The 57,671-nt window shown below is 61.9% G+C and carries 52 protein-coding genes and 1 pseudogene (2 of these 53 cut by a window edge); 17 read left to right on the top strand and 36 right to left on the bottom strand.

Annotated features, from left to right (window positions below; genetic code table 11):
- Positions 1-235 carry the end of an MFS transporter gene (locus FHU12_RS00535; protein ID WP_141966735.1) on the top strand. 1,115 nt of this gene lie to the left of the window's left edge, so 235 of the gene's 1,350 nt are visible here — the last part of the coding sequence; its start codon lies beyond the left edge, outside the window; the stop codon is at positions 233-235.
- An 82-nt stretch (positions 236-317) separates the two neighbouring features.
- Here FHU12_RS00535 and mscS read toward each other — a convergent pair whose 3' ends face one another.
- Positions 318-1,184, bottom strand: a complete 867-nt coding sequence (gene mscS / locus FHU12_RS00530) for a small-conductance mechanosensitive channel MscS (protein ID WP_019455618.1) — start codon at positions 1,182-1,184, stop codon at positions 318-320.
- Between the two features lie 205 nt (positions 1,185-1,389).
- Between mscS and FHU12_RS00525 the strand changes: the two genes are divergently transcribed.
- Positions 1,390-2,058, top strand: a complete 669-nt coding sequence (locus FHU12_RS00525) for a DUF1345 domain-containing protein (RefSeq protein WP_123892579.1) — start codon at positions 1,390-1,392, stop codon at positions 2,056-2,058.
- 220 nt (positions 2,059-2,278) lie between these two features.
- Here the strand turns inward: FHU12_RS00525 and fbaA are convergent, their stop codons facing one another.
- From fbaA to FHU12_RS00495, 7 genes and pseudogenes are all read right to left on the bottom strand, one after another.
- Positions 2,279-3,358, bottom strand: a complete 1,080-nt coding sequence (fbaA, locus tag FHU12_RS00520; protein WP_025304179.1) for a class II fructose-bisphosphate aldolase — start codon at positions 3,356-3,358, stop codon at positions 2,279-2,281.
- A 116-nt stretch (positions 3,359-3,474) separates the two neighbouring features.
- Positions 3,475-4,638 carry a phosphoglycerate kinase gene (pgk, locus tag FHU12_RS00515; protein WP_141966733.1) on the bottom strand — a complete coding sequence of 388 codons (1,164 nt, stop codon included), beginning with the start codon at positions 4,636-4,638 and terminating at the stop codon, positions 3,475-3,477.
- A 70-nt stretch (positions 4,639-4,708) separates the two neighbouring features.
- On the bottom strand, positions 4,709-5,725 hold the full coding sequence (gene epd, locus FHU12_RS00510) for an erythrose-4-phosphate dehydrogenase (RefSeq protein WP_004931582.1): 1,017 nt from the start codon (positions 5,723-5,725) through the stop codon (positions 4,709-4,711).
- A gap of 313 nt (positions 5,726-6,038) precedes the next feature.
- Positions 6,039-6,161 (bottom strand): annotated as a pseudogene (locus FHU12_RS27340) (LysR family transcriptional regulator); the annotation flags it as partial.
- 69 nt (positions 6,162-6,230) lie between these two features.
- A complete protein-coding gene (locus tag FHU12_RS00505) occupies positions 6,231-7,301 on the bottom strand; it encodes an ABC transporter ATP-binding protein (protein ID WP_025304186.1) in 1,071 nt (356 codons plus the stop codon).
- Positions 7,294-9,063: an ABC transporter permease gene (locus FHU12_RS00500; protein ID WP_025304187.1), complete on the bottom strand. Its 1,770-nt coding sequence runs from the start codon at positions 9,061-9,063 to the stop codon at positions 7,294-7,296. Before FHU12_RS00500 ends, FHU12_RS00505 begins: the two co-directional genes overlap by 8 nt.
- Positions 9,064-9,141: 78 nt before the next feature.
- Entirely contained in the window at positions 9,142-10,230 is a 1,089-nt protein-coding gene (locus tag FHU12_RS00495) for an ABC transporter substrate-binding protein (RefSeq protein ID WP_141966731.1), read from the bottom strand.
- A gap of 399 nt (positions 10,231-10,629) precedes the next feature.
- Between FHU12_RS00495 and FHU12_RS00485 the strand changes: the two genes are divergently transcribed.
- The 3 genes from FHU12_RS00485 (at position 10,630) to brnQ (ending at position 12,786) form a co-directional block, all read left to right on the top strand.
- Positions 10,630-10,962, top strand: a complete 333-nt coding sequence (locus FHU12_RS00485; protein ID WP_141966728.1) for a tRNA-binding protein — start codon at positions 10,630-10,632, stop codon at positions 10,960-10,962.
- 160 nt (positions 10,963-11,122) lie between these two features.
- A complete protein-coding gene (locus FHU12_RS27335) occupies positions 11,123-11,251 on the top strand; it encodes a hypothetical protein (protein WP_255703203.1) in 129 nt (42 codons plus the stop codon).
- A 212-nt stretch (positions 11,252-11,463) separates the two neighbouring features.
- A complete protein-coding gene (gene brnQ, locus FHU12_RS00480) occupies positions 11,464-12,786 on the top strand; it encodes a branched-chain amino acid transport system II carrier protein (RefSeq protein WP_141966726.1) in 1,323 nt (440 codons plus the stop codon).
- Between the two features lie 69 nt (positions 12,787-12,855).
- On the opposite strand, the gene tkt is transcribed toward brnQ, so the two are convergent.
- Positions 12,856-14,850, bottom strand: coding sequence for a transketolase (tkt, locus tag FHU12_RS00475; protein WP_141966724.1), 1,995 nt, complete (start codon positions 14,848-14,850; stop codon positions 12,856-12,858).
- A 238-nt stretch (positions 14,851-15,088) separates the two neighbouring features.
- Between tkt and loiP the strand changes: the two genes are divergently transcribed.
- Entirely contained in the window at positions 15,089-15,841 is a 753-nt protein-coding gene (gene loiP / locus FHU12_RS00470) for a metalloprotease LoiP (RefSeq protein WP_019456034.1), read from the top strand.
- A 41-nt stretch (positions 15,842-15,882) separates the two neighbouring features.
- On the opposite strand, the gene FHU12_RS00465 is transcribed toward loiP, so the two are convergent.
- The 14 genes from FHU12_RS00465 to FHU12_RS00400 form a co-directional block, all read right to left on the bottom strand.
- On the bottom strand, positions 15,883-17,523 hold the full coding sequence (locus tag FHU12_RS00465; RefSeq protein WP_141966722.1) for a thiamine pyrophosphate-binding protein: 1,641 nt from the start codon (positions 17,521-17,523) through the stop codon (positions 15,883-15,885).
- A gap of 52 nt (positions 17,524-17,575) precedes the next feature.
- Entirely contained in the window at positions 17,576-19,045 is a 1,470-nt protein-coding gene (locus FHU12_RS00460) for an aldehyde dehydrogenase (RefSeq protein ID WP_141966719.1), read from the bottom strand.
- A gap of 16 nt (positions 19,046-19,061) precedes the next feature.
- Positions 19,062-19,856, bottom strand: coding sequence for an aspartate dehydrogenase (locus FHU12_RS00455; RefSeq protein WP_141966717.1), 795 nt, complete (start codon positions 19,854-19,856; stop codon positions 19,062-19,064).
- Positions 19,857-19,871: 15 nt separating this feature from the next.
- A complete protein-coding gene (locus tag FHU12_RS00450; protein WP_141966715.1) occupies positions 19,872-20,666 on the bottom strand; it encodes an SDR family oxidoreductase in 795 nt (264 codons plus the stop codon).
- Positions 20,663-21,481, bottom strand: coding sequence for an alpha/beta fold hydrolase (locus FHU12_RS00445; RefSeq protein WP_141966713.1), 819 nt, complete (start codon positions 21,479-21,481; stop codon positions 20,663-20,665). The genes FHU12_RS00450 and FHU12_RS00445 overlap by 4 nt, the downstream gene beginning before the upstream one ends.
- A complete protein-coding gene (locus FHU12_RS00440; RefSeq protein ID WP_004937634.1) occupies positions 21,481-22,005 on the bottom strand; it encodes a cupin domain-containing protein in 525 nt (174 codons plus the stop codon). Before FHU12_RS00440 ends, FHU12_RS00445 begins: the two co-directional genes overlap by 1 nt.
- A 32-nt stretch (positions 22,006-22,037) precedes the next feature.
- Positions 22,038-23,294: an MFS transporter gene (locus FHU12_RS00435; RefSeq protein ID WP_141966711.1), complete on the bottom strand. Its 1,257-nt coding sequence runs from the start codon at positions 23,292-23,294 to the stop codon at positions 22,038-22,040.
- Positions 23,295-23,318: 24 nt separating this feature from the next.
- Positions 23,319-24,530: an NAD(P)/FAD-dependent oxidoreductase gene (locus FHU12_RS00430; RefSeq protein WP_141966709.1), complete on the bottom strand. Its 1,212-nt coding sequence runs from the start codon at positions 24,528-24,530 to the stop codon at positions 23,319-23,321.
- Positions 24,527-25,468, bottom strand: a complete 942-nt coding sequence (locus FHU12_RS00425) for a VOC family protein (protein ID WP_141966707.1) — start codon at positions 25,466-25,468, stop codon at positions 24,527-24,529. Before FHU12_RS00425 ends, FHU12_RS00430 begins: the two co-directional genes overlap by 4 nt.
- 109 nt (positions 25,469-25,577) lie before the next feature.
- Positions 25,578-26,372, bottom strand: coding sequence for an IclR family transcriptional regulator (locus FHU12_RS00420; RefSeq protein ID WP_004937625.1), 795 nt, complete (start codon positions 26,370-26,372; stop codon positions 25,578-25,580).
- 36 nt (positions 26,373-26,408) lie between these two features.
- The gene (locus FHU12_RS00415; RefSeq protein ID WP_141966705.1) at positions 26,409-27,164 is read right to left on the bottom strand and encodes an SDR family oxidoreductase; all 756 of its coding nucleotides are present in this window, start codon (positions 27,162-27,164) and stop codon (positions 26,409-26,411) included.
- The gene (locus tag FHU12_RS00410; RefSeq protein ID WP_043141261.1) at positions 27,161-28,204 is read right to left on the bottom strand and encodes a Rieske 2Fe-2S domain-containing protein; all 1,044 of its coding nucleotides are present in this window, start codon (positions 28,202-28,204) and stop codon (positions 27,161-27,163) included. The genes FHU12_RS00415 and FHU12_RS00410 overlap by 4 nt, the downstream gene beginning before the upstream one ends.
- A gap of 20 nt (positions 28,205-28,224) precedes the next feature.
- Positions 28,225-28,533, bottom strand: a complete 309-nt coding sequence (locus tag FHU12_RS00405; protein WP_073534198.1) for a recombinase-like helix-turn-helix domain-containing protein — start codon at positions 28,531-28,533, stop codon at positions 28,225-28,227.
- A gap of 2 nt (positions 28,534-28,535) precedes the next feature.
- Positions 28,536-28,853: a non-heme iron oxygenase ferredoxin subunit gene (locus tag FHU12_RS00400; RefSeq protein ID WP_004937614.1), complete on the bottom strand. Its 318-nt coding sequence runs from the start codon at positions 28,851-28,853 to the stop codon at positions 28,536-28,538.
- Positions 28,854-29,251: 398 nt separating this feature from the next.
- On the opposite strand from FHU12_RS00400, the gene FHU12_RS00395 reads away from it, so the two are divergent.
- The gene (locus tag FHU12_RS00395) at positions 29,252-30,493 is read left to right on the top strand and encodes an MFS transporter (RefSeq protein WP_141966703.1); all 1,242 of its coding nucleotides are present in this window, start codon (positions 29,252-29,254) and stop codon (positions 30,491-30,493) included.
- 110 nt (positions 30,494-30,603) lie between these two features.
- Here FHU12_RS00395 and FHU12_RS00390 read toward each other — a convergent pair whose 3' ends face one another.
- The 4 genes from FHU12_RS00390 to yqgG form a co-directional block, all read right to left on the bottom strand.
- Positions 30,604-30,756 (bottom strand): Hok/Gef family protein, encoded by a 153-nt coding sequence (locus tag FHU12_RS00390; RefSeq protein WP_033638576.1) that lies wholly within the window; start codon positions 30,754-30,756, stop codon positions 30,604-30,606.
- 335 nt (positions 30,757-31,091) lie between these two features.
- Positions 31,092-32,012 carry an agmatinase gene (gene speB, locus FHU12_RS00385; protein ID WP_141966700.1) on the bottom strand — a complete coding sequence of 307 codons (921 nt, stop codon included), beginning with the start codon at positions 32,010-32,012 and terminating at the stop codon, positions 31,092-31,094.
- A 319-nt stretch (positions 32,013-32,331) separates the two neighbouring features.
- Positions 32,332-34,308 carry a biosynthetic arginine decarboxylase gene (gene speA / locus FHU12_RS00380; RefSeq protein ID WP_028127388.1) on the bottom strand — a complete coding sequence of 659 codons (1,977 nt, stop codon included), beginning with the start codon at positions 34,306-34,308 and terminating at the stop codon, positions 32,332-32,334.
- Positions 34,309-34,542: 234 nt separating this feature from the next.
- Positions 34,543-34,686 carry a small protein YqgG gene (gene yqgG, locus FHU12_RS27620; protein WP_464017219.1) on the bottom strand — a complete coding sequence of 48 codons (144 nt, stop codon included), beginning with the start codon at positions 34,684-34,686 and terminating at the stop codon, positions 34,543-34,545.
- 529 nt (positions 34,687-35,215) lie between these two features.
- Here yqgG and metK point away from each other — a divergent pair.
- Positions 35,216-36,370, top strand: a complete 1,155-nt coding sequence (metK, locus tag FHU12_RS00370; protein WP_016926681.1) for a methionine adenosyltransferase — start codon at positions 35,216-35,218, stop codon at positions 36,368-36,370.
- Positions 36,371-36,493: 123 nt separating this feature from the next.
- Here the strand turns inward: metK and FHU12_RS00365 are convergent, their stop codons facing one another.
- The 7 genes from FHU12_RS00365 to hrpB form a co-directional block, all read right to left on the bottom strand.
- The gene (locus tag FHU12_RS00365; RefSeq protein ID WP_004937610.1) at positions 36,494-36,646 is read right to left on the bottom strand and encodes a Hok/Gef family protein; all 153 of its coding nucleotides are present in this window, start codon (positions 36,644-36,646) and stop codon (positions 36,494-36,496) included.
- 305 nt (positions 36,647-36,951) lie between these two features.
- Positions 36,952-38,940 (bottom strand): Fe(3+)-hydroxamate ABC transporter permease FhuB, encoded by a 1,989-nt coding sequence (fhuB, locus tag FHU12_RS00360; RefSeq protein WP_141966698.1) that lies wholly within the window; start codon positions 38,938-38,940, stop codon positions 36,952-36,954.
- Complete coding sequence (gene fhuD, locus FHU12_RS00355) at positions 38,937-39,845, bottom strand: Fe(3+)-hydroxamate ABC transporter substrate-binding protein FhuD (RefSeq protein ID WP_038872395.1); 909 nt, start codon at positions 39,843-39,845, stop codon at positions 38,937-38,939. Before fhuD ends, fhuB begins: the two co-directional genes overlap by 4 nt.
- A complete protein-coding gene (gene fhuC / locus FHU12_RS00350) occupies positions 39,845-40,642 on the bottom strand; it encodes a Fe3+-hydroxamate ABC transporter ATP-binding protein FhuC (RefSeq protein ID WP_141966696.1) in 798 nt (265 codons plus the stop codon). The genes fhuD and fhuC overlap by 1 nt, the downstream gene beginning before the upstream one ends.
- 47 nt (positions 40,643-40,689) lie before the next feature.
- Complete coding sequence (gene fhuA, locus FHU12_RS00345) at positions 40,690-42,888, bottom strand: ferrichrome porin FhuA (protein ID WP_141966694.1); 2,199 nt, start codon at positions 42,886-42,888, stop codon at positions 40,690-40,692.
- 251 nt (positions 42,889-43,139) lie between these two features.
- A complete protein-coding gene (gene mrcB / locus FHU12_RS00340; protein WP_025304218.1) occupies positions 43,140-45,632 on the bottom strand; it encodes a bifunctional glycosyl transferase/transpeptidase in 2,493 nt (830 codons plus the stop codon).
- Between the two features lie 118 nt (positions 45,633-45,750).
- The gene (gene hrpB, locus FHU12_RS00335) at positions 45,751-48,189 is read right to left on the bottom strand and encodes an ATP-dependent helicase HrpB (RefSeq protein ID WP_185742257.1); all 2,439 of its coding nucleotides are present in this window, start codon (positions 48,187-48,189) and stop codon (positions 45,751-45,753) included.
- Positions 48,190-48,377: 188 nt separating this feature from the next.
- On the opposite strand from hrpB, the gene thpR reads away from it, so the two are divergent.
- The 6 genes from thpR to folK all read left to right on the top strand — a co-directional run bounded on the left by thpR (position 48,378) and on the right by folK (position 53,349).
- Entirely contained in the window at positions 48,378-48,920 is a 543-nt protein-coding gene (gene thpR, locus FHU12_RS00330) for an RNA 2',3'-cyclic phosphodiesterase (RefSeq protein ID WP_141960238.1), read from the top strand.
- Positions 48,917-49,624: a DNA/RNA nuclease SfsA gene (gene sfsA, locus FHU12_RS00325; protein WP_004937572.1), complete on the top strand. Its 708-nt coding sequence runs from the start codon at positions 48,917-48,919 to the stop codon at positions 49,622-49,624. The genes thpR and sfsA overlap by 4 nt, the downstream gene beginning before the upstream one ends.
- A gap of 182 nt (positions 49,625-49,806) precedes the next feature.
- Positions 49,807-50,256, top strand: coding sequence for an RNA polymerase-binding protein DksA (dksA, locus tag FHU12_RS00320; RefSeq protein ID WP_141966692.1), 450 nt, complete (start codon positions 49,807-49,809; stop codon positions 50,254-50,256).
- 72 nt (positions 50,257-50,328) lie between these two features.
- Positions 50,329-51,240 carry a tRNA glutamyl-Q(34) synthetase GluQRS gene (gene gluQRS, locus FHU12_RS00315; protein ID WP_049234331.1) on the top strand — a complete coding sequence of 304 codons (912 nt, stop codon included), beginning with the start codon at positions 50,329-50,331 and terminating at the stop codon, positions 51,238-51,240.
- 61 nt (positions 51,241-51,301) lie between these two features.
- Positions 51,302-52,849, top strand: coding sequence for a polynucleotide adenylyltransferase PcnB (gene pcnB, locus FHU12_RS00310; protein WP_071826146.1), 1,548 nt, complete (start codon positions 51,302-51,304; stop codon positions 52,847-52,849).
- Positions 52,849-53,349: a 2-amino-4-hydroxy-6-hydroxymethyldihydropteridine diphosphokinase gene (gene folK / locus FHU12_RS00305; protein ID WP_019456064.1), complete on the top strand. Its 501-nt coding sequence runs from the start codon at positions 52,849-52,851 to the stop codon at positions 53,347-53,349. The genes pcnB and folK overlap by 1 nt, the downstream gene beginning before the upstream one ends.
- A gap of 5 nt (positions 53,350-53,354) precedes the next feature.
- Here folK and qseC read toward each other — a convergent pair whose 3' ends face one another.
- On the bottom strand, positions 53,355-54,713 hold the full coding sequence (gene qseC / locus FHU12_RS00300) for a quorum sensing histidine kinase QseC (protein WP_060448069.1): 1,359 nt from the start codon (positions 54,711-54,713) through the stop codon (positions 53,355-53,357).
- Complete coding sequence (gene qseB, locus FHU12_RS00295; protein WP_004937550.1) at positions 54,710-55,372, bottom strand: quorum sensing response regulator transcription factor QseB; 663 nt, start codon at positions 55,370-55,372, stop codon at positions 54,710-54,712. The genes qseC and qseB overlap by 4 nt, the downstream gene beginning before the upstream one ends.
- Before the next feature lie 166 nt (positions 55,373-55,538).
- Between qseB and panB the strand changes: the two genes are divergently transcribed.
- From panB to panD, 3 genes are all read left to right on the top strand, one after another.
- On the top strand, positions 55,539-56,333 hold the full coding sequence (gene panB, locus FHU12_RS00290) for a 3-methyl-2-oxobutanoate hydroxymethyltransferase (protein WP_004937548.1): 795 nt from the start codon (positions 55,539-55,541) through the stop codon (positions 56,331-56,333).
- A 23-nt stretch (positions 56,334-56,356) separates the two neighbouring features.
- Positions 56,357-57,211 (top strand): pantoate--beta-alanine ligase, encoded by an 855-nt coding sequence (panC, locus tag FHU12_RS00285; protein ID WP_141966690.1) that lies wholly within the window; start codon positions 56,357-56,359, stop codon positions 57,209-57,211.
- A gap of 144 nt (positions 57,212-57,355) precedes the next feature.
- A protein-coding gene (gene panD / locus FHU12_RS00280; RefSeq protein ID WP_004937544.1) for an aspartate 1-decarboxylase crosses the window boundary here: on the top strand, positions 57,356-57,671 show its 5' portion. It continues 65 nt past the right edge of the window; 316 of the gene's 381 nt are visible here — the first part of the coding sequence; the start codon lies at positions 57,356-57,358; the stop codon falls past the right edge of the window.

Below are 57,671 nucleotides of genomic sequence, written 5' to 3'. Positions count from 1 at the left end.
TTACCCGACCGCAGCCCGGGTGACCGGCGTCAGCTGGGCCATGGCCAACGGCCGCTTCGGCTCGATCGTCGGCTCGATGCTCGGCGCCTGGATGATGACCGCCGCCGGATCGGCGGAAGTGTTCTTCCTCTGGCTGGCGCTGCCGGCGCTGCTGGGCGCGATCGCCATCTTCCTGCTCTATCGCCTCAGTCTGCGCCGTCGCGCGCCGCTCGCGGAACCGGCCGCTGGCGCCTAACCTCGCGGAAAAGAAAAGGCCGAGACGCCATCGATGGCGTCTCGGCCTGTAATGAAAAAAGGGGCCAAGGCCCCCTTCTCTGTTATTCCGCCTTGGCGGATGCGTCTTCGGTGCGATACAGGTGCACGTCCATCTGCGGGAACGGAATGCCGATGTTGTGGGCATCCAGCGCGCGCTTGAAGTTTTCCATCAGATCGAAGTACACGTTCCAGTATTCCGCGTTGGTGGTCCAGGAGCGGGTCACGAAGTTCAGGGATGACGGCGCCATCTCGTTCAGACGCACGGTCACGCCTTTGGCGTGCATGATGCGCTTGTCGGCGGCGATCACATCGCCCAGCACCTTCTTCACCACGTCGATGTCGGCGTTGTAGGCCACGCCCACCACGATATCCACGCGGCGGTTCGGTTCACGGGAGTAGTTGATGATGTTGCCGGCGATGATTTTACCGTTCGGCACCACGATGGTCTTGTTGTCGGAAGTACGCAGGGTGGTGGAGAAAATCTGCACCTGATCGACGGTACCGGCCACGCCACCCAGATCGACATATTCACCCACGCGCAGTGGACGGAAGATCACCAGCAGCACGCCGGCGGCGAAGTTGGACAGTGAGCCTTGCAGCGCCAGGCCGACGGCCAAACCGGCGGCACCCAGCACGGCGATCACCGAGGTGGTCTGCACGCCGACGCGCCCCAGCACGGCGATGAAGGTGAACGCCAGCACGCCATAACGCACGATCGCCGACAGGAAGTCTGCCACCGTGGCGTCGATGCCGCGCAGTTTCATCACGCGGTTCAACGCATTGCCGACCACGCGGGCCACGATCGAACCGATGATCAGGATAACGATGGCGGCGACGATATTCACCGCGTACTGGATCAACAGATCCTGGTTCTTCACCAACCAGTCGCCGGCACCGTTGATGCCGTCTACTACATTCAAATCTTTCATTCGTGTCGTCCTAACTCAGTCCCTAACGGGAGAAACTCGCAAAAATACACTGGCCTCGGCAGCCAGTAGGAAACCACCGCCTAAGGGTAACCAACATTAAAGGCCCATGCCAACCATCAGCGTTAAAAATAGCCGAAACCGCCCGCCGCTTCTTCTATGCTGAGAACAGCGCGTTGGCCATTTCACGACAAGGGATCCGTTAATCATGCACATTCGCTCTTCGCTCAAACACTATTGGCAAGTGCGGCCCAGGCTGCTGTTTTCCGTCGGCGCCGGGCTGCTGTGCTTTCTGCTGCTGCCCGCCCAGCTCTCGCTACTGCAGCGCCTGATGATCGGCTGGAATACGCTGGCCTGGCTCTACCTGCTGTTTCTCTGGCGGCTGATGCTGATCAGCACGCCGCAGCACATTCGCCAGATCGCCCGGCGGCAGGACGAAAGCGCCAGCATGGTGCTGACGCTGGTCAGCCTCGGTTGCCTGGTCAGCTTGTTGGCGATCCTGTTTGAACTGAGCAGCGCCAAACAGGTGGCCGGCTCTCTGAAGACGCTGCATTTGCTGCTGACCGGCGCCACGCTGGTGGTCTCCTGGCTGTTGCTGCCGACCGCCTTCACCATGCACTATGCCCACCAATTTTATCGCCAGGGCGCGCAGCAGGATCCTTTGCCGCTGCTGTTCCCCGGCAACCTCACCGATCCGACCTATCTGGATTTCGCCTACTTCTCCTTCACCATCGCGGTGGCGTCGCAGACCGCCGATGTGGCGGTCGGGGCGGCGGAGGTGCGGAAGGTCACCCTGCTGCAGTCGGTGATCTCCTTCGCGTTCAACATGCTGATCCTGGGCCTGTCTATCAACGTCGGCGCCGGCCTGCTGGGCTGAAAACGAAAAAGGCTCCCCCGCAGGGAGCCTTTAACTCACAAACAAAGGAGGAAAAAACGTGGTTTTTCCTCCTTTGTGGTCATCAGCCGAAAATCAATAAATTGATTTTCCTTATTTTTTATATTTTGCCAACGGCAAGCCAGGCAACGCCATCAGGCTTGTCGTAAACAAAAAGGCTCCCTGCTGGGAGCCTTTTGCATCGTGCAACAGGTGCCGAAGATTACAGAACGTCTACCGCGTTCAGATCTTTGAAGGCCTGCTCCAGACGCGTCACCATGCTGGTCTGCGCTGCGCGCAGCCATACGCGTGGATCGTAGTATTTCTTGTTCGGCTGATCGGCGCCTTTCGGGTTGCCCAGCTGGCCCTGCAGGTAAGCTTCGTTCGCTTTGTAGTACTGCAGGATGCCGTCCCAGGTTGCCCATTGGGTATCGGTGTCGATGTTCATCTTGATCACGCCGTAGCCCACAGACTCTTTGATCTCTGCGTCGGTAGAACCGGAACCGCCGTGGAACACGAAGTTCAGGCTGTTGTGCGGCAGGTTGAATTTCTTGGATACATAGTCCTGAGAATCACGCAGGATGGTCGGGGTCAGCTTGACGTTGCCTGGCTTGTACACGCCGTGCACGTTACCGAAGGAGGCAGCGATAGTGAAGCGCGGGCTGATGGCGTTCAGTTTTTCGTACGCGTAAGCCACGTCTTCCGGCTGGGTGTACAGAGCGGAAGCGTCCATATGGCTGTTGTCCACGCCATCTTCTTCACCGCCGGTGCAGCCCAGTTCGATTTCCAGCGTCATGCCGATTTTGGCCATGCGCTTCAGGTAGGCGCTGCAGATCTCGATGTTTTCTTCCAGAGATTCTTCAGACAGATCGATCATGTGGGAAGAGAACAGCGGTTTGCCGGTAGCGGCGAAGTGCTTCTCGCCGGCGTCCAGCAGGCCGTCCAGCCATGGCAGCAGTTTCTTCGCGCAGTGGTCGGTGTGCAGGATCACCGGCACGCCGTAGTGTTCAGCCATCTGGTGAACGTGGTGTGCGCCAGAGATAGCGCCCAGAATCGCTGCGCCCTGAGGCACATCGGTCTTCACGCCTTTGCCGGCGATAAACGCGGCGCCGCCGTTGGAGAACTGAACGATAACCGGCGCGCGCACTTTAGCCGCGGCTTCCAGCACTGCGTTGATGGAGTCGGTACCCACGCAGTTTACCGCTGGCAGCGCAAAGTTGTTCTCTTTAGCAACTGCGAAGACTTTCTGAACGTCATCACCCGTGATGACACCCGGTTTTACGAAATCAAAAATTTTAGACATGTTACTTTGTCCTGTTTCGTCGGCCGTAGATGGATGTAAATCGATGTTTTCACGCCGCGCAGCATTAGCCGCGCGGTATAAAACAAACGGGCGGCTTTCGCCTCCCGTTGTCTGAATTACTGCTTAGCGCGCTCTTCCAGCATCACGACTGCAGGCAGCGGTTTCCCTTCAACGAATTCCAGGAATGCGCCACCGCCGGTGGAGATGTAGGAAATTTTGTCAGCGATACCGAACAGATCGATGGCTGCCAGAGTGTCGCCGCCGCCAGCGATAGAGAAAGCGTCGCTATCGGCGATCGCGCGGGCGACAATTTCGGTGCCCTTACGGAAGTTAGGGAACTCGAATACGCCAACCGGGCCATTCCACAGAATGGTCTTGGCGTTCTTCAGGATAACGGCCAGACGCTCGGCAGAGACGTCGCCCATATCCAGAATTTGCTCGTTGTCCTGGATCTCGTTGGCCTGCTTCACGGTTGCGGTCGCGGTTTCGGAGAACTCGGTCGCTACGCGCACGTCGGTCGGAACCGGGATGTCGCAGGTTTCCAGCAGTTTTTGCGCGTTCGGGATCAGGTCAGGTTCGTACAGGGACTGGCCCACGTTGTTGCCCTGCGCCGCCACGAAGGTGTTGGCGATGCCGCCGCCGACGATCAGCTGATCGGCGATTTTGGACAGGGAATCCAGCACGGTCAGTTTGGTGGACACTTTAGAACCGCCCACGATGGCGACCATCGGACGGGCCGGGTTGCCCAGGGCCTTGCCCAGCGCTTCCAACTCGGCGGACAGCAGCGGGCCGGCACAGGCGACAGGCGCGAACTTGCCCACGCCGTGGGTGGAAGCCTGCGCGCGGTGCGCGGTGCCGAACGCGTCCATCACGTACACGTCGCACAGCGCCGCGTATTTCTTGGACAGGGTTTCGTCGTCTTTCTTCTCGCCCTTGTTGAAACGGACGTTTTCCAGCACCACCAGTTCGCCTTCGGCGACGTCGACGCCATCCAGATAATCTTTCGCCAGACGCACTGGAGATTTCAGGTGATCTTTCAGGTAGTTGACCACAGGCAGCAGGGAGAATTCTTCGTTGTACTCGCCTTCGGTAGGACGACCCAGGTGGGAGGTTACCATCACGCGGGCGCCTTGCTTCAGCGCAGCTTCGATAGTTGGCAGGGAAGCGCGGATACGCGCGTCGGAAGTCACTTTACCGTCTTTTACCGGCACGTTCAGATCGGAGCGGATCAGTACGCATTTACCCGCCAGATCCAGATCGGTCATCTTAATTACAGACATGGTGAACCCTCTTTATTGAATCTCTATAAAATTGCCTGAGCAGCGCGCCCGTCACGCCGGCGCCGCCGTACTAGAAACCGCTGGCGGCCATTGCCCGTGTTGTATCCAACATCCGATTGGCAAAGCCCCATTCATTATCGCACCAGACCAAGGTTTTTATCAGGTGCTGCCCGCTGACCCGGGTCTGCGTACCGTCGACGATAGCGCTGTGCGGGTCATGGTTAAAATCGATCGAGACCAATGGTAATTCCGTGTAGTCAACTATACCACGAAATGATTCCCGTGCGGCCTTTTGCAACAGCTGGTTGACCTCTGCCACCTTCACCGCGGCGCTCACGCTGACGCTAAGATCGATAGCCGTCACGTTGATGGTCGGCACGCGCACCGAGATAGCCTCGAAGCGATCGCAAAACTGCGGGAAGATACGGGTGATGCCCGCGGCCAGCTTGGTGTCGACCGGAATGATCGACTGGCTCGCCGCGCGGGTGCGCCGCAAATCCGCGTGATACGCGTCGATCACCGGCTGATCGTTCATCGCCGAGTGAATGGTGGTCACGGTGCCGGATTCGATGCTGTAGGCGTCGTCCAGCAGCTTGATCACCGGAATAATGCAGTTGGTGGTGCACGAGGCGTTGGACACGATGCGATGTTCCGCCAGCAGCGTCTGATGGTTGACGCCGAACACGATGGTGGCGTCCAGATCGTTGCCGCCCGGATGGGCGAACAGCACTTTCTTCGCCCCTGCCGCCAGATGGGCTTCGCCATCCGCCCGGCTGCCGTACACGCCGCTGCAGTCCAGCACCACGTCGACGCCCAGCTCGCCCCAGGGCAACTGCTCCACCGCCGGCTGGTGCAACAGGCGAATCGCGTCGTCTCCGACGCTCAGCGTGTCGCACTCTTGCCGCACATCCCACGCAAAGCGGCCGTGGCTGGAATCATACTTCAACAGATGGGCCATGCCTTCGGCGTTCGCCAGCTCGTTGATCGCCACCACGGAGATTTCCGCCCGTCGTCCCGATTCGTACAGTGCGCGCAATACGCTGCGGCCGATGCGGCCAAAGCCGTTTATCGCTATGCGGATGGTCATGCTGCTCCTGAAAAAGGGCCGTCCCCGCCGGGCTGACTCACCGGCGCCGGGCCGGCGCTGACTGGTTGTCTCACTAACCCGCATAGAGTAGTGGATCGCACCGCCCGCTGTGAATCGCCGCGTTTGCATTATTCCCGCGCTTCAGCGGCTTTTCGCCGCCGTCACATCGGCATTTCTGTCGAAGAGTGCTTCAACTGAAACGCTTCAGCTGAGCATAAACCAAAGTTTTGGCAAAAGGAACAGGTGCAACAGTTCCACAAGTAACGGAGGGGAGTTTTACGAGCATAAGATGATCTGGCGCACATTTTTGGCCTCAAGGCCGCGGTGGGTTTTCGCTCGCCGGCCCCGTTTCGCCGTAGTGCTCACGGAAATAGTCGCGCAAAAATTCGACCGTCACCCGCACTTTCGCCGACGTTGCCAGCCGGGAAACGTACACAGTTCGGAAAAGATCGCCGCTAACGGTTTAACTCTGTAAACGGAGCGCCCGCACCTGCGGGCGTCCTGATTAGGCTTTCGGGAATATCCACAGATGCTCGGCCGGCAGGGAGAGCCGGCACAGCGCCCGATCGCGCGCCTCGTGGCCATAGGCACGCACCACGAAATCTTCGGCCACGGTGCGGAACAGGTATTCCCAGCGATCGCCGAGATACATGCTGGTCAGCAACGGCAGCTCAAGCTGGTTGCCCTGCGGATCTTCGCCCAACCGCACGCGCTCCACGCGGATCACCGCCGTGCCCTCCTGCCCGACCTGCACGCCTTCGCCCGCTTTGCCCCACAGCGCCCAATCCTTACCTTCGATGCGCGCCCGATCGCCTTCCAGCGCGACGACCTTGCCCGGCAACCGGTTGTTGCTGCCCATGAACTCGGCGGTGAACAGCGTGGTGGGCGAACCGTACATCTCCTGCGGCGTGCCCTGCTGTTCGATTTTGCCGTTATTGAGCAGCAGGATGCGATCGGAGATGGCCATCGCCTCGTTCTGATCGTGAGTCACCATCAGCGCCGACAGGCCGAGCTTGATGATCAACTCGCGCAGGAATACCCGCGCCTCTTCGCGCAGTTTGGCGTCGAGGTTGGACAGCGGCTCATCCAACAGGATCACCGGCGGGTTGTAGACCAGCGCACGCCCGATCGCCACGCGCTGCTGCTGGCCGCCCGAGAGCTGGTGCGGATGGCGCTTGGCCAGATGCCCCAGCCCGAGCTGATCCAGCACCGCCTGTACCCGTTGGGCGATTTCCGCCGAGGCGGTCTTACGCAGCTTCAGCGGGTAGGCGACGTTCTCAAACACCGTTTTATGCGGCCACAGGGCGTAGGACTGAAACACCAGCCCCAGATTACGCTCTTCGGCGGGAATTTCACTGCGTGCGCTGCCGTTGTACACCGCGCTGTTGCCGATGACGATCCGCCCCTGGCTCGGTTTCTCCAGCCCGGCCACCGCCCGCAGCAGCGTGGTTTTGCCGCTGCCCGACGGGCCCAGCAGCGAGACCACTTCGCCCCGTTTCAGATCCATCGACACCCCTTTCAACACCGGGTTGTCGCCATAGGTCAAATGCAGATTCTCTACCGAAAGTTCAATCATGTAATTTCACTCCAAAGCGCAAGGCAATCCCCAGCCCCAGCACCACCAGCAGGATATTGATGAACGACAGCGCGGCGACGATATCGATAGCGCCCGCGGCCCACAGGGAAACCAGCATCGAGCCGATGGTTTCCGTGCCCGGAGACAGCAGATACACCCCGGTGGAATATTCGCGTTCAAAGATCAGGAACATCAGCAGCCAGGAGCCGATCAGGCCGTAGCGCGACAGCGGAATGGTGACGTGGCGGGTGATCTGGCCGCGGCTGGCGCCGGCGCTGCGCGCCGCCTCCTCCAGCTCCGGCCCCACCTGCAGCAGCGTAGAAGAGATCAGCCGCAGGCCGTAAGCCATCCACACCACGGTGTACGCCAGCCAGACGCTGAAGATGGTGCTGCGCAGCGAACGCAGCCAGACGATCACGTTCTCGCGCAGCCACTCGGCCATCGGCAGCACTGACAGCCAGCCTTCCTTGAGCGATTTGTCCAGCCACATCGGCAGGAACAGAAACACCCACAGGAACGCCAGGCCGGCCAACAGCCCCGGCACCGCGCGCGGCACCAGCACGCTGTAGTCGAGGAAGCGCGTGGCGCCATCTGGCTTGCGGTGCATGGCAATGCCGATAAACAGGTAGCACGCCACCGCCAGCGCCCCACCGATCACCCCGATCGCCATCGAGTTGACGATGGCGCGCAGCAGGTTGGGTTGCGCCCAGATGGTGCGGAAGGTATTGATCGACAGTTCGTCCCAGACAGACACGCCCACGCCCCAGTTGGAGATAAAGGCGCGCAGCACTACGCCGATCAGCGGCACGCCGATGGTCACGGTCAGCCAGAACATCACCACCGCGCCGGCCACCCAGCGCCATTTGCCCAGCGGCAGCGCGCGGGCCTGCGAGGCTTTGCCCTTGACGGTGACGAAGCGGTTGGCGGTACGCATCAGCCGGCGCTGCAGCATCACCAGCGGAATGGTGATGCAGATCAGCACCACCGCCACCGCCGCCATCAGGTGGTAAGACGGCGTGCCCAGCTTGTTGGTCAACTGGTACAGGTAGGTCGCCAGCACCAGGTTGCCTTCCGGATCCCCCAGCACCAGCATCAGGCCGAACACTTCCAGCCCGAGGAAGAACAGCAACACCCCGGCATACAGAATAGACGGCCGCACCATCGGCAGGCTGACGGCGGTCATCACCTGCAGCGGCGTGGCGCCGGCGGTGCGCGCCGCCTCTTCAACGTCCGAACCCACGCTACGCAGCGCCGAGGAGATGTACAGATACGCGTGGGGCACGTGCGTCAATCCGGCTATCACCACGATGCTGGCCATCGAATAGATGTTCCACGGCACAAAGCCCAGCAGCGCCTCCGCCCACAGCGAGAAGAAGCCAACCGGCCCCGCCGCCACCACGTAACCGAAACCCAGCACCATCGGCGACACGAAGATCGGCACCAGAATCAGCGGTTCGATGATCCGCCGCCCCGGCAGATCGGTGCGCACCATCAGGAAGGCCAAAATGCCGCCGAGCGGGATGGCGATAATCACCAGGCCGAATGCCAGAATAAAGCCGCTTTTCAGCGCTTTGTAGAAATCCGGATCGGTAAAGATGAACTCGAAGGCCTCCAGGCTGAAGACCTTGGAGGGAGAGAAGAACGGTGCCGAGAGGAAGCTTTGAATGATGATAAACGACAGGGGGACATAGATAACCAGCGCGGTTATCAACACCACCAGGCCGCGCGGCAGGCTCTGCCACTTTCTGCGCCATGCTTGCATAAATGCTCCCTATGGTTGTAAACGACGACCAAAGGGCGCGCGCCCATGCGGCAGGCGCGCGTCCGAATGCAGTCCCTGTTATTTCGCCGCGGCGGCGCGCCATTGTTTGATGTAGTCGAGACGTTTGGCCGGCTGCAGATATTCCAGCAGGCTGTCATCAACCGGGATCGGCTTGAGCGCGTTACCCAACAGCTTGGTCATGCCATCGATGTCGTTCTTGCCTTCGATGTCGTTGCGGATCGAGGGGATATCCGCCTGATTGGCGAGAATATTTTGGCCTTTCTCCGACAGCACATAGTCGAACCACAGCTTGGCGGCGTTAGGGTTGGCGGCCTCTTTACTGATGAAACTCACGCGCGACAGCACCAGGGTATAGTCTTTCGGATAGACGATGCCAAGCGACGGATCGCTCTTGGCGCGGGCCTCGGCGTAGGAACCGAGGATATTGAAACCGATCAGGTTTTCACCGGAGGAGACGCGCTCCATCATGGTGCCGGTGGAGGATTGCACGGCCAGCCCGCCCTTGGCCACGTCGGCCAGCGTTTTGAAGTAGTTAGGATCGGCCTTGAAGTCCTGCACCGACAGCATGAAGCCGACGCCGGATTTTTCGATGTCGTACGTGGTGACTTTCTTCTTGAATTTGTCCGTCTGGCCGGCGATCAATTTAGCCAGCGCCGCGTGTGAATCCGGCACATCGCCTTGCGGGATCAGGCGTTTGTTATAGATAAACACCACCGGCTCATAGGTGGTGCCATACACCTTATCTTGCCATACCGCCCATTTCGGCAGTTGGGCCTGCTCGGGGGAGGCGTATTCCTGCGCGTAATCGCCCGCCAGTTTCAAAATGGTGTCCATCGACGAGCTCCACACCACGTCGCCGCTGGTACCGCCGGCCGCCTGCTCGCTGATAAAGCGGTTATACAGTTCGGTGCTGTTCATGTCGTTGTATTCGACCTTAATGCCCGGGTACAACGCCTCGAACCCCTGGATCAGCGGCGCTGCCGCCTTGGTGTCGGTGGTCGAGTAAATCACCACCTTGCCTTCTTTCTTCGCGCCGTCGACCCGTTTCTGATAGTCGGCGGGGTAGCCCGCCGGGAAGGCCGCATAGGCGGAAACGGAGCCCAGTAAGGTGATTGCAGCTACGGTCGCGCTGATTTTTTTCATCATCATCCATCCCCTGATCACATTTAATAAACCAAAAATTAACATATAGTTAATAAGTGTGACGAGGCAACGGCGTTGCTTTGTTATCTTTCGGTTTTGTGAGGTTGGACGTTTTTCAGCCAATAAAAAAGCCCGGCAGCGCGGGCTTTACGGCACTGCCTGTCGCAGACTATTCGGCCAGGCGAGAGCGCCGCAGCAGACGAATTCGCTGTACGATGGCGACTCCCAGCAGCGTCAGCACAAACCCCGCCAACTGCACCAGCGGCAAGACACCGGCCCCCACCCCGCGATAATGTAAGTTAACTGCTACATCAGGTATAACTATTCCCCTCCTGGCGACATTGTTGGAATAATTTCCCTTTGCTAGCCTTCCCTAAGCCACTTAATTAACTGGACCGACTCATGGCCGAAATCACTGATTTTATGAAACTGGATATGCGTATTGGCGAAATTATTTCCGTGGAATTTAACGACAAGGCGTTAAAGCCCGCCTATAAGCTGCGCATTGATTTCGGCGAAGAAATTGGCATTAAAAACAGCTCGGCGCAATTATGCGAAAACTATCAGGAAGAGGATCTGCTTGGCAGAAAAGTCATCTCCGTCGTTAATTTCCCCGCCAGGCGGGTTGCCGGATTTAAATCTGAAGTGCTGGTGCTTGCCGCAGTCACCCGGGATCAAGGCACCGTCTTGCTGAAACCCGATGTCGACGTGGAGATTGGCAGCAAGATTTTATAACCGCCGCATCATTCGTGAAGCCACCGAGAAATGCGACAGTTCCCCCTGCTTGATAACGTTAAGAAAGTGTACCAGGAACACCGTACAGCCTTTACCTCCGACGCCCCCTGCCGGCGCTCGGCCGAAAGATTTTGCCTGGCGTCTGGAATGCCGGCCTTTCGTGCTCTCGGTCGAGGAGGACGCCACCCGCAAACCGGTCGAAGACGGCCACGTTTCCTTCGCGTATGACTCCTTCAAACCGCATGTCGAAATCCCGCTGTCGATAGACAGGGTGGCGCACGCGGGCTAACGCACTGCCGGGCCGGCCGCCATGATCCCTCTGTGCGGCCGGTTCACGCCAGGATAAACAGCACTGGATTAATCAGGTTTTTGTCGCCGAATTATTATATCCTGCCGGACGAAAATTTTGCGGGCGCTCGCCGCCCCCTGCGCCTGCCCTTTGCAGTTACCCATTCCGCAGCAGGCCGTTTATTTCATGAATACAGGCAGTGCCATACCGTTATGACCAAGAATTTATCCCCGAAAGACATTATCGCCCTGGGCTTTATGACCTTCGCCCTGTTTGTCGGCGCCGGCAACATCATTTTCCCTCCGCTGGTGGGGCTGCAGTCCGGCGAACATTTGTGGCCGGCCGCCCTCGGGTTTATGGTGACCGCCGTCGCCTTGCCGGTGATCGCCGTGATCGCGCTGGCGCGCGTCGGCGGCAGCATCAGCCTGCTGACCGGCCCCATCGGCCGCACCGCCGGCCTGCTGTTGGCGACCGTCTGCTATCTGGCGCTCGGCCCGCTGTTCGCCACGCCGCGAACCGCCAATGTCTCTTTCGCCCTCGGCATCGCGCCTTTCACCGGCGACGGCGCACTGCCGCAGTTCATCTACAGCCTGCTGTTCTTTACCCTGGCGATGATCGTCTCGCTGTATCCCGGCAGGTTGCTTGATAACGTCGGCCATATTCTGGCGCCGCTGAAAATCCTGGCGCTGGCCGCGCTCGGCATCGCCGCCCTGGTTTGGCCCGCCGGTGAACCGGTCTCCGCCGTGGGCAGCTATCAGGCAGCGGCGTTTTCCACCGGCTTCGTGCAGGGTTATCAAACCATGGACACGCTATCGGCGCTGATGTTCGGCTCGATTATCGTCACCGCCGCCCGCTCGCGTGGCGTCAGCGACAGCGGCCTGCTGCTGCGCTACACCCTGTGGGCCAGCCTGATCGCCGGCGTCGGCCTAACGCTGGTCTATATCTGCATGTTCAAACTTGGCGCCGGCAGCGGCAGCCTGGTCGAGAGTGGCGCTCAGGATGGCGCGGCAATCCTGCACGCTTATGTGCAACACACCTTCGGCGATCTGGGCAGCGTCTTTATGGCGGTACTGATGTTCATCGCCTGCCTGGTGACGGCGGTCGGCATGACTTGCGCCTGCGCGGATTTCTTCTCTCGCTACCTGCCGCTCTCTTACCGCACGCTGGTGGTTATCCTCGCGCTCTTCGCCATGCTGGTCTCCAACATGGGGCTGACCAACCTGATCCGCGTCTCGCTGCCGGTGCTGACGGCGATCTATCCACCCTGCATCGCGCTGGTGTTGCTCAGCTTCAGCCAGAACCGCTGGCGCAGCGCCAAGCGCGTGTTCGCGCCGGTGATCGCCACCAGCCTGGTGTTTGGCCTCGCCGACGGCCTGAAGGCCTCCAGCTTCAGCGGCCTGCTGCCGACCTGGTTCGATAAATTGCCGCTGGCCGAACAGGGTCTGGTCTGGCTGCAGCCTACGCTGCTGGTGCTGTTACTGGCGGCGGCTTACGACCGGTTGCGCAGCGCCGAAAGCGCCAACGCCGCGTCGTAAGCGCGGGTTACGCCCATAAAAAAAGCCGGTCACGATGACCGGCTTTTTTATCGGCTTGCGCCAGGCCGCTTACTTCAGCAGCGCCTGCGCCTTCGCCACCACGTTGTCCACGGTGAAGCCGAACTCGGCGAACAGCTGCTCTGCCGGCGCCGACTCACCAAAGGTGGTCATGCCCACGATGGCGCCGTTCAGGCCCACGTACTTGTACCAGTAGTCCGCGATGCCCGCTTCCACCGCCACGCGCGCCGTTACCGCCGCCGGCAACACCGACTCGCGGTACGCCGCATCCTGCTTGTCGAACGCGTCGGTCGACGGCATCGACACCACGCGCACCTTGCGGCCCGCTGCGGTCAGCGTGTCCGCCGCTTCCACCGTGATGCCCACTTCAGAGCCGGTGGCAATCAGGATGACGTCCGGTGTGCCCGCGCAGTCTTTCAGCACGTAGCCGCCGCGGTACACGTTCGCCAGCTGCTCTGCGGTGCGCGGCTGCTGGGTCAGGTTCTGGCGCGAGAACACCAGGGTGGTCGGGCCGTCGTTGCGCTCGATGCCGTACTGCCACGCCACCGCCGACTCCACCTGGTCACACGGACGCCAGGTGCTCATGTTCGGGGTCACGCGCAGGCTCGCCAGCTGCTCCACCGGCTGGTGGGTCGGGCCGTCTTCGCCCAGACCGATGGAGTCGTGGGTGTAGACGAACACGTTGCGCAGCTTCATCAGCGCCGCCATGCGCACCGCGTTGCGGGCGTATTCCACGAACATCAGGAAGGTCGCCGAGTACGGCAGGAAGCCGCCGTGCAGCGCGATGCCGTTGGTGATGGCGGTCATGCCGAACTCGCGCACGCCGTAATGAATGTAGTTGCCCGCCGGGTCAACGTTCAGCGCTTTCGAGCCGGACCACATGGTCAGGTTGCTCGGCGCCAGGTCGGCGGAGCCGCCCAGGAACTCCGGCAGCACCTTGCCGAACGCTTCCAGCGCGTTCTGCGACGCCTTGCGGCTGGCGATGTTGGCCGGATTGGCCTGCAGTTTTTCCACGAACGCCTTGGCGTCGGCTTTCCAGTCGGCCGGCAGCTCGCCGTTCATGCGGCGCTTGAACTCGGCAGCCTGCTCCGGGAAGGCCTTGGCGTAGGCGGCGAACTTGTCGTTCCAGGCTGCTTCTTTGGCCTGACCGGCTTCTTTGGCGTCCCACTGGGCGTAGATGTCCTGCGGGATTTCAAAGGCGGCGTATTTCCAGCCCAGCGCTTCGCGGGTGGCGGCCACTTCGGCGGCGCCCAGCGCGGCGCCGTGCACGTCATGGGTGCCGGCCTTGTTCGGTGAACCGAAGCCGATAACGGTCTTGCACATCAGCAGCGACGGTTTGTCGGTCACCTTGCGGGCTTCTTCAATTGCGGCCTTGATGGCGTCCGGGTTGTGGCCGTCGACGTTGCGCACCACGTGCCAGCCGTAGGCTTCGAAGCGCAGGGCGGTGTCGTCGGTGAACCAGCCGTCGACGTGGCCGTCGATGGAGATGCCGTTGTCATCGTAGAAAGCGGTCAGCTTGCCGAGCTTGAGGGTACCGGCCAGGGAGCAGACTTCGTGCGAGATGCCTTCCATCATGCAGCCGTCGCCCATGAAGGCGTAGGTGTGGTGGTCAACGATGTCGTGGCCTGGGCGGTTGAACTGCGCCGCCAGGGTGCGTTCGGCGATGGCGAAGCCGACGGCGTTGGCGATGCCCTGGCCCAGCGGGCCGGTGGTGGTCTCAACGCCTGGGGTGTAGCCGTACTCCGGGTGCCCTGGGGTTTTGGAGTGCAGCTGACGGAAGTTTTCCAGCTCGCGCATCGGCAGGTCGTAGCCGGTGAGGTGCAGGAGGCTGTAAATCAACATGGAGCCGTGGCCGTTGGAGAGCACGAAACGGTCGCGGTCAGCCCAGTGCGGGTTAGTCGGGTTGTGGTTGAGGTAGTCACGCCACAGGACTTCGGCGATGTCCGCCATGCCCATAGGGGCACCCGGGTGGCCGGAATTTGCTTTTTGTACGGCGTCCATGCTGAGTGCGCGGATGGCGTTGGCAAGCTCTTTACGAGAGGACATGTTTTACTCCAGGTCGGATAAAAAAAGCAGTCAAGTTCCCTATTTTCTCAGACTCCACATCACAACGGCAATCCCTAATGCCAAATGAGAGCGAGTTCACCACTTATTAGCACGATTGGACGCTTTTTCGGAATAACACTATTCTCGCCCCGTCTGGCGTACACTAGGCTCTTGCGACAAGATTTCCTCCAAGCAAAATGATTCTTTTACCTTGTTACCTTCACAGGAAGATGGCGTTATGAAGATCCGTACCTCTTTGATTGCGTTGGGCATTGCCACCTTGGCAACCGGCTGTCAAAACCTGAATACCGAAACCTTGATGCAGTCCGGCGCACAGGCGTTCCAGGCGGCGACCCTGAGCAACAACGACGTTAAGGCCCTGAGTGATAAATCCTGTGCCGAGATGGACAGCAAGGCACAAATCGCGCCGGCCGACAGCACCTACGCCAAGCGTCTCAACAAAATCGCCGCGGCGCTGGGCGACAACATCAACGGCACCCCGGCCAACTACAAGGTCTACGTGACCAAAGACGTCAACGCCTGGGCGATGGCCAACGGCTGCATCCGCGTCTACAGCGGCCTGATGGACATGATGAACGACAACGAAGTGGAAGGCGTGCTGGGCCATGAAATGGGCCACGTGGCGCTGGGCCACACCCGCAAGGCGATGCAGGTGGCTTACGGCACCGTGGCGCTGCGCACCGCGGCGTCCTCCGCCGGCGGCGTCATCGGCTCGCTGTCGCAGTCGCAGCTGGCGGATATCGGCGAGAAGCTGGTCAGCGCCCAGTTCTCGCAGAAGCAGGAAAGCGAAGCGGATGATTACTCGTTCGATCTGCTGAAAAAGCGCGGCATCGATCCGAACGGCCTGGCCACCAGCTTCGAGAAGCTGGCCCAGATGGAAGCCGGCCGCCAGAGCAGCCTGTTCGACGATCACCCGTCTTCTCAAGCGCGTGCGCAACATATTCGCGATCGCATCGCGGCAGAGAAATAACCGCGAAAACGCCCGGCAACCGCCGGGCGTTTTTTATCGTATTAATACAGCGTTTTCTGCGGCGGCCCGGCGAAGGTCAGCGGCCCGACCTGCTTCATGTCCACCTCGACCACCGATGGCCCCGGGTAGTTGATCGCTTCGGCCAGCACGCCGTTGAACTGCGACGCCGCGTCCACCTTCCAGGCTTTCAGCCCCATCGCTTCGGCGATCTGGGTGAAGGCCGGCGTATGCAGCTCGTTGTAATACTGGCGCCCGGCGAAGTACTTGTCCTGAATGCCGCGCATCACGCCATAACCGCCGTCGTTCATGATCAGCAGGGTGATATTCACCTGTTCCTGCGCCATGGTCGCCAACTCGCCCAGGCCCAGCGCCAGACCACCGTCGCCCACCAGCCCCACCACCTTGCGCTGCGGGTTAGCGATCGCGGTGCCGATGGCCATCGGCAGCCCCATACCGATGGCGCCCGCCAGCGAGTGAATGTTGCACAGCGGCGAGATCGCCCGGAACAGCCGGCTGCCCCAGACGCTGCCGGAAACGGTGATATCGCGTACCAGCAATCCGTCCTGCGGCAGCGCGGCGTCGATGGCGTCATTGAGTTTGGCGTATTCACCGGACTGCTGGCGCAGCGCACTCTCCGCCTGCCGCACCGCCCCCGCAATCTCGGCATCCCACTCGGCGTTGACCTTCTCGCCGGGGGCCAGCCGCGCCGCCAGCGCCGCCAGCAGCGCCGCACAGTCGCCGTTGATCTGCTCATCGGCCAGATAGTTGCGGTTGGCCGCCGCCGGATCGATGTCAATCTGCACCAGCGGGCGCGGCAGCGGCAGCGTCCAGGTGCGGGTTTCATTACTGCGCAGGCGCGAACCGGCCACCAGCGTCAGATCGCACTGCGTCAGGATCGCCTCGATGCTCGGTGAGTTATGGAACGCCCGCAGGCTGCGCGGATGGCTGTCCGGTAGAATGCCGCGGCCGTGGGTGCTGGAGATCACCGCCACGCCGGCGTCCGCCAGCTTGCGCACCGCGTCGCCGCAGGCCAAGGCGCCGCCGCCCAACCACAGCAGCGGACGCTTGGCCTGTTTCAGCCGCTGATGCAGCCGCTCCACCGCCGCATCGTCCGCCTTCGGCAGCGGCGCCGGCACCAACGCTTCGGTCAGCACCGAACGGGAAACCAGGCTGCTTTGAATATCGATCGGGATCTCGACCGCCACCGGGCCGCAGGGCACGGTTTGCGCATCCAGGATCGCCCGTTGGATCACCGCCACCGCCTGCTCCGGTGAATTGACCCGGTAAGCGCGCTTGGAGCAGGCGCGCAGGAAGCCGAGCTGATCGCGGGTTTCATGAATAAAACCGGCGTCGGCGTCCAGATAGGCTTTTTCCACCTGGCCGGTGATATGCAGCAGCGGCGTGTTGGCGTTGAGCGCCTCAATCATCGCCCCCACCGCGTTGCCCGCGCCGGCGCCGGTGCTGGTCAAGGCTACGCCCAGGCCGGAGAAGCGCCCGTGCGCGTCGGCCATGGTGACCGCGCCCGCTTCGCCGCGCGCTGGCACGAAGCGAATTTTATCGCGCTGCCCCACCGCATCGGCGATCGGCAGATTATGAATCGAAATGATGCCGTACATCGCCGACACCGCGTACTGTTCCAGAGTCCGGGCTATCGCCTCGCCAACCGTGATTTTATCGCTCATCATCTGCCTTCTTAGGGTATTCGTTATTAGGGTTATGCGTAGAGGTGTCGGCCTAGTCGCTCCAGCGGTTCACCTGATGGCTCAGCGCCAGATACACGCTTTTCTGCTGCATGTAGGCCTTGATGCCGTTCAGGCCCTTTTCGCGGCCCAGCCCGCTTTCCTTGAAACCGCCGAACGGCGTGGAAATCGAGAACGTTTTGTAGGTATTGACCCAGACGGTGCCGGTTTCCAGCCGCTCCGCCAGGGCCATCGCGCGAGGGAAGTCACGGCTCCAGATGCCGGCCGCCAGGCCGTAAACCGAGTCATTGGCCTGTTCAGTCAGCTGTTGCTCGTCGTCAAACGGCAGCGCCACCAGCACCGGGCCGAAGATCTCTTCCTGGCAGACACGGGCGTCGTTGTTCAAGCCTTCAATAATGGTCGGCAGGTAATAGCTACCGCTCGCCAGTTGTGGATCGGCCGGCGCTTCGCCGCCGATGATCACCCGGCCGCCCTCCTGCCGCGCCAGCGCCACGTAGTCCGCCACGCTTTGCCGATGTTTGGCGCTGATCAGCGGGCCGAGATGCACGCCCGGCACCAGCGGGTTGCCGATGCGCAGCCCCGCCGTCAGTTCGGTCAAGCGCGCCAGCAGCGGCTGATACAGCGAACGATGCACGAACAGCCGCGAACCGGCGATGCACGCCTGGCCGGCGGAGCTGAAAATGCCGTAGCAGATGCCGCGCGCCGCCTGCTCCAGATCGGCGTCCTCCAGCACGATGGTCGGCGACTTGCCGCCCAATTCCAGCGAAGTGGGGATCAGCTTGTCGGCGGCGATGTGCGCCAAATGGCGCCCGGTGCTGGTCCCGCCGGTAAAGGAGATCTTTTTCACCAGCGGATGGCGCGCCAACGCCTCGCCGATCACCGAACCTTTGCCCGGCAACACGCTGAGCAGCCCAGCCGGTAGGCCCGCTTGTTCGAACAGCTCGGCCAGCTTCAGCGCCATCAGCGGCGTGGCTTCGGCCGGTTTGAGCACCACCGCGTTGCCCGCTGCCAACGCCGGCGCTACCTTCTGCATTTCGCTGGCGATCGGCGAGTTCCACGGCGTAATGGCGGCGATCACCCCCATCGGTTGATACTGGCTGAGCGTCATCACCTCGGCGCTGCGCGGGGTCGGCAGCTCACCTTCCAACACCTCGCAGGCGGCCGCGAAGTAGCGCGCGGTCGCCGCCGCGCTGGCCACCAGCCCGCGGGTTTCCGCCAGCGGCTTGCCGTTGTCGCGGGTCTGCAGCTCGGCCAACTGTTCCTGCTGCGCCAGAATCAGGTTGCTGACGCGGTAGAGGATCGAGGCGCGTTGGTGCGGCACCAACCCACGCCATTCCGGCGCACGCCAGGCGCGTTCCGCGGCTTCTACCGCCTCGTTCACGTCCTCGACGCTAGCGGCACGCAGCCGCGCGTTGACGCTGCCGTCAGCCGGGAATACCGAAGCCATCTCTTCGCCACGCCCTTCACGCCAGCGCCCGGCGACAAAAATATTCAATCGTTCCATGCTCCGCTCCTGCCGTTCAGGCAATAAAACCGCCGTCCACCAGACGGCGGCAGGCTTGTACCGCGCTCAGCGCCGCCAGGGTTGATGTTTTGGGATTGCTCGCCAGCGGGGTGCCGCTCAGCTCGATGTGAAATTCGCCAAAGTCGCCGCACACCTGCAGACGATGGGTATTGCGCCGGGTGGCGGGATCGACCTGCAGGCGCACCCGGGTGGCGTCCATCCCCAGGCCGTTGAGCGCAATGGTGGCCGCCACGTTGGCATTGGCCGGGAACAAACGCGCCGCTTCGCGCGCCGACCCTTCAAAAAATACCTGCGCTTCGCTCACCGCATCGAGGTCGATCAGTTGCTCCGCCGGGCTGCCGCGCCAGCTGGCCGGACTTTTGCTGGCCTGATAGGTCACGCTTTCCAGCCCGCCTTCGCGCGCCGACGCCAGTCCGTCCATCCCCGCCACCGCACCGGACAGCACGATCAGCTGCCCGTGATGGCGGCGGCAAACTTGCTGCAGCCGCTGTTGCAATGCGGCGTCCGCCAGCGCACCGGTCGAGATCAGCGCCAGCGGCCAGCCGCGCTGCAGCACCGCTTCGCCAAACTCCACCACCGCCTGCTGGCTGGCGCACTCCAGCACCAGATCCGGCCGCTGCAAACACTGCTCGGGATGGGTCAACGCCTGCACCCGCCCGCCAAAGGCCTCGGCGATCGCCGCATGATGAGCTGCGCGCGCCAGGATCCAGCCAACCTCCACGCCTTCCGGCAAACGGGCGATCACTGCCTTCGCCATCGCGCCGTAGCCAATCATCATGATCTTCTTCATCTTTTTCGGCCTCTGCTACACATGGCGGTTAAAACCGCCGGAAACGTCCAGCGCCGCGCCGGTGGTAAAGGAAGCCAGCGGCGAAGCGAGGAACAGCAGCGCCTGCGCCGGCTCCTGCGGCTTGCCCAGGCGCTTCATCGGGATGCCGCGCCGTTCGGCGATCGCCGCCGTCCACTGCTCCCAGCTTTGCTCTTTATCGCTGCGATCGTCGAAACGGCGGCGCCACTGGCCCGACTCCACCATCCCCAGCAAGATCGAGTTAACGCGAATGCCTTTGTCCACCAGCTCTTTCGATAGCGTCAGCGTCATGTTGAGCAGCGCGGCACGCGCCGCCGAGGTGGCGATCATGTGTTCTTCCGGCTGCAGCGCCAGCAGCGAGTTCACGCAAGTGATAGACGCGATCGCCGATCGTTCCAGCGCCGGTAAGAACGCCTGCACCGGATTGATCACGCCGAACAGCTTCAGCTCCGCCTCATGCAGCCAGGCTTCACGCGGCGTCTGGTCAAAATAGGCGACGAAGCCCTGACCGGCGTTGTTGATCAGCAGATCCACGCCGCCGAAATGCGCCGTCACCTGGTCGGCGAACTGCGCCACCTGCTGCGCGTCCAGTACGTCGCAGCGCAGCGCCAGGATCTCCGCCTGCGGAAACTCCGCACGCAGGCTGGCTGCTGCGCCGGCCAGTTTGTCCGGATCGCGGCCGCAAAACGCCACCTTCGCCCCTTCGGCCAGCAGCAGTTTCAGGGTTTCGAAACCGATGCCCGACGAGCCGCCGGTCACCACCGCCACCCGATTCTCAAGCTGAAAATTCATCGTTGGATTGCTCCCGTAAAGTCCCGCAGATAGCGGTTGAAACACGCCGGCGCGTCGAGGTAGCTGGCATGGCCGGCGGCGGCGATCAAACGCAGCGTCGCGTCCTGCTCACGCGCCAGCTCGGCCGCCTTCTCCGGTGGCGTAATGCGATCCTGTTCACCGCACCACACTTCCAGTGGGCCGCGATAGCGCGCCAGATAGCGGGCGATATCGTCATTGGCCAGCATCCAGGCGGCACTCAGAAAACCGTCGGGATCGAGCTGCTGCATGCCGTTGCGCACCCAGGCGATATCCTGCGGATCCGCCCCTTCACGCAGCAAGGCCGCCGCCCGCTGCTCGCCATAGCCCACCGGCCCCAGCGTCTCTATCATCTGTTGGCGCTGGCCGTACACCTGCCGACGTTTTTCCTCCGGCGCCGTGGCATAGCCCTGCGCCGGATCCGCCAACACCAATCCACATAACCCGTCCGGATAGCCGGCGGCATAGGCGCTGCCGATCAGCGCCCCCAGCGAATGGCCGACGATCAGCGGCTGCGCCAGCTGCAGCTCAGCAATCAGCGCCGCCAACGCCGCCGCATAACCGGCGGCATCGGCCTGAGGATCCGCCAACGGCAGACTGCCGCCGTAGCCCGGCGCGTCCCACGCCAACAGACGGTGGCCGTCCATCAGGCCGTTATCGTTCAACTGCTTGATCCACGAGGCCGATCCGGAGCTGATGCCGTGCAGCAACACCACCGGCCGCCCCTGCCCGGCCTCGCGCCAGCTCAGGGTGTACGCCCCGCAGCGCGCCCGTTGGCGTTGCGCCAGGCCGTTCATCAGTTGCGCTTCACTTTGGACAGCGGATGATCCGCCGGATAGGTCGGGATCTCCGGCTTGGCGGTGCCGAGCATCACGCACATCAACGCCTCTTCCTCGCCGTGGTTGAACAGGCCGCGGTACACGCCCGCCGGCACCGAGATCAGATCGCGCTCTTTCAGCCTGGTTTCGTAATACTCTTCCCCATCCTGAATCATCAGCGTGATGCTGCCTTTCAGCATGAAGAACACTTCTTCCACGTCGTCGTGCAGGTGCAACGGGCCCTCGCACTTCGACGGCAGCACCATGGTGGAGAAGGTGAAATTGCCCGCCGGAATGGTGTTGGCGTCGCTGGCCACGCCGGTAGCGCCGGTACCGATGTAGCGCATCTGCGCGCGGCGGTATTTCGGGTCAAAGTCGGCCTGGAATTTCAGCGCGTTCCAGTCGTATTTACGGCCTTCAAAACGGGCGATGCGCGACTCTACCCAGTTTTCCATCGACAGATCCTGCGGCTTGACGCCGGCTTTATTCTCAACCTGAGACATGTTGTCACTCCTCTGTTGAATCGATTGATTAATCAGTACTTTCTCAGCAACGGCAGCAGAATGAGGCAGCCGACGAACGCCATCACCACCAGGAACAGCAGGCCGTTATCCATATTGCCGGTGGCGGCGATCAACGCCCCCATCAGCACCGGCGCCAGCGCGCCGGCAAAATTGCCCAACCCGTTGAAAATACCGCCGGCGGTGGCGCTGACCTTGCTGCTGGTCGCCTTCGCCAACAGCGCGAAAATATTCGGTGCGCCGGCGCCCCACATAAAGGTGCTGAAGGCCATGGCGGCGATCACGCTGTAAGTACCCTGCAGGTGCAGCACCACCGCCAGACCGAGTCCGGCGCCGCACAGCGACAGGAAGCAGGCCAGCGCGCGCCGATCCAGCTTGTCCGACAGCCAGGCGCCCAGCACTTCGCCGAGCAGCATGGCGATGAACGGCAGCGAAGAGAGGTAACCGGCATGCTCCAGATGAATGCCTTTGCCTTTGATCAGATAGCTCGGCAACCAGCCGTTCATGCCCCACAGGTAGGTCAGGAAGGCGATATTGAACAGGCAAATCATCCAAAAGTGCGGGCTGCGCAACAGCTCGCGGCGATGCTGTTTGCGTTCGGACACCGCCGGCTTGGCCGCCGCCGCCGGGCGCGCGACGTTCAGGTGACGCATGCCGAACAGCACCAGCAACATCACCGGCAGCGTCAAAAACGCCATAAAGAAGAAGGTGGTTTGCCAGTCGAAGGTATTGAGGATGTACAGGGTGACCGGGAAGCCGAGCGCGGCGCCCAGCGGCGTGCCGAGCAGCCACAGCATGGTGGCGCGCGCCTGCAGCTGCGGCGGGAAGGCCTGACGAATAATGGCGTAGGCCATCGGCAGCAGCGGCCCTTCGGCGATGCCGAGCAGAATGCGCAGCGTCATCATGGCGTGATAGGAACGCACCATCCCCATCAACACCATCAGCACGCCCCACACCACCATCATGCCAATCAATACTTTTACCGGGTTAAGCCGATCGCCGATGCCGCTGAGCAGCATCGAGGAGATGCCGTAGGAGAACAGAAACGCGCTCATCAGCAAGCCCAGCCGCGCCGGGTCAAAGCCGATCCCTAACGCCTGCTGAAACTCGGCGTCGGAAAACAGCGCCGCGATGCTGATCTTGTCGAAAAACGCCAGCAGCACGCAGGCAAACAGCGCGATCGGCACCGACCAGCGCACCCGCTGCTGCGGATTTTCGGCAACGGTTTCCCCCGCCCGTCCAGCGCGGGCGTCAATGTCTTGCGTAGTCATAAAACGCTCCCGAGCGTTCGGGCGTTATTTCAACGCCATCAAAGAAAACTCCGCATCCGCCAGCTGCTGCGGATCCAGCACCCGGCCACTCGCCAGCCAACGCTTGCCGAGCTTGATGGTGCGCGCGTCGTTGAACGCTACCATCTGCACCAACTGCCGATCGGCGTTCAGCGTGAAGAACACCTGCGACTGCGGCGTGCGGCGCACCACATGGTGTACCCCGCCGCTCGGCACGCCGAGGATCTGGATATTGGCGTCGTATTGATCCGACCAAAGCCAGGCCACGTCGTCATACGGAGCGGCGAAGGCGTCGAGCATCGCGCAAGCGGTGCTGATGGCCTGATTTTGCGCGTAGGCCCAGGACTGCAGGCACAGGCCGAGCGTCGGATGGCGCGCCACGTCGCCGGCGGCGAAGATCGCCGGATGGCTGGTGCGCCCCTGGCCGTCGACCACGATGCCGGACTCGATCGCCAGCCCGGCGCTGCGCGCCAGTTCGAGATTCAGCTCGACGCCGATCCCCACCACCACCAGATCGAAGGCCTGCGGATCGCTGACTTCGCTGCCGATCCAGGCGGCGCCATCGCGATCTTCCAGCGAGATCTCGCCGCAGCCACACAGCACCGTGACGCCCTGCTGACGATGCAGTTCGAACAACGCCTGTGAGACGTCGGCGCCGACGCTACGCATGCACAGCGCAGGCTGGCGTTCAAACACCGTCACCTCGGCGCCGAGACGGCGCGCGGAAGCAGCGATCTCCAGCCCGATCCAACCGCCGCCGACGATCGCCAGGCGACGGCAGCCCTGCAAGCCCTGCCGCAACCGGGCCGCATCGTCCCAGGAACGCAGCGTCATCACGCGCGGGTGCTGCGCCCAGGCGGCGCTCGGCACACGCGGCCGTCCGCCGGTGGCGATCAGCAACTGCTCGAACTGCAGCCGTTGCCCGTCGCTGAGCGTGACGATTTGCTGTTCGGCATCGATGGACTCGGCGCGCAGCGGGCGACGCCAGTCGATATTCAGCGCCTCCACCGCCTGTTCGCTGAATAGCCGGCTGAGGGGCGCCGCGGCATCCAGCAGCGCCGCTTTCGACAGCGGCGGCCGCTCGTAAAAATCGTAGGGTTCGTCGCTGACAACCGTCAGCCGGCCGCTGTAACCGCGATCGCGCAGCGTCTTGGCCGCCCAGCCGCCGGCCTGGCCGCCACCGACGATGACGATGCCCGCGTGTTCCGGCCGGTTCATAACGCCTGCGCCTTTTTATGCTGGCGGCGCGTGTCGTGATCGATGCCGCCCTCTACCGCCCATTCGGTGAAGGAGACCAACGAATGCTCCAGCTCGCGCGGCTGCCAGTTTTCCGTCAGATAATCGTCGTTGGTGTAGTACTCGAACGCGCCACCGGTCGGGCTGTTGACGTACCAGAAATAGGCCGAGGAGATCGGGTGGCGGCCGGGGCCGATAAAGGTGCTCCACTGCTCTTTGTTCATGGCGATGCCGCCGCCGATCACTTCGTGGATATCGCGCACGGTGAATGCCACGTGGTTCAGGCCGCGTGGGCGGTTCGGCAGCTTCAGCAGGAACAGGTTATGGTGGCCGCCGCACGCCTGAGTACGCAGGAAGACGGCGCGATCGATATAGCGATCGGAAACCTGGAAATCCAACAGCTCGCGATAGAAACGCTCGGTCGCCGCCAGGTCGTCAACGAAGAACACTACGTGGCCGATGTTGATAGGTTGCGCCTGCGAATAGACCGGGCTGGGTTGATCGATGCGGCGCACGTCGCCCCATTGGTTGATCGGCGTGACCGGCACCTCAACCGCCTGCTGGCGGCTGACGACGAAACGCAGCGTCATGCCGTTGGGGTCGAGGCATTCCAGCTCTTCTCCCACTTGACGGAAGCCGGGCATCAACGCCAAACGCGGCTGCAGGCGCGCCAGATCGGCGGGTGAGCCCACGCCCCAGGTCATGCGGCGCAGGGTAGAACCGCCTTCAAACGCCGCAGGCAGCGCCGCGCTTTGCAACGGGTGCAGGACAACCTGCGCCCCGCTCAGGGTGGTGAATTCGCGCTGCGGTTCGCCCCAATGTTGCGTGGCGGGCTGCAGGCCGAAGTCTTGCATGAATTTTTCGCAGGTTGGCAGATCTTCGACGCCAAACTCCAGTTTTTCGATTCCGATTACGCTCATTGTTCAGCCTCACGTTCTCGCTGCATACGGTTTTCAGGCATGAGTGAACCCCGGCCCCTGTTTGCTACGGGCCTTATCCCTGCCTGAGTAAAAGAGTCGGTCCTGCCGGTTAGCCGACGTTGGCCTGCGGCGGCGCGCCGAGGAAGCCGGAAATTTTCTCCGCCGCGTCGCGCACTTCCATGCGCAGCCGCTCGCGATCCGCTTTCGGGATCTCATCGGACGGCACCATGATGCTGACCACCGCCTCGACCCGCTGCTCGCGGTTGAAGATCGGGTAGACGATCGAGGAGATGCCGTGGCGGAAGAACGATTCGCCGATCACATAGCCGCGCGCTTTGTCTTGCTGCACCATCTGCCACAGCGTTTCGCGATCCGCCGGGGTGCCCGGCGCATTGCCCGGCAGCTGCGCGTCCGGATAAAGTTGTTCGAACTCGCTGCGGGTGGCGCTGGTCAACAGCATGCGACCCAGAGAGGTTTGGTGCACCGGCAAACGGGTGCCGACGCTGACCTGGTTGATCTGCGAACCGGCGGCGCTGACGCGAGCGATGTAGATCACGTCGCGCCCGTCGCGGATCGCCAGATGACTGCTGCACTGGCTGCGATCGCGCAGCTGCTCGATCACCGGCTGGCCGGCCTGTGCCACGTCCAGCGACGCGATGTATTCGAAGCCGAGGCGCAGCACCTTGATGCCGAGCGCAAAGGTGTTGGTGCGCGGATTGCGCTCCAGGAAGCCCAGGTGCTCGAGCGTCTGCACCACGCGGTAGGCGGTGGCCTTCGGCATATCGACCAGGCGATGCAACTCGGCGAAGGTCATTTCCTTATGCTGCTCGCCAAACGCCAGCAGCAACTGCAACCCGCGATCCAGTCCCGGGATCAGATACTTACATGCTTGCTCGTCCGCCATCTCTCGCTCCTGCGCTGTGCGCCAGCCCTGCGGGCCTCAGTTGAATACGAAGCCGCCGTTGACCGGCAGCAGTTGGCCGGTGACGAAATCCGCCAGCGACGACAGCAGATAAAGCACCGTACCGTTCACATCGTCCGGATGCTGCGCCCCGGCCAGCGCGCGCCCCTGCTCATACAGCTGATGGCGCTCGGCGGGCACATACTCGGTGGCCTCCACCCGCGTCAGGCCCGGTGCGATGGCGTTGACGCAGATGCCCTGCGGGCCCAGCTCGCGCGCCATCGAACGGGTCATTGCAATCACCGCGCCTTTACTGGCGACATAGGCCATCAGGCGCGGCGCGCCCCACAGCGCAGTGTCCGACGCCACGTTGACGATTTTGGCATGCGGGTTGCGTGCCAGCAGCGGCACCGCCGCCTGGCTCACCAGCCAGGTACCGCGCACGTTGACCTGCATCACGCGATCCCACAGATCGATATCGTATTCCATCATGGTTTTGCCACCGATGCCGGTCGCCAGCGCCGCGTTGTTCACCAGGCCGTCGATCCCGCCGCCAGCGGCGATCTTTTCGAACGCCGAACGGATCGAATCCGGTGACGCCAGGTCGATCGTCTGCGTTTCCACCCGAGCGCCCTGCTCGCGCAGCGCGGCACCGCTCGCGGCCAGCTCATCCGCCAAGATGTCGCACATCACCACCTGCGCGCCGGCGGCGGCGATGGCGGCGGCGAAGCTGTAACCCAGGCCGCGCGCCGCACCGGTGACCACGATACGTTTACCGTTCAACAGGCCGTTCACTGCGCCGCCTCCCGCTCGCGCAACGTCGCCAGCTGTTTCTGCGCCTCTTTCTGCATCAGGCGGCGCAGGCGTGAAAGACCGACGTCGTGCTGGTACAGGTATTCGCGGCCACGGGCGTTAGGTGCCATGTTCTCAAGCACGATGCGATCCTGCTCAAGCACGTCCCAATGCAATGATTCCAGGCGGTTGCGGTACATGAAGCGCCACATGTCGCGCTGCCAGTCCTTGACCTTACGGATGCGCCAGAAGAATACCCGGCAGTGATCCTTGTCTTCCGGCACCACCATGCCGATGATCCAGAAGTGACCACCCGGCCCAAAGCGCTTCTTGTACGGGATCGACAGGCGCATCCAATACGCGCCGCTGCTGCCGAATTCCACCCAGTCGAAGTTAACCCCGATCTGTCCGTTCTTTTTGAAGATAAACCCGCTGTCGGTCGGCTCCAGCCCCATATCCGCCTTGCGATCCCCTTCCGCCATCGAGTGCGAGGAGGAATGCAGATAGGTGCCGTGCATCGGATCCATCACGTTTTCCAACGCGTACTGGTAGTTGCAGTCCCAGCTGGCGGTGCACAGGAAGTGGCTGTACGACGCTTCGTCCGCCAGCTCTTGCGGGAAAGTCAGCTCCGCCGGCGCTTCATCCGCCGTCACGCCGAAATAGAGGAACACTGCGCCGTAGGCTTCTTTGGCCGGGTAAGAACGCAGGCATTTTTGCCCCACCAGCGGGCAGCGATCCACCGCCGGCACGTCTTTCACCGTCCCATCGCCGCCGACTTCCACCCCGTGATACCAGCAGGCGATGCGATCGCCGAGGTTCCACCCCATGGAAAGCCGCGCGCCACGGTGCGGGCAGCGGTCTTCCAGCGCGTGGATCTGGCCTTCACCGTCGCGCCACACCACGATTTGCTGTTCAAGGCGGGTGATGCCGACCGGGTTGTTGCCCACTTCCCAACTGGCCAGCACCGGATACCACATGCCGCGCAATCCCTGGTCAAGATAGTCCTGCAAGCTCTGTTCGGAGGATGTTGTGTTTGCTGTCATTGTCTTCTCCCGGATGTGGCTCAGAAACCGTTAACGTGAAGGAATTCGCGGAAGGTCGCCTCATTCCACGGTTGGCCGCTGCGATCGAACAGGCGGCGCTGATTCAGCGCGCTGACGATCTGCTCCAGCTCTTCCGCCCCCTGCTCGAAGATCGTTTCCAGCGCCGCCACCAGCGCGGTTTCGAAACCGTCCGGCACCCGGGCGCGGTTTTGCCAGATGACATTGCGGAACTGGCCCGGCTGATGGATTTGACCGTTGCCGCCTTCGCGGGCCGGCGTCACCTGTTGGGTGTCCGGCAGCCAGGGATTGAAATCGGTGATGTGCTGCATGATTACTCCTCCGCGATAAAGGTGATCTGGATTTGGTTGTCGACCACCCGGGTGGGATAGGTTTGCAGATCGCGGCCGCCCGGCTCGCGCAGGCACTGGCCGGTGCGCACGTCAAACAGCGCTTCGTGCAGTGGGCACTCAACCTTGCCGTCGTCTACAAACCCCTGGCTGAGCAAGGCATAAGCATGCGGGCAAACGTCTTCCAGCGCGTAGTAGTTACCGTCGAGCAGGTACACCCCGATCTCTTTTCCTTCCACTTTGCCGGAGAAAGGAAAATCTTCTTTCACCTGAGACACTTCGCACACATTCTTCCAGCTCATTGCTTTTATCCTCTATCTGATTGTTTCATATATGAAACTCAGTTTCTTATTTAATACAGCCACTATAAGTGTGGCGAAACTTTCGTCAAGCGAGCGGAGCGGCAAATGTTAATGAAAGGTTGTTTAAAAATGACAAATGCGGGAAGGATCACGAAATCATGCACCGATATGAAAAACCTATGTCAGTTGTGCGCTCTCCCGCTAATTTATGGCAAAAAATGCGTTGATTCCGACGACGCATTGCGCGTAAAAGTGTTTTCTCACTGTCTTTCACACCCTGTTTGATAACAATAAATTTACATCAATCGGCCTCATCCCCCGCGTTTGCGCGAAATGGCCTCCGCGGGTGAGTTTACTGCTGCCTGAATTCGTCAACCGCTCGCATTGAGGAACGCAACGTGCAACAACGTCAACGCTGGTTTGGGGTGATCGCCCTGCTGTTTCTGATCGTTATCGCCTATGCGGATCGGGTCAATATCGCCGTGATGTTGGTCAATCCCGACTTCTTGCAACACTTCCAGCTCGGCGGCGACCGCGCTCACCAGGGCACGCTGATGACGGTGTTTTTGCTCGGCTACGGCCTGTCTGCCATGTTGCTGACGCCGTTTCTGGAAACGCTGATGGGTTACCGCCGCGCGCTGACGCTGAGCGTGGTGCTGTGGGCGCTGCTCACCGCCGCCTCGCCGCTGGCGGGATCGCTGATGCTGCTGTGCGTGGTGCGCGCGCTGCTGGGCGTCAGTGAAGGGCCCCTGTTCTCGCTGAAGACCATGTACATCGGCGATCATTTCGCCGCCGACGAGCGCGGCAAACCCAACGCGGTCAGCACGCTGGGCGTCTCGTTGGGGCTGGTGATCGGGTTTCCGCTGGTGAGTTTTCTGATGGCGCACTTCGGTTGGGCAATGTCGTTTCACCTGCTGGCGCTGATCAACCTGCTGCTGGGCCTGGCGCTGGTGCGGCTGTTCGTTCATCCGCTCCCCGCACCCTCATCTTCACGCTCTGCCGATCCGCAACCCGGGCTGAGCCGCGTCTGGCATACCTTCGCACTGGCCTGGCGCACGCCGATGCTCGGCTGGATCCTGCTGATCGAGATCGCCACGCTCAGCTACCTGTGGGGCTCCAGCGCCTGGCTTCCGGCATATCTGACCGATGAAAAAGGTTTTTCCATCAAGCAGATGGGCTGGATGGCCTCGCTGCCGTTCATCGTCAGCATCGCCTCCAAATACCTCGGCGGCGTGCTGCTCGATCGCATTCGCCCTTATCAGGCGCCGCTGATCTTCGTTTGCGGCGGCGCGGCGACCGCACTGTGCATTTATGGCGTGATGAACAGCCATCAGCTTGGCTGGATCGCCTTCTTCCTGCTGGCGGCCAACGCCTGTTGGGGCGCACAGGGCGCGGCGATCCCCACTCTGCTGCAGCATTATGCGCGGCCGGAGGCGGTCGGCAGCGCCTATGGGCTGATCAACGGCATCGGCAATCTGTTCTCGGCGTTTGTGCCGATGGCGATGGGCATGGTGATGGCCAGCCAGGGCAAGGTGTCTTCAGGCTTTGCGGTGCTGATTGCCTCGCAGCTGCTGACGTTGCTGGCGGGCGGCGCACTGTTTGGCCGCATGTTGCTGGCGCGGCAGGTGAAGCGGGCATAAACCCGTTTCCCTGTCCCGTGCGGCGGAAAACCGACAGCGTTGAGAGGGTGCTCATGGATCTGGACGCCAACAATCAGCAGACGGGGGACATCCCCCGTCGCCGGGTTGCCTTACCGTTCGGATTCGTAAGCCAAAATGGCCGCAACCTCCGTGTTACCCGATCGGATCCGCAGCTCACACAGCGTGCTGCGAGTTATCCATGCCAGTGATATTACCGTGGCACAAATAACCACCAATTTTAACAGGCTCCGTTTGTTCGGCATCATGCCTTCTTCTCCTTGCCTCGCGGCGGGTAAGAGGCTAACTTAACGTTGCTGGCGTTAGAGTAGGCCTCGGGTTGATGGATATCGACTCGGGGCTTTTCTCTTTGTACCTTTCACGCAGGCTCCAGATACAAAGATCCAGAGCACCCGCGCGCAGTATATTCATCCTCTCCGTTGTCCCGGTTCCTTTTCTCCGACTCAGTTTCATTTCTGCGCAAAATTGCGCAAAGGCGTTGCAACAGACTGAAAATCACAGTGCGGATGGCGACAAATGAAATAAAAAAAGCGGCCCCCATACAATGGAAGCCGCTTTTTCAGCGAGGAGTGGTCTGGCGTCAGGCGTGTTTCTTGGCCGCCTGCAGGTACAGCATCTCCAGGCCCAGGGTCGCCGCGGCCAGCGCGGTGATCTCGGACTGGTCATAGGCCGGCGCCACTTCCACCACGTCCATGCCGACGATGTTCAGCGACTGCATGCCGCGTACCAGCTTCAGCGCGCGATCGGAAGTCAGGCCGCCGATCACCGGCGTGCCGGTGCCCGGTGCGAACGCCGGATCCAGGCAGTCGATGTCGAAGGTCAGGTACACCGGCATATCGCCGACGATGCCTTTGATCTGGGTCAGCAGGTCGTCCACGCTGCGATCGTTCACCTGCGCGGCGTCCAATACGGTAAAGCCGTTGTCATGATCGAACTCGGTACGAATACCGATCTGCACCGAGTGGTGCGGATCGATCAGGCCTTCATTCGGTGCATGGTAGAACATGGTGCCGTGGTCGAACTTGCTGCCGTTGGCGTAGGTATCGGTATGGGCGTCAAAGTGCACCAGCGCCAGCTTGCCGAAATGCTTGGCGTGCGCGCGCAGCAGCGGCAGGGTGACAAAGTGGTCGCCACCGAACGAGAGCATGCGCTTACCGGCCTTCAGCAGTTTCTCCGCGTGCGCCTGCAGCTTGTCGCTCATGTCCTGCGCATCGCCGAAGTCGAACACGATGTCGCCGCAGTCAACCACGTTCAGCCGATCGCGCAGATCGAAGCTCCACGGCCAACGGTTGCCTTCCCAGGCCAGGTTGGTGGACACCTGACGGATGGCCGCCGGGCCGTGACGGCCACCGGCGCGACCGGAGGTCGCCATGTCAAACGGAATGCCGGTGATGACCCACTCTGCATCGCTGTCGTAAGGCATGAAATTCAGCGGAAAGCGCAGGAAACCAAAGGCGTTGGACACTAATGAATTATCGGACTGATGGCCTAAGGTGCTCATAGTAAACCCTCGTAGTTCAACAAGTTGCCGGGCGCAGACGCCGAGCCGTTACAAAAAAAAATCCCTCCCGCGTCGTTAGCCCGACGAGAAAGGGATTGATACCCTGGATAATTGGAGTTGCATCAAGACGGCCAGGGCGGGAATCCCCAGGAGCTTACTCAAGTAAGTAACTGGGGTGAACGCACGCAGCCAACACAGAGGCAACTTCAAGTATGACGGGTAATTCGATGTTTGTTTCGGTGCTACCGATGCAGCAGATTATGGCCGCATTTTGTTCATGCTTCAAGGGGGCCGACATCGCCCCCCCTGAAGAGGGCGGTTACTCGTCTTCCAGATACGTGTAGCCGTACAGACCGGCCTCAAACTCTTCCAGGAACTGCGCCTGCAGCTCGCTGTCCAGATCGGTTTCTTTGACCTGATCGCGGAACTTGGACAGCAACGCGCTCGGATCGAGCTGCACGTACTCCAGCATGTCCGCCACGGTGTCACCCTCGTCGGACAGCTCGGTCTCGACGCTGCCGTCCGGGAACACGTAAACGTCAACCGAGGCGGTGTCGCCGAACAGGTTGTGCATGTTGCCGAGGATTTCCTGGTACGCACCGACCATGAAGAAGCCCAACGCCGGCGGATTCTCCGGATCGTACGGCGGCATCGGCATGGTGGTCGCCACGCCGTCGCCGTCAACGTAATGGTCGATGGTGCCATCGGAGTCGCAGGTGATGTCGAGCAGCACCGCGCGGCCTTCCGGCGGCTTATCCAGCCCTTCCAGCGGCAGCACCGGGAACAGCTGATCGATGCCCCAGGCATCCGGCATCGACTGGAACAGCGAGAAGTTGACGTAGAACTTGTCCGCCATGCGCTCTTGCAGTTCGTCGATGATAGGACGGTGCGCACGGTTGCTCGGATCGAGCTGCTGCTGGATCTTGTTGCAGATGTTCAGATACAGCTGCTCGGCCCAGGCGCGCTTGGTCAAGTCCAGCATGCCGTGCGCGTATTGGGTATGCACGTCGTGCAGATCCATCTGGCTGTCATGCAGCCATTCGCGCAGCGAGCGGCGGTTCTCCGGCTCGTTCATTTCCAGCCAGGTTTCCCACATGCTTTCCAGCGCGCGCGGCGCGTCGGCTTCCGGCGGCTGCGGTTCGCTGAACTCGTTGCGCTCGACGCCGATCACGTTGGAGACCAGCACCGTGTGGTGCGCGGTTACGGCGCGGCCGGACTCGGTGATCACCGTCGGGTGCGGCAGGCCGTGTTCGTTACAGGCGTCGCCGATGCCCCAAATCACGTTGTTGGCATATTCGTTCAGGCCGTAGTTCACCGAGCAATCGGACTGCGAGCGGGTGCCTTCGTAGTCGACGCCCAAGCCGCCGCCCACGTCGAAGCACTGAATGTTGACGCCCAGCTTGTGCAGCTCAACGTAGAAGCGCGCCGATTCGCGCACGCCGGTGGCGATGTCGCGAATGTTGGCCAGTTGCGAACCCAGGTGGAAGTGCAGCAGCTGCAGGCTGTCGAGGCGGCCCGCTTCACGCAGGGTTTCCACCAGCTTCAGCACCTGCACCGCCGCCAGGCCGAACTTGGATTTTTCGCCGCCGCTCGACTGCCATTTGCCGGAGCCTTGGGACGCCAGACGCGCACGCACGCCCAGGCGCGGTATGACGTTCAGCCGCTCGGCTTCTTCCAGCACCAGGTTGATCTCGGACATCTTCTCGATCACCAGGTACACCTTGTGCCCCAGCTTTTCCCCGATCAGCGCCAGGCGAATGTATTCACGATCTTTATAGCCGTTACAGACGATCACCGAACGGGTCATGCCGGCATGCGCCAGCACCGCCATCAGCTCAGCCTTGGAGCCGGCTTCCAGCCCCAGCGGTTCGCCGGAGTTCACCAGCGATTCAATCACGCGGCGGTGTTGGTTCACCTTGATCGGATACACCAGGAAATAACCGCCCTGGTAGCCGAAGGACTCACGCGCGCGTTTGAACGCGGCGTTGATAGAGCGCAGGCGATGCTGAAGGATCTGCGGGAAGCAGAACAGCGCCGGCAGACGTTGGCCGTCTTTCTGGCGCGTTTTCACCAGTTCTGCCAGATCGACGCGCGCCTGCGGGACATCCGGGTCCGGGCACACGCTGATATGGCCCAGCTCGTTGACGTCATAGTAATTGTTGCCCCAGTAGGCGACGTTATAAGTACGCAGCATCTTGCTGGCATTACGATCATTCATGGCAACCTCCTGCATGGAGCGCAAAGATAAAGACTCGCCCGCAACCGGCGGGCGGTGAATCAACAGATCATCAGACATGGTTCGCCTCACATTCCGCACTGACGAAACCGTCAGCCACTATCGCAGCTACAACCCGCGAGAACAACCCAACAAGCCGCGCCGGCGGCAGCGAAGAGAACTGCCGTTCGCGGTCAGCGATCGGTTTATCACTCATATAATTGTAAGACACCCTGTTCAAACCTCGTGAATCGGGCCAAGAAACATCCCACAGGAAGGCTGCAGGCTACCCTTGTTCAGTTCTTCAGACGACCGTTAGCCGGCCCGAGAATCCTGAGTAGCGGCCAAGTGTTTATCGCACCTGGTAAGTGACAGAGAGACAAGACGGGAAATAGCAGAAGAATGTGCGCCAGAACGGCACTGCTGTTGGGAACCAACAACCGGTAGACAACGGATCATTAATCCAACCACCTCCACGCGCGCCGTTCACAGTGAACGACCCAGCCTCTAAAATAGTGTAAGAACGTGACCGTTCGATGAAGCGGCGGCGCCACGGCGAACGCCCGCGACGGATAATAGCGCAACGCCGGCGAATGCAAAGCGGAAGTTTATCACATCTTCCCCAGCGCCAATCGCCGTACTGTGCAGCAAATGAACCGCGCGCGCAGTTTATACCGGTAAGAAGGTGAAAAAGCAAAATGAAAATTCGCCGAAAACTGTTTCAAGCGATGAAAATGGCGCCAACCCGTTTGCGTAAAAGAGCGAAAGCGCAAAAAATTACTGGCAATCTGGCTAAACCCTGACCTAAAATAGACGTCCAGATGTTAATCCATCTATACTGGTTAACTGATAAACTGCTTAACGGCTTTGCCTGAGGGGCGTTGCAGGATGCATCTCGCGCCATCAGCGGAAGACCCTTCGCTTTGATGCCGGATCTCCAGCGCTGTGCAGTAATTTCTAACCCGTCTTATGCAAGGTAAAGAACACAATGGCTAAACACCTCTTCACGTCCGAATCCGTCTCCGAAGGACATCCCGATAAAATCGCCGATCAGATCTCCGATGCCGTCCTCGACGCCATCCTGGAACAAGATCCGAAGGCGCGCGTCGCCTGCGAAACCTACGTGAAAACCGGCATGGTGCTGGTCGGCGGTGAAATCACCACCAGCGCCTGGGTCGATATCGAAGAGATCACCCGCAAGACCGTGCGCGAGATCGGCTACGTTCATTCGGACATGGGCTTTGACGCCAACTCCTGCGCAGTATTGAGCGCCATCGGTAAACAATCCCCGGACATCAATCAGGGCGTTGACCGTACCGATCCTCTCGAGCAGGGCGCCGGCGATCAGGGCTTGATGTTTGGCTACGCCACCAACGAAACCGACGTGCTGATGCCGGCCCCGGTGACCTACGCGCACCGTCTGGTGCAGCGCCAGTCCGAAGTGCGGAAAAACGGCACCCTGCCGTGGCTGCGTCCGGACGCGAAGAGCCAGGTGACCTTCCAGTACGACGACGGCAAAATCGTCGGCATCGACGCCGTGGTACTGTCCACCCAGCACTCAGAAGACATCTCGCTGAAAGATCTGCAAGAAGCGGTGATGGAAGAGATCATCAAACCGGTCCTGCCGGCGGAATGGCTGACGGCGGGCACCAAATACCACATCAACCCGACCGGCCGTTTCGTTATCGGCGGCCCGATGGGCGACTGCGGCCTGACCGGCCGTAAAATCATCGTCGACACCTACGGCGGCATGGCTCGCCACGGCGGCGGCGCCTTCTCCGGTAAGGATCCGTCCAAGGTTGACCGTTCCGCGGCTTACGCGGCGCGCTACGTGGCGAAAAACATCGTCGCCGCCGGCCTGGCCGATCGCTGCGAGATTCAGGTGTCTTACGCTATCGGCGTAGCGGAACCGACCTCCATCATGGTGGAAACCTTCGGTACCGAGAAAGTGCCAACCGAGCAGCTGACGCTACTGGTGCGCGAATTCTTCGATCTGCGCCCATATGGCCTGATCCAGATGATGGATCTGCTGCAACCGATCTACCGCGAAACTGCTGCCTACGGCCACTTCGGCCGCGAGCACTTCCCGTGGGAAGCGACCGACAAAGCCGCACTGCTGCGCGATGCCGCCGGCCTGAAATAAGCCCCGACATCAACATGAAAACGGCGAGCCTGGGCTCGCCGTTTTTTTTGAGCAGATGGGTGCTCCTGGATCAACGCATCGACTGCCGGCAAGCGGAGGCAAAGCCCCCGCCGCCGGGTTGCCTTACCGTTCGGATTCGTAAGCCAAAATGGCCGCAACCTCCGTAGTGCCCGATCGGATCCGCAGCTCACACAGCGTGCTGCGGGTTATCCATGCCAGTGATATTACCGTGGCACAAATAACCACCAATTTTAACAGGCTCCGTTTGTTCGGCATCATGCCTTCTTCTCCTTGCCTCGCGGCGGGTAAGAGGCTAACTTAACGTTGTCACGCGTTAGAGTAGGCCTCGGGTTGATGGATATCGACTCGGGGCTTTTCTCTTTATCTCTTTCGCACGGGCTCCAGAGACAAAGATCCAGAGCACCCGCCCGCAGTATATTCACTTCCCCCTCTCTTCCCGCGTTCCTTTTCACGTTAAATGTCTTTCTTGCGCAGCGGCACGCAACGCCTTGTAAGGCGTTGAAAAAAGGCCCAGCAACGCTGGGCCCTTGAGGGCAGAGAAAACAAGGTGAGAGCGAGGCTTACGACGTCTGCTTACGCAGCAGATAAACGAAGTACGGCGCACCGATAAAGGTCGCCAATAACCCGGCGGGGATCTGATACGGGAACAGCAGCATCCGCCCGCACCAGTCGGCAAACACCATCAGCAAGCCGCCCAGCAGCGCGGCGATCACCATCTGCGGCAGCGCGCGGCGGAAGCCCAGCATGCGCGCCATATGCGGCGCCATCAGCCCGACAAAGCTCAACGGCCCGACGGTCAGGGTCGCCATCGCGGTCAGCACGGCAGCCAATAAAAGAATGGCCAACCGCGCCGGCGTCAGCGCAATGCCCACCGAACGGGCGGTGGCGCCGCCGAGCGGCAGGATGGTCAACCAACGGCGGCACAGCGGCGCCAATACCATCAGGCCGGCGGCCACCAGCGCGGTACGCAGCGCCTGCGCCGGCTCCACCGAATAGGTCGAGCCGGAGAGCCAGGTCAGCAAGCCCCCCATACGCGGATCGCCGCTGGCCAACAGCAGGAAGATGACAGTGGTAAAGGCGGTGCTGAGCGCGATACCGGCGAGCAGCATACGTTCCGCCGAGAAACCGCCGCGGCCTGCGGCGATCATGATGATAAGCAGCGTCGCGGCCGCCCCCAGGCTGCCGGCGGGCAGCAGCCAAACGAAGGCGTCGCCCGGCACCATAAACAGCATCATCACGACGCCAAAAGCGGCGCCGGAACTAATGCCCAGCACTTCCGGGCTGGCCATCGGGTTGCCGGTCAATTTCTGGATCAGCGTGCCAGCGACCGCCAGCATCATGCCCGCCGCCAGCGCCGACAGCACCCGCGGCCAGCGCCACGGCAGCAAGGAGTCCAGTTCCGCGCCCAGGCTCCAGTGCCAGCCGCCGGCATTTTTGCCCAGCATCAGCGCCAGCGTCAGGCCGATCAGCAGTACGAGGCCCCCCACCAGGATCCAGGCAGGCAGATTCCCGCGTTCGGCAGGCACCTTGTCGCCGAGGTTCATCGGCGGCGGCGTGGCGGCGCTGCGCAAACGCGGCAGCAGCCACAGCAGCAGCGGAGCACCGAACAGCGCGGTGGCCGCGCCGGTCGGGATCTCGCGCCACACCTGCGTTACCCCGAGCATCACCTGATCGGTCAACCACAGCAACAGCGCCCCCAGCAACGGCGCCAACATCATGCGGTGCGCCAGGCGGCGCGCGCCCAACATCTTCGCCATCAGCGGTGCAAACAGGCCGATAAAGCCGATAACGCCCACCGCACTCACCAACATGGCGCTGAAGATAATGGCCAGCCCCAGGGTGCAGAAGCGCGCCATCGATAGCCCCAGCCCCAGGTTGCGCGCCACGCCGTCGTCCAGCCCCAGCAGCGTCAGCGGGCGCAGCAACAGCGCCGCCAGCGCGCCGGCCACCAGCAAACGCGGCAGAATGAACTGCACGGCGCTCCAGTCCTGTTGGTTCAACGCGCCAGTGCCCCACAGGAACATGCCCTGCAGCTGATCGTAATGAAACAGCGCCAACAGGCTGTTGACCGCGCCGCAGTACAGCCCCAGCACCAGCCCGGCCAGAATCAGCGTGACCGGCGACATCCGCTTGCCCCAGGCGACGCCGAACACCAGCCCGCCCACCACAATCGCGCCCACCATAGCGGCCAGTTGGCGAGTGAATTCGCCCCCCGGCAGCACCCACAGCGTGGCGATGGTCAGGCCGAGCTGGGCGCCGGCGGCAACGCCGAGCGTCGACGGCTCCGCCAACGGATTGCGCAGCACCTGCTGGAACAGGACGCCGACCAACCCCAGACCGGCGCCGGCCAACAGCGACACCGTCAACCGCGGCAGCAGGCTGTAATGGAACAGCATTTGCCGCACGTCGTCGATGTCCGGCGCGCTGAGCGCCCGCACCCATTGCGCCGGCGGCAGCTGCTGCGCCAGGTTGTATATCGTCAGGCCGCCTGCCGCCGCCAGCAACAGCAGGATCAGCGTCAGCGGTAATCTCCGGATGCCTGCATTCATGCCGCACTCTCCTGGGCCTGCGCCAACAGGCGGCAAAACCGCATCGTCGACAGCGTGGCGCCGTAGAACCACACCGCCGGCACCTGCCGCAGCTGGTTTTGCCGCACAAAGGGCAACGACTGCCACAGCGGCGTCGCGCTGACCTTGTCCATCATCGCCTGATTGCCGTGATCCAGATAAATGACCCGCGCGTTACGCACCGTAGCCAACCGTTCAATCCCCACCACCGCCGTGCCCCAAAAGTCGGTTTGCTCCTGCCAAGCATTGCGGATGCCCAGTTGGTCCATCGCTTCCTGGAACAGGCTTTTCTGGCCGATGATCAACGCATGGCGCGTGTCGATCAGCGAAAACAACAGCAGCGGTTGCCGGGTATAGCTTTGCAGGCGCTGACGCGCGTCCTGCATAAAGCCGTCGAACTGCGCCAGGTGGTTTACCGCCCGGCTTTCTATGCCCAACCGCTGGCCCAGCGCCAGCAGCGACTGGCGGGCGACGGTCAGCGGTTTGCCGCTGCCGTCGTTGAAGCCGAAGCTCATGGTTGGCGCGATGGGTTGGATTTTTCGCGGCGTCGGGCCATAGCCTTGCGACAGCAACACCAGCGAAGGCTGGAGCTGCTGCAGCAGTTCGAGGTTAGGTTCGGTGCGCTGACCGACGTCGACCACCGTCGCCGGCAGCTTCGGCTCCGCCACCCACAGGTTGTAGTTATGCACATCGGCCACCGCCAGCGGCGTCACGCCCAATGCCAGCAGCAGTTCGATCGGCAGCCATTCCAGCGCCGCAACGCGCGCGATATCCGGCGGCGCATCCGCCGCCCGGCCGGGCAACGAGCCCAACAGCGGTGACAGCGCCAGCGCCATCAACAAACGGCGGCGCAGCGGATCGTGAGAAGAAGTGAATGCAGAAGACATCAGTAGACAAAACTCACCGGCGCGCCGCCGCTCGGGTGCGGCAACGTGCCCATAGGAATACCGTAAATTTGCTCCAGCACCGGCCCCTGCATCAGTTCCAGCGGGCCGCCCTGAGCGATCATTTCACCGCCGCGCAGCGCCACCAGATGATCGCAGTAGCGCGCCGCCATGTTGATGTCGTGCAGCACGGCGATCACCGTGAGATCGCGTTCGCGGCTCAAGCGCTGAATGAGCGCCAGCACCTCGACCTGGTGCGCGATGTCCAGCGCCGACGTCGGTTCGTCGAGCAGCAGGCAGCGGCTGTCCTGCGCCACCATCATCGCCAGCCAGGCGCGTTGGCGCTCGCCGCCGGACAGGCTGTCCACCAGGCGGTTGGCGAACGGCTTCAGCCCCACCAGTGAAATGGCCTCTTCAACCAACTGGCGATCGTTGGCGCCAAAACGCCCCAGCGCGCCGTGCCACGGATAGCGGCCGACGGCCACCAGCTCACGCACCGTCATGCCTTCCGCCGCCGGCAACTGCTGCGGCAGGTAGGCCACCTGGCGGGCGAAGGATTTGCTGTCCCACTGCGCCAACGGCTGCCGATTGAGCAAGACCTGGCCGCCGCTGGGCGCATGGTGCCGCCCGAGCAGTTTCAACAGCGTGGATTTACCGGAACCGTTGTGACCGATCAGGCCGCAGACGTTGCCCTGGGGAAAACTGAGCGACAGCGGTTGCAGCAGCACCCGACCGGGGACGGCGAAGCTGGCGTTATCCAGCGCGAAGGCCGCGCCGGGATTAAGAAGTTTGTCCTGCATAGATCCTGCTTTGTCCGGGGCGACGCGGCGCCGCCCCGGCTATCCGGTTAGAAACGGAAGGTTGCGGTGGCGACCACCTGGCGTTCTGCGCCCCAGTAGCAGGCGTAGTCGCGGTAGCAGCTCGACACGTAGGTCTTGTCGAACAGGTTGTTGATGTTGACGCCCACGGACGAGCCCGGCAGGCCAAAGCGCGCCAGATCGTATTTAATGGTGGCGTCCACCAGCGTGTAGTCTGGCACCTTGAAGGTGGTGTTATCGCTGTTGAAGCTCGAGCTGGAGCCAACGTAACGCACCCCGGAACCCAGCGTCAAACCGCTCACCGCCGTTTCGTGGAAGGTATAATCCGCCCACAGCGACGCCATGTGTTTCGGCACTTCGACGGTCGGTTTGCCCTGATAGGTATTGTCCTTGGTGTATTTCGCATCGGTATAGGTATAGGAGGCGATCAGGTTGACGTTGGCATTCAACGCCGCCTTGGCTTCCAGCTCCACGCCGCGCGAACGGATCTCGCCGCTCTGCACGCTGAACTGCGCGTTATCCGGATCCGGCGTCAGGTTGTTGTTCTTGGTCAGCTGATACAGGGCACCGGTCAGCACGATCGGACGATCCTTCGGCACGTATTTCACGCCGGCTTCATACTGCTTGCCGATCGACGGCTTGAATGTGCTGCCCCCTTGCGTCGTGCCCAGATTCGGTTCAAACGATTCGCTGTAGCTGAAATACGGCGTCACGCCGTTGTCGAACAGGTAGTTGAGGCCGCCGCGCCAGGTGAACTGGCGATCGGTCTGCTGGCTCGTCGAACTCGTATCGCGGTTATAAGCGGAAGTCTTCGCCCAGTCATAGCGCCCGCCCAGCGTCAATAGCCACTGGTTCCACTCCCCTTGCTCCTGCACATACAGGCCGGTTTGCTCCTGACGGTTCAGGTAATGGTAAGGGAAGTTGATATTGACCGCGTCATTCCCGTATTGCGGATTGGTCATGCTCAGACCGTCCGCAGAGCCAAATGCGGCATTGATATCGTTACGCATGCGCATGTAGTCCACGCCGAACAACAGCGTGTGGTCGATATCGCCGGTTTTCACCTTCGCCTGCGCCTGGGTATCCACAGAGAAATTGTTCAGGTGTTCTTTCGACTGGACATAGGCGCGATTAATCGTCGTCGGCGTCGCCGCAGAAACGCCGCTGCCATAGATGCTCTTCATGTCGGTTTCCAGCTGCATATAGCGCAGATTCTGGCGCACCGCCCAGGTATCGTTGAAGGCATGTTCGAAGCTGTAGCCGATCATCCGCTGTTTGCGGGAGGTGTAGTTGCTGGCTTCGCCTTCGTTGAAATCGGTCGGCAGCTTACCGCCGTTCGGCAGCGGGATCAGCGTGCCCTGCTTCGGCAGCCAGCCGTAATAACCGGTATAAGGATCGTTTTGAATGTTGGCCAACAGCGTGAAGTTGGTTTTGTCATCCGGACGCCAGCTAAAGGACGGTGCGATCGCATAGCGCTTCTCTTTGCTCATGTTCTGCTGCGAATCGCTGTCTTTCGCCAGGCCGGTCAGGCGGTAAGAATAGATACCCTGATCGTCCAGCGCGTCGCTGAAATCGAAACCGGTCTGGAACAGGTTATCGGTGCCCATTTTGAACTGAATTTCGCGCAGCGGCTCGGTGGTTGGCCGTTTGCTGACCATCGCGACCAGGCCGCCGGGGTTGCTTTTGCCGTACAGCACCGAGACCGGGCCGCGCAGTAGCTCGGCGCGCTCAAGGAAGTAAGGATCGATGGACGCTTCGCTGTAGTTGTCGCCCAGCAACCGCAGGCCATCCAGATACTGGGTGGTGTTGGTGGCCGGGAAGCCGCGGATCGCCACCGCATCATAGGTCGTGGAGCTGCCGCGGCTGGCGAATACGCCCGGCGCATAGGCCAGAGCGCCCTTCACCGTATCCGGCTGACGCATGTCCATCTCTTCACGCGTTACTACGGAAACGGACTGCGGGTTCTTTTCGATCGGCGTATCGGTTTTGGTGCCGGTGGCGCTGCGCTTGGCGACATAGGTGCCGACCGGCCCCCAGGCGCTTTCCTGCTGGGCGGTATTGCTACCGCCCACAACGGTAATCGTGTCTTCCTTGGCGGCCGGCTTGGCGTCGGCGGAAAAAGCCGGCATCGCCAGCGTGCCCAACGCCGCAGCGACGGTGATGGCTAACGCGCTGACGGGGGTACGGCCCTGCTTGGCCGCGGATGATGAAAGACGCTTGGTCGGCATAGTTGATTTCTCTGATGAATTATTAAATGACGAATGTAAACGATAATAATTATTATAAGCGTCGCATTTTATGCAGAAGCCAAATTAAACTGCAAGCCGAATTCATAGGGCAAATAGGTTAAGGATTAGGCGCTTAGCCATGCGGTTAACAGGGAAATAAAACGAGCGGAAAAACAAAAAAGCCCGCAACCAAGGTTACGGGCTTAATAACAAAGAAAAAATTTTCACCGGGGCCGACGCCCCGGTAGCGATTACTGGCCGAACATATCCTTGATCCAGCCGGCGACGCCATCGCCATCTTTTTGCTCACCCGCCGCCGGTTGCTGCTGTTGCTGCACCGCCGCCTGGCTGGCCTGGCACAATCCCTGCGGATTGTCGGTCCAGACCGGGATGGTGCGCCAGCTGCCGCCGCCGCAAATAAAGTTGCCGGCAGAGTCGATGCTCATCTGGTTAATGCCTTCCGGCGGCTGCAGCATCAGCGGCAGCGGCGTCTGGTTTTCCAGATAGCGACGATAGAGGGTCAACGCACCGTTGGCGCCGGTCAGCTTGGCCGGGCCGTTGTTGTCGCGCCCCACCCAGGCGATCGCCACTTCCTTGCCGTCGATGCCGGCGAACCAGCTGTCGCGCAGATCGTTGGTGGTACCGGTTTTCGCCGCCAGGTTATAGTTCGGGAACTTCACCGACAGCGAGCGGGAAGTCCCGCGCGCCACGCCCTGCTGCATCGCGTACAACGTCAGGTAAGCGGCCTGCGCCGGCACCATGCGTTCCGCCTGAGGGAAGCTCTGGTACAGCACCGTGCCGTCTTCGGCGATCACCGAACGCACCGCCGACAGCGGCGCACGGTTACCGCCGCTGGCGATGGTCTGGTACTCCTGAGCGACTTCCATCGGCGTCAGGCCGATCGCCCCCAGCAGCATCGACGGCACCGGGTTGATCTCCGCTTTCGGGATCCCCAGGCGTTGCAGCGTAGCGCTGATCTGATCCAGCCCGACCGACAGGCCTAGGTTCACCGTCGGCACGTTCAGCGAGTTGGCCAACGCATCCACCAGCATCACCTGACCGCGGAATTTACGGTCATAGTTGTTCGGCTGCCAGACGGCGCCGTTTGGCTGTTTCAGCGACAGCGGCGCATCCGCCAGCCAGGTGTTGAGGCGGTATTTATCCGGTTCGGACAGCGCGGTCAGGTACGTCGGCGGCTTGGCCAGCGAGCCGACCAGGCGGCGCGCCTGCATGGCGCGGTTGAAGCCGGCGAACTGCGGGTTGGCGCCGCCGACCATGGCGCGCACTTCACCGCTGAAGCGATCGACGATCACCATTGCCGCTTCCAGATCCTGCAGGTGGCGCGCAGCGCGCAGCGCCGGGATGCCGTCTTCGACCGCTTTTTCCGCCGCGTCTTGCGACACCGGATCCAGCGTGGTGAAGATCTTCACGCCGGACAGGTCATTGACCTTATCGCCCAGCTTGGTTTGCAGTTCCTGACGCACCATCTGCATAAACGCCGGCTGTGGCGTAATGACGCCGCCTTTCGGCTGCACGCCCAGCGGACGCGCGCTCAGCATGTCATACAGCTCGCCGTCGATCACGCCCTGGTTCTGCAGCAGTTTGAGCACCAGGTTGCGGCGTTCCAGCGCCAGTTTCGGGTTGCGCCACGGGTTATACAGCGACGCGCCCTTGACCATGCCGACCAGCAACGCCTGCTGATCGAGGCTCAGCTCGTCCACCGGACGGCCGAAGTAATACAGGCTGGCCAACGGGAAACCGCGGATCTGGTCGCTGCCGCTCTGGCCGAGGTACACCTCGTTCAGATACAGCTCCAGGATGCGGTCTTTGCTGTAACGGTAATCCACCAACAGCGCCATATAGGCTTCGTTGGCCTTACGCCACAGCGAACGTTCGTTGGTCAGGAACAGGTTCTTCACCAGCTGCTGCGTCAGGGTACTGCCGCCCTGCACCGCACGACCGGCGGTCAGGTTGGCCAGCACCGCGCGGCCGATGGAGTACGGGCTGATGCCGTCATGCTCATAGAAATGGCGGTCTTCCGTGGCGATCAGCGTGTCTACCAACAGATCCGGGAAACCGGAACGCGGCACGAACAGGCGCTGTTCACCGTTAGGCGACTGCAGCATGGTGATAAGACGCGGATCGAGGCGGAAGAAGCCGAAGCTGCGGCCGCTGTCCAGATTTTCGATCTTCGCCAGGCGGTTGTTCTGGAAGTCGAGACGGGCGCGGATCTGCCCTTCTTTACCATCCGGGAAGTCGAACGGGCGGCGCAGCATTTCGATGCTGTTGGCCTGCACGGTAAACTCGCCCGGGCGCGTCATGCGGCTGACCTGACGGTACTGCATGCCCTCCAGCAGGTTGACCATCTCCTTCTTGCTGTACGGCATGCCCGGTTCCAGGTTGACCATGCGGCCGTACACCGCCGCCGGCAGCTGCCAGACTTTACCGTCGATGCGGCTGCGGATCTGCGAGTCCAGGTAGACGCCATAGATCGCCAACAGGACGGCGATCACCAGGATCAGTTTGATAAACAGGCCAAGCCAACGGCGTTTTTTACGCGGCGGAGTCGCTTTTACCTTACGCGGCATGCGTTCCTCCTCCTCTTCATACTCATCATCGTCATACTCGTCTTCTTCGTAATCGTCATAATCGTCGTCTCGGCGACGGCGCGGCGGCTTGCGCGACGCAGTGCTTTTTGGTTGTTTTCCTTTGCGCCCGATGGGCTCGCGGTCATCCCCAGCCATGGCTGTTGTTCTCCGAGCTTGCCGACACTGCCGGCCATGATTAGTCGCTTAATCTGTGCCTACGCCGCAGCGCTGACCAGAAGAAACATCTGAATTCCAAACCTTAAATGATCGCGACCTACTGATATTTCTTCGTTCGGCGCGTCGGTACCGCCGTGGCCGGATCGTCCGGCCAAACGTGTTTCGGGTAGCGGCCCTTCATCTCTTTTTGCACCTCGCGATAGGCGCCTTGCCAGAAGGCCGCCAGATCGCCGGTGATTTGCAACGGCCGGTGCGCCGGTGAGAGTAACTCAAGCACCACCGGGATGCGACCCTCCGCCAACATCGGGCTGCGCTGCTCGCCGAACACCTCCTGCAAACGCACCGCCAGCGCCGGCGGTTTGCCGGCCTCATAACGGATCGGCAGGCGGCTGCCGGTCGGCACAGTGTAATGAGTGGGTAGCGCATTATCCAGCCGCTGCTTTTGCTGCCAGTCCAGCAGACGGGACAGCGCTTCGGCGATGTTGACCTGCTTCAAGCCGCGCAGATCGCGCACGCCGTTCAGCGACGGCAACAGCCACTGCTCCAGCGCCGCCAGCAGCGGCTCTTCATCCATCGCCGGCCACTCCGCTTCCGGCAGCCAGGCTTGCGCGCACTGCAGGCGCACCCGCAATTGTTCAGCGGCGCCCTCCCAGTTGAGCACCGCCAGCCCCTGCGCACGCACCCAGTCGAGCAGCGCTTGCTGCAGCTCTTCGTCCGCCGGTTTTGCCAGCGGCTGAGCGCGCAGCGTCAGACGACCGATCTGCTGGCGCTTCCAGGCGCGCAACGTGCCCTTATCTTCATCCCATTCCACTGCCGTGCGCTGCATGACAATCGCCGGCAGCTGCGCCGCCAGGGCTTCGATGTCCACCGGCAGCGCCAGCAGGATACGCGCATCGGGGCTGTTGTGGCCCTGCAACAGGCTGGGAACGATAAGCCAGGGGGCGCGCGACAGCGCCTCGTCCTGGTTCATCGCCGCCCCCAGGCCGTTGGCCAGCAGGTAGCGGCCGTCCTGGCCACGGCGCTGGGCGATACGATCGGTAAACGCCTGCGCCAACAGACGCGGCGCCAGATCGGCGTCGATTTGCCCCGCACGTTGCGGCAGGCGTTTGGCCAACTGTGCGGCGCGCTGCCGCCAGTTCGGTTGCGGGCGGCTCAGCCAATAACCGATATCCATCTGCCCGCCGCGCGGCGGTTCTTCCAGCAACGCCGCCAACAACGCCGCCGTCGCCAGGCCGTCGGCGCCCAGTGCCGCGCCGGCGACCAGCATCGCCGCCAGTCGCGGCTCGCACCCCAGCGCGGCCATCTGGCGCCCCGGCGCGGTAAGTTTGCCGCCGTCATCCGTGGCTCCCAGCCGGTGCAACAGCGCCCTGGCCGCTGCCAATGCCGCCGCCGAAGGCGCATCAAGCCAGGTCAGCTGCGCCGGATCATGGCACCCCCACTGCAGCAATTCGAGCCAGAAGCCGGTGAGATCGCTCTGTAAAATGTCCGGTTCGGCATGTTCCGCCGCGCGCTCCGCCTGTTCTTTGGCGAACAGATGCCAGCAAATGCCCGGCTCCAGGCGCCCGGCGCGCCCGGCACGCTGCACCATCGAGGCTTGACTGATGCGCTGCGTCGCTAGCCGTGTTAAGCCGTTGCGTACGTCGTAACGCGCCACGCGCTCCAGGCCGCTGTCCACCACCAGCCGAATGCCCTCGATCGTCAGGCTGGTTTCGGCGATGTTGGTCGCCAGCACCACCTTGCGGCGGCCAGGCGCCGCCGGCTGAATCGCTTTTTGCTGTTGCGCCAGAGGCAGGGCGCCATACAGCGGGCAAAGATCGGTATCGCTCGCCACCTCGCCGGTCAATCGCTCCAGCACCCGATTGATCTCCGCCACGCCCGGCAGGAACAGCAGCAAAGACCCCGGCTGTTCGGCCAGCAACCGCTTCACCGCCGCCGCTACGCCGTCCTCCAGCCGCTGATGGTTGGCCAACGGCTGATACAGACGCTCAACCGGGAAGCTACGCCCCTCGGACACCACCACCGGCGCTTCCGGCAGCAGCTGCGACAGGCGAGCGTTGTCCAGGGTGGCCGACATGATCAGCAGTTTCAGATCGTCGCGCAGCCCTTGCTGCACGTCGAGCAGCAGCGCCAGCGCCAGATCGGCCTGCAGGCTGCGTTCGTGGAATTCATCGAGGATCACCAGCGACACGCCCTGCAGCTCGGCATCCTGCTGCAGCATGCGGGTGAGAATGCCTTCCGTCACCACTTCCAGCCGGGTCTGCGGCCCGCTTTTACTTTCGGCGCGCATGCGGTAGCCCACGGTCTGGCCGGGCTCCTCCCCCAGTTGCTGCGCCAGGCGATAGGCGACGTTTTTCGCCGCCAGCCGCCGCGGCTCGAGCATGATAATGCGCCCCGGCAACCCGGCCTTAGCCAGGATCTGCAGCGGCAGCCAGGTGGATTTACCGGCGCCGGTCGGGGCGTGCAACAGCACCTGAGGAGCGGACTGCAACGCAGCCAGCAACTCATCAAGCACCGCGCTGACGGGCAATGAAGACACTGAACTCTCCGTGGTGGTTAACGTTAAACGGCGTACAGTGTAGCATTAGCTTTGCCCCCGTAGCCTTTCAAACTGCGGCGGCGTTAGCTATAGTACGGAGCTCGTCCATGCGTCCCGCTTCGCGCGCGACCGCTGCAAACCGTATCCAGGTCTGTCCCGACGGATTTGTCATTATTTACCGAGCCCCCATGTCCAATTCGCGCCGCCTGTTTTTCGCCCTGTCCTTGCCTGATGCCCTGCAACAGCAGGTGATCCGCTGGCGCGCCGAGGCGTTTACGCCAGAGGCCGGCCGACCGGTGGCGGCGGCCAATTTGCACCTGACGCTGGCGTTTCTCGGCGAGGTCACCGCGCAGAAAGAGCTGGCGCTGCGCAAACTGGCCGGCCGCATCGTTCAACCCGGCTTCAGCATGCGGCTCGACGATCTCGGCCATTGGCCGCGCCCCGGCGTGGTCTGGCTCGGTACCCGCCGCGCGCCGCGCGGGCTTCTGCAGCTGGCCGAGCTGCTGCGTTCGCAGGCCGCCCGCAACGGCTGCCATCAAAGCGCGCTGCCGTTCCATCCGCACATCACGCTGTTGCGCGCCGCCACCCAGCCGGTGGCCATCCCGCCGGCGACGCCGGGCTGGGCGTTCAGCGCCGACGCCTTTTCCTTATATGAGTCGGTGTTCGAAAACGGCCGCACCCGCTATCAACACCTCGAACAGTGGCCGCTGGCCAAGCAGGCATCCGCATGATTTTCTCTCCACCGCTGCGTTCCGCCACGCTGATCAAACGTTACAAGCGCTTTCTGGCGGACGTGATCACCCCGGAAGGGGAAACCTTTACGCTGCACTGCGCCAATACCGGCGCCATGACCGGCTGCGCCACGCCCGGCGATACCGTTTGGTACTCCACTTCGGATAATCCCAAGCGCAAATACGCCCACAGCTGGGAGTTGACCCATACCCAACAGGGGCACTGGATCTGCGTCAATACCCTGCGTGCCAACGCGCTGGTGCGCGAGGCAATCGAACACAATTTAATCAATGAATTATCCGGTTACAGTAAAATCAGCGGCGAAGTGAAATACGGTGGTGAAAACAGCCGTATCGATTTGTTATTACAGGCAGAAAATCGGGTTAACTGCTATATTGAAGTTAAGTCAGTCACATTACTGCAACAACAACGTGGTTACTTTCCTGATGCGGTAACGCTCAGAGGGCAAAAGCACCTGCGTGAGTTGCTCAGCGTGGTTGAAAGCGGGCAACGGGCGGTGTTGTTCTTTGCCGTGTTACACAGCGGTATTGAGCAGGTCGCACCGGCACATCATATAGATGAGCGCTATGCGGCGCTGTTGGCACAGGTCCGGCAGTTGGGAGTGGAAGTGGTTTGTTACGGGGCAAAGTTATCACCTGACGGTATTTATCTCTGCGATAAGCTGCCGTTTTTTATCGATTAGCGCAGTCGGTCCCTATAAATAGACAACCGACCAGCACGATCGCCAAATACGCCCTCCTTCACACGATTGTCAAGCGGGCGACAGGAATAATTGCCAACCTACCTTCCTTCTGTTATTTATAGCGGCCTGTTTTTCCCCCGCATTGGGGATTCGATAGTGCGTGTGTATGTAGGAGAAGCAACATGCAAGAAGGGCAAAACCGTAAAACCTCGTCCTTGAGCATTCTCGCCATCGCTGGGGTGGAGCCGTACCAAGAGAAGCCGGGCGAAGAGTACATGAACGACGCCCAGTTGTCGCATTTCAAGCGCATTCTTGAAGCGTGGCGCAACCAGCTCAGGGACGAAGTGGACCGTACTGTATCGCATATGCAAGAAGAGGCAGCCAACTTCCCTGATCCGGCCGACCGTGCTACCCAGGAAGAAGAGTTCAGCCTTGAACTGCGTAACCGTGAACGCAAACTGATCAAAAAGATCGAGAAAACGCTGAAGAAAGTGGAAGACGATGATTTCGGCTACTGCGAATCTTGTGGCGTGGAGATCGGCATTCGTCGCCTCGAAGCGCGTCCGACCGCCGATCTGTGCATCGACTGCAAGACGCTGGCTGAGATCCGCGAAAAGCAGATGGCCGGCTAATACCGTTGTTACCGCTGCGGCGTGCGCACCTGCGTGCGCCGCACAGAGAAAAGGGAACCTCTCCCCTCTGATATGCAAGAAAGTCATTATGTGGGGCGCTTTGCCCCATCGCCTTCCGGGGATCTGCATTTCGGTTCGCTGATTGCCGCTCTGGGAAGCTACCTTCAGGCTCGCGCCCAACGCGGGCAGTGGCTGGTTCGCATCGAAGATATCGACCCGCCGCGTGAAGTTCCCGGCGCCGCCGCTCGCATCCTGTCCGCGCTGGAACATTATGGTCTCCACTGGGACGGCCAGGTCATCTATCAATCCCAACGTCACGATGCCTATCGCGCCGCGCTGGATCTGTTGCAGCGCCAGGGGCTCAGCTATTACTGCACCTGCACCCGCAGCCGCATCCAGCACATCGGCGGATTGTACGACGGCCACTGTCGTGACTTACAGCTCGGCCCGCAGGGCGCCGCCATCCGCTTGCGCCAGACCGCGCCCGTTTACGGGTTCCACGACCGCCTGCAGGGAGAACTGCACGCCGATCCGGCGCTCGCGGGGGAAGACTTCATCATTCGCCGTCGCGACGGGCTGTTCGCTTACAACCTGGCGGTGGTGATCGACGACCATTTTCAGGGCGTGACCGAGATTGTGCGCGGCGCCGATTTGATCGAACCGACAGTGCGCCAAATCGCCCTCTATCGCCAGCTGCAGGCGCCGGTACCCACTTATGTGCATCTGCCGCTGGCCCTGGGCGCCAACGGCATCAAGCTGTCGAAGCAAAACCATGCGCCGGCATTGCCCGCAGGCGATCCGCGCCCGGTACTGATCGCCGCGCTGAAATTTCTGCGCCAACCGCTGCCGGAAAGCTGGCAAGATCTTGACCTGCCATTATTATTGAGCTGGGCGGTCGCACATTGGCGGTTGGAAAACGTGCCGCGTCAGGAGGCTATCCCTCTGGATGAAAACACGCCGGCATTCTCAAAGGAGCCATGGTGAGCTATGATTAGCCGCTATTTTTTGTTAGCTCCATTTTTATCAGTCACTATCGAGGTGTACCATTTTTACCCGAGTAGCCAACTTCTGTCGTAAGGTACTGACCCGCGATGACAAGCTGCCCCGCGACGACGCGGCGGCCGGCGATAAAAACGTAGTCCGCGAAGAGCGTGCCGCGGCGCCAAGCCGCCCTGCGCCGCAGCCGCGCGCCGCCGATAACGGCAGCAACGCCCCTGCCCGCCGCTCAACGCCGCGCAAGCGTCCGCCTTTTCCTATCGCCGAGAGCAACGACTCGATGACCGTGATCCCGCGCGAACAGCACTCGATCTCCCGTAAAGACATCAGCGAAAATGCGCTGAAAGTGCTTTATCGCCTGAACAAGTCCGGCTACGAAGCCTATCTGGTCGGCGGCGGCGTGCGCGATCTGTTGCTCGGCAAAAAGCCGAAAGACTTCGACATCACCACCAACGCCACGCCGGAGCAAGTGCGTAAGCTGTTCCGCAACTGCCGCCTGGTCGGCCGCCGTTTCCGCTTGGCGCACGTGATGTTCGGGCCGGAGATCATCGAAGTGGCCACCTTCCGTGGCCACCACGAACAGAATCAGGAATCCGACAAAAACTCGTCACAGCAGGCGCAAAACGGCATGCTGCTGCGCGACAACATCTTCGGCTCGATCGAGGAAGACGCCCAGCGCCGTGATTTCACCATCAACAGCCTGTACTACGGCGTGGCGGACTTCACCCTGCGCGATTACGTCGGCGGGCTGAACGATCTGAAACAAGGCGTGATCCGCCTGATTGGCGATCCGGAAACCCGCTACCGCGAAGATCCGGTGCGTATGCTGCGCGCGGTGCGCTTCGCCGCCAAGCTGGATATGCGCATCAGCGAAGAGACCGCCGAGCCGATCCCGCGCCTGGCCTCGCTGCTGCACGAGATCCCGCCGGCGCGCCTGTTCGAAGAATCCCTCAAGCTGCTGCAGGCGGGTTACGGTTTCCAGACCTACCTGAAGCTGTGCGAATACCAGCTGTTCCAACCGTTGTTCCCGCTGATCGCCCGCAACTTCACGCCGAACCACGATACGCCGATGGAGCGCATTCTGGCGCAGGTGCTGAAGAACACCGATCACCGTCTGCAGAACGACATGCGCGTCAACCCGGCCTTCCTGTTTGCCGCCATGCTGTGGTACCCGCTGCTGGAGCATGCGCAGAAGCTGGCGCAGGAAAGCGGTCTGGCCTACTACGACGCCTTCGCGCTGGCGATGAACGACGTACTCGACGAACAGTGCCGCTCGCTGGCCATCCCGAAACGCATCACCACGCTGGTGCGCGATATCTGGCAGCTGCAGCTGCGCCTGTCCCGCCGCCAGGGCAAACGTGCGCACAAACTGATGGAGCACCCGAAATTCCGCGCCGCTTATGATCTGCTGGCGCTGCGTGCGGAAGTGGAAGACAATCAGGAAATGCTGCGTCTGGCCGAGTGGTGGGGCGAGTTTCAGGACGCCACGCCGGCGCGGCAGAAAGCCATGCTGAGCACCCTGGGGGACGATCCGGCGCCGCGCCGCGCGCGTCAACGCCGTCCTCGCCGCCGGGCACCGCGTAAAGAAGGGGCATAATGATCCGCGTTTATATCGCGCTGGGCAGCAACCTGGCGCAGCCGCTGCAACAGGTTAAAGCCGCACTGGAGGCGCTGGAGCATCTCCCGCGCACCCGGCTGGTCACCTGTTCTTCGTTTTACCGCACCAAGCCGCTGGGGCCGCAAAACCAGCCGGACTTCCTCAACGCGGTGGTGGCGCTGGATACCCTGTTGCCGCCCGAACAGCTGCTCGACCATACCCAGGCGATAGAACGCAATCAGGGACGCGTGCGCAAGGATGAACGCTGGGGGCCGCGCACGCTCGATCTGGACATCATGCTGTACGGCGACAAGGTGATCCATACCGAGCGCCTGACGGTACCGCATTACGGCCTGAAAGAGCGCGAATTCATGCTCTACCCGCTGGCGGAAATCGCCCCCGATCTGATTTTCCCCGATGGCGAACCGCTCGCCAGCTGCCTCAAGCGCGTGCCGGAAAACGGCATGGCGCTGTGGCATCAGCCAAAACCCAAGTCCTGACCCTCCTACAGCGCCAACCGCGCAACAAATCCGCCTGCCGGGCGATTGGCGAAACCGATCTGTAGACCATGCAAGCCGGCAATACGCTGCACAATCGATAAGCCCAACCCGCTGCCGGTTTGTTCCTGTCCCGGCGGGCGATAGAAACGTTCTCCGAGCCGCGCCAGATGCTCCGTGGTCACCCCCGGACCGTCGTCCTCCACCGTCAGCGAACGTTCGCTCAGCGTTACGGTGACGACACCGCCCTGCGGGGTATAGCGCACCGCGTTGTCCAGCAAATTGCGCAATAGCAGCGACAGCAGCAAGGTTTCCCCCTGACGCGGCGGTGGCGTTCCCCGATGTTCATAGCGCAGCGTCACGCCCGCCGCATGGGCCTGCCGATCCTGCTCCGCCAGGGTCATCGTCACCAGATCGTTCCAGTCGATCGGCGCCAGCTCGGCCAGATCTGACAGCGAATCCAGCCGCGACAGCGTCAGCAGCTGATCCACCAGCCGGGTCGCACGATCGATGCCGAGCGTCAGATTGTCCAGCGCGTGCTCGCGCATCGGCGCATCCTCCCCCGCCAGCTGCACCACTTCGGTCTGCACCCGCAGCGCCGCCAACGGGCTGCGCAGCTCATGTGCGGCATCGGAGGTGAAGCGTCTCTCCCGTACCAGTAAAGCGTTGATGCGGGCGAACAGCGCATTGAGCGCATCCACCAGCGGGCGCACCTCGGTCGGCACCTGGCGCGCATCCAACGGCGTCGCATCATCGGGTGCGCGCCGGCGCAAACCGGCGGCCACCGTGCGCAGCGGCCGCAGTTCGCGCCCCACCATCAGCGCGATCAGCAGCATCAGCACCGGCAGCGTCGCCAGCCAGGGCACCAGTTGGCCCGTCACCATGCCCAGCGCCATATCGCGCCGGTAATCCCACTCCTGGCCGACCACGATGCGGTAGCGCCCGTCCGGGCTGGTCAGCCACACCAGGCGCCAGCTGTCGTCATCGCCTTTGCGCTCACCGTCGGTAAAACCTTCACGTTCCCCGTCAAACAGAAAGTCGGCGCCGTTCTCCCCGTCGTTGAGCAGCATCTTGCCCTGGCGATCGAAGATGGCGAACGCCAGCGCGTCGTCGTCCTGCTCGCCGCGCTTGCCGTGGTGCACCAGCTTCTTGGTTTTCGGCAGGCTGCGCGCGCTTTCATCGGCCAGCAGATCGCCGAGGTTGGCGGTCGCCAGCCGTTTGGCGAACAGCATCTGCTGGGTGTCGAACACTTCGTTGATGGTGTTGCGCGACATCACCCAGGCCACCACGCTGGCGGTGCTCCAGGTCAGCAGCGCCAGCAGGCTGAAGATCAGGATCAGGCGCAGCCGCAGGCTGAGACGCTTCACGGCGCATCCCCCAGCGTGTAACCCACGCCGTGGATGGTACGGATGAAGCCGTTGCCCAGCTTGCGCCGCAGGTGGTGAATATGTACCTCCACCGCGTTGCTGCTCACCTCGTCATCCCAGTTGTACAGCTTCTCCTGAATTAACGGCCGCGCCAGCACCCGCCCCTTGTTGTGCAGAAACAGCTCCAGTACCGCCAATTCGCGCGGCGTCAGCGTCACCGGCTCGCCGTTGCAGCTCACGCTGCGGGTGGCGCTGTCGAACACCACGTTGCCGTGCGTCAGCTGCGGCATCAGTTGGCCGTGGCGACGGCGGATCAGCGCCTGCAGGCGCGCCGCCACTTCGGCCAGCGCGAACGGCTTGCACAGATAATCGTCGGCACCGCTTTGCAGCCCGCTGACCCGCTGCTCCAGCGCGTCGCGGGCGGTGAGGATCAGGACCGGCACGTCCTGCCCGGCCTGGCGCCACTGGCGCAGCAGATCCAGGCCGTCGAGGCCCGGCAGGCTGAGATCGAGGATCACCGCGTCGTACGGCGCACTGTCCAGCGCATTTTTGCCGACGGCGCCGTCGGTGAACCAGTCCAGATTGAAGCCGAGTTTGGTCAGCCCGGCCTTGATGCCGTCCCCGATCAGTTTGTCATCTTCGATCAGCAAAATTCGCATGAGTATCCCTTTTCAGTCATGGCACCATTGCACCACAAGGTTCTTAAGAACCGCTTAAGCATGGCGATCCGCGCTACCCACCCCGATCGGGTTACAGTAGAATGGCTGCACTTTTTTGCAGCCTGGGCCTGCGTAAGCCGCACGGCCCGTTTCAGGAGACGTTGTGATGAAACCCACCACCGTGACCCATTTGCGCCAGTGGAAACAGGAGCAGCGCAAGTTTGCTACCCTTACCGCCTACGATGCCAGCTTTGCCAAACTGTTTGAAGAGCAAGGCATCAAAGTCCTGTTGGTGGGCGATTCGCTGGGCATGACGCTGCAGGGCCACGACTCCACGCTGCCGGTCACCGTCGCCGACGTGGCCTACCACACGCGCGCCGTGCGCCGCGGCGCGCCGGCCTGCCTGCTGCTGGCCGATCTGCCGTTCATGAGTTACGCCACCCCGGAACAGACCTTCGCCAACGCCGCCGAGCTGATGCGCGCCGGCGCCAACATGGTGAAACTGGAAGGTGGCAGCTGGCTGTGCGACACGGTGAAAATGCTCGCCGAGCGCGCCGTGCCGGTGTGCGGCCACCTGGGCCTGACGCCGCAGTCGGTCAACGTGTTCGGTGGCTATAAGGTGCAAGGGCGCGACGAATTGGCCGCCAAACAGCTGCTGCAGGACGCGCAGAATCTGGAACTGGCCGGCATTCAGCTGCTGGTGCTGGAATGCGTGCCGACCGAGCTGGCGCGCCAGATCACCGAAGCGTTGTCCATTCCGGTCATCGGCATCGGTGCCGGCAACGGCACCGACGGCCAGATCCTGGTGATGCACGACGCCTTCGGCATCACCGGCGGCCACACGCCGAAGTTCGCCAAGAACTTCCTGGCGCAGAGCGGCGATATCCGCACGGCGGTGCAGCACTACATTCAGGAAGTGGAGCAAGGCCTCTACCCGGCGGCTGAACACTCTTTTAACTAAGCGATGGTTCCAGGAGTCACCCAATGATTATTATCGAAACCCTGCCGATGCTGCGTCAGCAGATCCGCCGCTGGCGCCAGGAAGGCAAACGCATCGCGCTGGTGCCGACCATGGGCAACCTGCACGACGGCCACATGACGCTGGTCGATGAAGCGCGCGCCCGCGCCGACGTGGTGGTGGTGAGCATCTTCGTCAACCCGATGCAGTTCGATCGGCCGGACGATCTGGCGCGCTACCCGCGCACGCTGCAGGAAGACAGCGAGAAGCTGACCCGCCGCGGCGTCGATCTGGTGTTCGCCCCGGCCCCGGCCGCGGTCTATCCGCAGGGGCTGGAGCAGCAGACCTACGTCGACGTGCCCGGCATCTCCAGCATCCTGGAAGGCGCAAGCCGGCCGGGCCACTTCCGCGGCGTTTCCACCATCGTCAGCAAGCTGTTCAACCTGGTGCAGCCTGATTTAGCCTGCTTCGGCGAGAAGGATTACCAACAGCTGGCGCTGATCCGCAAAATGGTGGCGGACATGGGTTACGACATCGATATCATCGGCGTGCCGACCGTGCGCGCCAAAGACGGCCTGGCCCTCAGTTCGCGCAATGGCTACCTGACCGCCGAAGAGCGCAAGATCGCGCCGCAGCTGAGCAAGATCATGAACGCGCTGGCGCAGCAGTTGGCCAATGGCGAACGCCATGTTGAAACGCTGCTGGAGCAGACCGCCGAGCAGCTGCGCGCCGCCGGCTTTACGCCGGATGAGCTGTTTATTCGCGACGCCGACAGCCTGCAGCCGCTGACGGTAGATAGCCAGCGGGCGGTGGTGCTGATGGCCGCCTGGCTGGGCAAGGCGCGTCTTATCGACAACCAGCAGGTCGACCTGACGCTGTAAGCCGTTTTTTATACTATCGTCACCCTGAACCCAGGCCATTGGTAGACAATGGCGGGGCAATCGGTGACGATAGAGATTGCAGGGATGCAGGAGAGATATTCAACCCCAGCGCCTGTGAAGGCCGATATTCAGTTAGGTAAAGCTATGATACGTACTATGCTGCAAGGCAAGCTGCATCGCGTCAAAGTCACTCAGGCTGACTTGCACTATGAAGGGTCCTGCGCCATCGACCAGGATTTCCTGGAGGCCGCCGGCATTCTGGAATATGAAGCGATCGATATTTACAACGTGGATAACGGCCAGCGCTTCTCCACCTACGCCATCGCCGCCGAGCGCGGTTCGCGCATCATTTCGGTCAACGGCGCCGCCGCGCGCTGCGCCTGCGTGGGCGACAAACTGATCATCTGCTCCTATGTGCAAATGACCGACGCCGACGCCCGCCAGCACCACCCGAAAGTCG

The sequence above is a fragment of the Serratia marcescens genome, from assembly GCF_006715005.1.
Classification (GTDB): domain Bacteria; phylum Pseudomonadota; class Gammaproteobacteria; order Enterobacterales; family Enterobacteriaceae; genus Serratia; species Serratia montpellierensis.
This window is presented reverse-complemented; position numbering and strand designations above follow the sequence as displayed.

Bases quoted from the DNA above. Each gene is read 5' to 3' on its own strand.
- fhuC (WP_141966696.1), bottom strand. From the start codon at position 40,642: ATGCAGGACAAACTTCTTAATCCCGGCGCGGCCTTCGCGCTGGATAAC.
- FHU12_RS00425 (WP_141966707.1), bottom strand. From the start codon at position 25,468: ATGAGCGTAATCGGAATCGAAAAACTGGAGTTTGGCGTCGAAGATCTG.
- FHU12_RS00500 (WP_025304187.1), bottom strand. From the start codon at position 9,063: ATGCAAGCATGGCGCAGAAAGTGGCAGAGCCTGCCGCGCGGCCTGGTG.
- FHU12_RS00495 (WP_141966731.1), bottom strand. From the start codon at position 10,230: ATGATGAAAAAAATCAGCGCGACCGTAGCTGCAATCACCTTACTGGGC.
- FHU12_RS00400 (WP_004937614.1), bottom strand. From the start codon at position 28,853: ATGAGCTGGAAGAATGTGTGCGAAGTGTCTCAGGTGAAAGAAGATTTT.
- FHU12_RS00455 (WP_141966717.1), bottom strand. From the start codon at position 19,856: ATGAAGAAGATCATGATGATTGGCTACGGCGCGATGGCGAAGGCAGTG.
- FHU12_RS00505 (WP_025304186.1), bottom strand. From the start codon at position 7,301: ATGATTGAACTTTCGGTAGAGAATCTGCATTTGACCTATGGCGACAAC.
- FHU12_RS00430 (WP_141966709.1), bottom strand. From the start codon at position 24,530: ATGAACCGGCCGGAACACGCGGGCATCGTCATCGTCGGTGGCGGCCAG.
- fhuA (WP_141966694.1), bottom strand. From the start codon at position 42,888: ATGCCGACCAAGCGTCTTTCATCATCCGCGGCCAAGCAGGGCCGTACC.
- FHU12_RS00445 (WP_141966713.1), bottom strand. From the start codon at position 21,481: ATGAACGGCCTGGCGCAACGCCAACGGGCGCGCTGCGGGGCGTACACC.
- gluQRS (WP_049234331.1), top strand. From the start codon at position 50,329: ATGCAAGAAAGTCATTATGTGGGGCGCTTTGCCCCATCGCCTTCCGGG.
- FHU12_RS00450 (WP_141966715.1), bottom strand. From the start codon at position 20,666: ATGAATTTTCAGCTTGAGAATCGGGTGGCGGTGGTGACCGGCGGCTCG.
- fhuD (WP_038872395.1), bottom strand. From the start codon at position 39,845: ATGTCTTCTGCATTCACTTCTTCTCACGATCCGCTGCGCCGCCGTTTG.
- mscS (WP_019455618.1), bottom strand. From the start codon at position 1,184: ATGAAAGATTTGAATGTAGTAGACGGCATCAACGGTGCCGGCGACTGG.
- FHU12_RS00435 (WP_141966711.1), bottom strand. From the start codon at position 23,294: ATGACTACGCAAGACATTGACGCCCGCGCTGGACGGGCGGGGGAAACC.
- FHU12_RS00410 (WP_043141261.1), bottom strand. From the start codon at position 28,204: ATGACAGCAAACACAACATCCTCCGAACAGAGCTTGCAGGACTATCTT.
- FHU12_RS00525 (WP_123892579.1), top strand. From the start codon at position 1,390: ATGCACATTCGCTCTTCGCTCAAACACTATTGGCAAGTGCGGCCCAGG.
- fhuB (WP_141966698.1), bottom strand. From the start codon at position 38,940: ATGAATGCAGGCATCCGGAGATTACCGCTGACGCTGATCCTGCTGTTG.
- dksA (WP_141966692.1), top strand. From the start codon at position 49,807: ATGCAAGAAGGGCAAAACCGTAAAACCTCGTCCTTGAGCATTCTCGCC.
- FHU12_RS00365 (WP_004937610.1), bottom strand. From the start codon at position 36,646: ATGCCGAACAAACGGAGCCTGTTAAAATTGGTGGTTATTTGTGCCACG.
- fbaA (WP_025304179.1), bottom strand. From the start codon at position 3,358: ATGTCTAAAATTTTTGATTTCGTAAAACCGGGTGTCATCACGGGTGAT.
- yqgG (WP_464017219.1), bottom strand. From the start codon at position 34,686: ATGATCCGTTGTCTACCGGTTGTTGGTTCCCAACAGCAGTGCCGTTCT.
- loiP (WP_019456034.1), top strand. From the start codon at position 15,089: ATGAAGATCCGTACCTCTTTGATTGCGTTGGGCATTGCCACCTTGGCA.
- FHU12_RS00390 (WP_033638576.1), bottom strand. From the start codon at position 30,756: ATGCCGAACAAACGGAGCCTGTTAAAATTGGTGGTTATTTGTGCCACG.
- metK (WP_016926681.1), top strand. From the start codon at position 35,216: ATGGCTAAACACCTCTTCACGTCCGAATCCGTCTCCGAAGGACATCCC.
- panC (WP_141966690.1), top strand. From the start codon at position 56,357: ATGATTATTATCGAAACCCTGCCGATGCTGCGTCAGCAGATCCGCCGC.
- folK (WP_019456064.1), top strand. From the start codon at position 52,849: ATGATCCGCGTTTATATCGCGCTGGGCAGCAACCTGGCGCAGCCGCTG.
- tkt (WP_141966724.1), bottom strand. From the start codon at position 14,850: ATGTCCTCTCGTAAAGAGCTTGCCAACGCCATCCGCGCACTCAGCATG.
- FHU12_RS00465 (WP_141966722.1), bottom strand. From the start codon at position 17,523: ATGAGCGATAAAATCACGGTTGGCGAGGCGATAGCCCGGACTCTGGAA.
- speA (WP_028127388.1), bottom strand. From the start codon at position 34,308: ATGTCTGATGATCTGTTGATTCACCGCCCGCCGGTTGCGGGCGAGTCT.
- FHU12_RS00405 (WP_073534198.1), bottom strand. From the start codon at position 28,533: ATGCAGCACATCACCGATTTCAATCCCTGGCTGCCGGACACCCAACAG.
- epd (WP_004931582.1), bottom strand. From the start codon at position 5,725: ATGACCATCCGCATAGCGATAAACGGCTTTGGCCGCATCGGCCGCAGC.
- FHU12_RS00440 (WP_004937634.1), bottom strand. From the start codon at position 22,005: ATGTCTCAGGTTGAGAATAAAGCCGGCGTCAAGCCGCAGGATCTGTCG.
- thpR (WP_141960238.1), top strand. From the start codon at position 48,378: ATGTCCAATTCGCGCCGCCTGTTTTTCGCCCTGTCCTTGCCTGATGCC.
- FHU12_RS00420 (WP_004937625.1), bottom strand. From the start codon at position 26,372: ATGGCGGACGAGCAAGCATGTAAGTATCTGATCCCGGGACTGGATCGC.
- brnQ (WP_141966726.1), top strand. From the start codon at position 11,464: ATGACCAAGAATTTATCCCCGAAAGACATTATCGCCCTGGGCTTTATG.
- sfsA (WP_004937572.1), top strand. From the start codon at position 48,917: ATGATTTTCTCTCCACCGCTGCGTTCCGCCACGCTGATCAAACGTTAC.
- mrcB (WP_025304218.1), bottom strand. From the start codon at position 45,632: ATGGCTGGGGATGACCGCGAGCCCATCGGGCGCAAAGGAAAACAACCA.
- pgk (WP_141966733.1), bottom strand. From the start codon at position 4,638: ATGTCTGTAATTAAGATGACCGATCTGGATCTGGCGGGTAAATGCGTA.
- FHU12_RS00460 (WP_141966719.1), bottom strand. From the start codon at position 19,045: ATGGAACGATTGAATATTTTTGTCGCCGGGCGCTGGCGTGAAGGGCGT.
- speB (WP_141966700.1), bottom strand. From the start codon at position 32,012: ATGAGCACCTTAGGCCATCAGTCCGATAATTCATTAGTGTCCAACGCC.
- FHU12_RS00485 (WP_141966728.1), top strand. From the start codon at position 10,630: ATGGCCGAAATCACTGATTTTATGAAACTGGATATGCGTATTGGCGAA.
- panB (WP_004937548.1), top strand. From the start codon at position 55,539: ATGAAACCCACCACCGTGACCCATTTGCGCCAGTGGAAACAGGAGCAG.
- qseB (WP_004937550.1), bottom strand. From the start codon at position 55,372: ATGCGAATTTTGCTGATCGAAGATGACAAACTGATCGGGGACGGCATC.